The organism is Pseudorhodobacter aquimaris (genome assembly GCF_001202025.1).
Taxonomy (GTDB): Bacteria; Pseudomonadota; Alphaproteobacteria; order Rhodobacterales; family Rhodobacteraceae; genus Pseudorhodobacter; species Pseudorhodobacter aquimaris.
In genome coordinates this window covers 1-46,081 of record NZ_LGHS01000007.1, presented here as the reverse complement: position 1 = coordinate 46,081, position 46,081 = coordinate 1, and the positions used below count along the sequence as shown (strand labels likewise).

General features: G+C 56.2%; 57 protein-coding genes, 1 tRNA gene, 2 pseudogenes and 1 other annotated feature. Of the genes and pseudogenes, 47 read left to right on the top strand and 13 right to left on the bottom strand.

The annotated features are described in order from the left end of the window. The 41 genes and pseudogenes from AKU94_RS00785 to AKU94_RS00580 all read left to right on the top strand — a co-directional run. The coding region (locus AKU94_RS00785) for an EF-Tu C-terminal domain-related protein (protein WP_456300030.1) at positions 1–382 on the top strand (382 nt) is incomplete at its 5' end. A gap of 77 nt (positions 383–459) precedes the next feature. Then, positions 460–768, top strand: a complete 309-nt coding sequence (gene rpsJ / locus AKU94_RS00780) for a 30S ribosomal protein S10 (RefSeq protein ID WP_050525460.1) — start codon at positions 460–462, stop codon at positions 766–768. Between the two features lie 11 nt (positions 769–779). Beyond that, the gene (rplC, locus tag AKU94_RS00775) at positions 780–1,631 is read left to right on the top strand and encodes a 50S ribosomal protein L3 (protein ID WP_083444867.1); all 852 of its coding nucleotides are present in this window, start codon (positions 780–782) and stop codon (positions 1,629–1,631) included. After that, a complete protein-coding gene (gene rplD, locus AKU94_RS00770; protein WP_050525458.1) occupies positions 1,621–2,241 on the top strand; it encodes a 50S ribosomal protein L4 in 621 nt (206 codons plus the stop codon). The genes rplC and rplD overlap by 11 nt, the downstream gene beginning before the upstream one ends. Then, entirely contained in the window at positions 2,238–2,534 is a 297-nt protein-coding gene (locus tag AKU94_RS00765; protein ID WP_050524395.1) for a 50S ribosomal protein L23, read from the top strand. Before rplD ends, AKU94_RS00765 begins: the two co-directional genes overlap by 4 nt. 168 nt (positions 2,535–2,702) lie before the next feature. Then, the gene (gene rplB, locus AKU94_RS00760; protein WP_050525457.1) at positions 2,703–3,542 is read left to right on the top strand and encodes a 50S ribosomal protein L2; all 840 of its coding nucleotides are present in this window, start codon (positions 2,703–2,705) and stop codon (positions 3,540–3,542) included. Between the two features lie 3 nt (positions 3,543–3,545). After that, positions 3,546–3,824 (top strand): 30S ribosomal protein S19, encoded by a 279-nt coding sequence (gene rpsS / locus AKU94_RS00755; RefSeq protein ID WP_050525456.1) that lies wholly within the window; start codon positions 3,546–3,548, stop codon positions 3,822–3,824. A gap of 3 nt (positions 3,825–3,827) precedes the next feature. Beyond that, complete coding sequence (rplV, locus tag AKU94_RS00750; protein WP_050525455.1) at positions 3,828–4,208, top strand: 50S ribosomal protein L22; 381 nt, start codon at positions 3,828–3,830, stop codon at positions 4,206–4,208. Beyond that, positions 4,208–4,918: a 30S ribosomal protein S3 gene (rpsC, locus tag AKU94_RS00745; protein WP_050525454.1), complete on the top strand. Its 711-nt coding sequence runs from the start codon at positions 4,208–4,210 to the stop codon at positions 4,916–4,918. Before rplV ends, rpsC begins: the two co-directional genes overlap by 1 nt. 12 nt (positions 4,919–4,930) lie before the next feature. Beyond that, entirely contained in the window at positions 4,931–5,344 is a 414-nt protein-coding gene (gene rplP / locus AKU94_RS00740; protein WP_050525453.1) for a 50S ribosomal protein L16, read from the top strand. Between the two features lie 295 nt (positions 5,345–5,639). Then, on the top strand, positions 5,640–5,891 hold the full coding sequence (gene rpmC / locus AKU94_RS00735) for a 50S ribosomal protein L29 (protein WP_050525452.1): 252 nt from the start codon (positions 5,640–5,642) through the stop codon (positions 5,889–5,891). Between the two features lie 12 nt (positions 5,892–5,903). Beyond that, on the top strand, positions 5,904–6,137 hold the full coding sequence (rpsQ, locus tag AKU94_RS00730) for a 30S ribosomal protein S17 (RefSeq protein WP_050525451.1): 234 nt from the start codon (positions 5,904–5,906) through the stop codon (positions 6,135–6,137). Between the two features lie 69 nt (positions 6,138–6,206). After that, the gene (gene rplN / locus AKU94_RS00725) at positions 6,207–6,575 is read left to right on the top strand and encodes a 50S ribosomal protein L14 (protein WP_050525450.1); all 369 of its coding nucleotides are present in this window, start codon (positions 6,207–6,209) and stop codon (positions 6,573–6,575) included. Continuing rightward, positions 6,575–6,880 carry a 50S ribosomal protein L24 gene (gene rplX, locus AKU94_RS00720; protein WP_050525449.1) on the top strand — a complete coding sequence of 102 codons (306 nt, stop codon included), beginning with the start codon at positions 6,575–6,577 and terminating at the stop codon, positions 6,878–6,880. The genes rplN and rplX overlap by 1 nt, the downstream gene beginning before the upstream one ends. Further along, positions 6,880–7,440, top strand: coding sequence for a 50S ribosomal protein L5 (gene rplE / locus AKU94_RS00715; RefSeq protein ID WP_050525448.1), 561 nt, complete (start codon positions 6,880–6,882; stop codon positions 7,438–7,440). Before rplX ends, rplE begins: the two co-directional genes overlap by 1 nt. A 17-nt stretch (positions 7,441–7,457) precedes the next feature. Continuing rightward, entirely contained in the window at positions 7,458–7,763 is a 306-nt protein-coding gene (rpsN, locus tag AKU94_RS00710) for a 30S ribosomal protein S14 (protein ID WP_050525447.1), read from the top strand. 12 nt (positions 7,764–7,775) lie between these two features. Continuing rightward, positions 7,776–8,174, top strand: a complete 399-nt coding sequence (gene rpsH / locus AKU94_RS00705; protein ID WP_157056342.1) for a 30S ribosomal protein S8 — start codon at positions 7,776–7,778, stop codon at positions 8,172–8,174. 10 nt (positions 8,175–8,184) lie between these two features. Beyond that, positions 8,185–8,718 carry a 50S ribosomal protein L6 gene (rplF, locus tag AKU94_RS00700; protein ID WP_050525467.1) on the top strand — a complete coding sequence of 178 codons (534 nt, stop codon included), beginning with the start codon at positions 8,185–8,187 and terminating at the stop codon, positions 8,716–8,718. Positions 8,719–8,729: 11 nt separating this feature from the next. Continuing rightward, entirely contained in the window at positions 8,730–9,089 is a 360-nt protein-coding gene (rplR, locus tag AKU94_RS00695; RefSeq protein ID WP_050525446.1) for a 50S ribosomal protein L18, read from the top strand. Positions 9,090–9,100: 11 nt separating this feature from the next. Beyond that, a complete protein-coding gene (gene rpsE, locus AKU94_RS00690; RefSeq protein ID WP_050525445.1) occupies positions 9,101–9,664 on the top strand; it encodes a 30S ribosomal protein S5 in 564 nt (187 codons plus the stop codon). 2 nt (positions 9,665–9,666) lie between these two features. Next, a complete protein-coding gene (rpmD, locus tag AKU94_RS00685) occupies positions 9,667–9,873 on the top strand; it encodes a 50S ribosomal protein L30 (RefSeq protein WP_050525444.1) in 207 nt (68 codons plus the stop codon). A 254-nt stretch (positions 9,874–10,127) separates the two neighbouring features. Continuing rightward, entirely contained in the window at positions 10,128–10,607 is a 480-nt protein-coding gene (gene rplO, locus AKU94_RS00680; protein ID WP_050525443.1) for a 50S ribosomal protein L15, read from the top strand. Positions 10,608–10,719: 112 nt separating this feature from the next. Beyond that, entirely contained in the window at positions 10,720–12,075 is a 1,356-nt protein-coding gene (secY, locus tag AKU94_RS00675) for a preprotein translocase subunit SecY (protein WP_050525442.1), read from the top strand. Between the two features lie 9 nt (positions 12,076–12,084). Continuing rightward, positions 12,085–12,738, top strand: coding sequence for an adenylate kinase (locus AKU94_RS00670; RefSeq protein ID WP_050525441.1), 654 nt, complete (start codon positions 12,085–12,087; stop codon positions 12,736–12,738). Between the two features lie 178 nt (positions 12,739–12,916). Further along, positions 12,917–13,285, top strand: a complete 369-nt coding sequence (rpsM, locus tag AKU94_RS00665) for a 30S ribosomal protein S13 (protein WP_050525466.1) — start codon at positions 12,917–12,919, stop codon at positions 13,283–13,285. A 13-nt stretch (positions 13,286–13,298) separates the two neighbouring features. Continuing rightward, positions 13,299–13,688, top strand: a complete 390-nt coding sequence (gene rpsK / locus AKU94_RS00660) for a 30S ribosomal protein S11 (RefSeq protein WP_050525440.1) — start codon at positions 13,299–13,301, stop codon at positions 13,686–13,688. 119 nt (positions 13,689–13,807) lie between these two features. Beyond that, positions 13,808–14,824 (top strand): DNA-directed RNA polymerase subunit alpha, encoded by a 1,017-nt coding sequence (locus AKU94_RS00655; protein ID WP_050525465.1) that lies wholly within the window; start codon positions 13,808–13,810, stop codon positions 14,822–14,824. A 154-nt stretch (positions 14,825–14,978) separates the two neighbouring features. After that, complete coding sequence (rplQ, locus tag AKU94_RS00650; protein ID WP_050525439.1) at positions 14,979–15,398, top strand: 50S ribosomal protein L17; 420 nt, start codon at positions 14,979–14,981, stop codon at positions 15,396–15,398. Between the two features lie 629 nt (positions 15,399–16,027). Then, the gene (locus AKU94_RS20760) at positions 16,028–16,165 is read left to right on the top strand and encodes a hypothetical protein (protein WP_408633647.1); all 138 of its coding nucleotides are present in this window, start codon (positions 16,028–16,030) and stop codon (positions 16,163–16,165) included. A gap of 371 nt (positions 16,166–16,536) precedes the next feature. Further along, positions 16,537–16,822, top strand: a pseudogene (locus AKU94_RS20755) (integrase core domain-containing protein); the annotation flags it as partial. Between the two features lie 18 nt (positions 16,823–16,840). After that, positions 16,841–17,804 (top strand): annotated as a pseudogene (locus AKU94_RS18825) (IS3 family transposase). Further along, positions 17,108–17,263: a sequence feature (AL1L pseudoknot), on the top strand. Its footprint overlaps the pseudogene before it by 156 nt. A 147-nt stretch (positions 17,805–17,951) precedes the next feature. Then, positions 17,952–18,563, top strand: a complete 612-nt coding sequence (locus AKU94_RS00625; protein WP_050525436.1) for a helix-turn-helix transcriptional regulator — start codon at positions 17,952–17,954, stop codon at positions 18,561–18,563. A gap of 51 nt (positions 18,564–18,614) precedes the next feature. Further along, positions 18,615–19,202 carry an acyl-homoserine-lactone synthase gene (locus tag AKU94_RS00620; RefSeq protein WP_050525435.1) on the top strand — a complete coding sequence of 196 codons (588 nt, stop codon included), beginning with the start codon at positions 18,615–18,617 and terminating at the stop codon, positions 19,200–19,202. 79 nt (positions 19,203–19,281) lie between these two features. Further along, a complete protein-coding gene (locus tag AKU94_RS00615; RefSeq protein ID WP_050525434.1) occupies positions 19,282–20,589 on the top strand; it encodes a replication-associated recombination protein A in 1,308 nt (435 codons plus the stop codon). A gap of 52 nt (positions 20,590–20,641) precedes the next feature. Continuing rightward, on the top strand, positions 20,642–21,019 hold the full coding sequence (gene crcB, locus AKU94_RS00610; RefSeq protein WP_050525433.1) for a fluoride efflux transporter CrcB: 378 nt from the start codon (positions 20,642–20,644) through the stop codon (positions 21,017–21,019). Beyond that, complete coding sequence (locus tag AKU94_RS00605) at positions 21,016–22,062, top strand: RluA family pseudouridine synthase (protein ID WP_050525432.1); 1,047 nt, start codon at positions 21,016–21,018, stop codon at positions 22,060–22,062. Before crcB ends, AKU94_RS00605 begins: the two co-directional genes overlap by 4 nt. Continuing rightward, positions 22,059–22,766 (top strand): ATP12 family chaperone protein, encoded by a 708-nt coding sequence (locus AKU94_RS00600; protein ID WP_050525431.1) that lies wholly within the window; start codon positions 22,059–22,061, stop codon positions 22,764–22,766. Before AKU94_RS00605 ends, AKU94_RS00600 begins: the two co-directional genes overlap by 4 nt. Before the next feature lie 234 nt (positions 22,767–23,000). Further along, positions 23,001–24,023, top strand: coding sequence for an amino acid ABC transporter substrate-binding protein (locus tag AKU94_RS00595; protein ID WP_050525430.1), 1,023 nt, complete (start codon positions 23,001–23,003; stop codon positions 24,021–24,023). Positions 24,024–24,156: 133 nt separating this feature from the next. Beyond that, positions 24,157–25,410, top strand: a complete 1,254-nt coding sequence (locus tag AKU94_RS00590) for an amino acid ABC transporter permease (RefSeq protein ID WP_050525429.1) — start codon at positions 24,157–24,159, stop codon at positions 25,408–25,410. 1 nt (position 25,411) lies between these two features. After that, positions 25,412–26,701: an amino acid ABC transporter permease gene (locus tag AKU94_RS00585; RefSeq protein WP_050525428.1), complete on the top strand. Its 1,290-nt coding sequence runs from the start codon at positions 25,412–25,414 to the stop codon at positions 26,699–26,701. An 11-nt stretch (positions 26,702–26,712) separates the two neighbouring features. Further along, positions 26,713–27,504: an amino acid ABC transporter ATP-binding protein gene (locus AKU94_RS00580; RefSeq protein ID WP_050525427.1), complete on the top strand. Its 792-nt coding sequence runs from the start codon at positions 26,713–26,715 to the stop codon at positions 27,502–27,504. A gap of 41 nt (positions 27,505–27,545) precedes the next feature. Here the strand turns inward: AKU94_RS00580 and AKU94_RS00575 are convergent, their stop codons facing one another. After that, a complete protein-coding gene (locus tag AKU94_RS00575) occupies positions 27,546–28,052 on the bottom strand; it encodes a SixA phosphatase family protein (protein WP_050525426.1) in 507 nt (168 codons plus the stop codon). 80 nt (positions 28,053–28,132) lie between these two features. Next, the gene (gene argB / locus AKU94_RS00570) at positions 28,133–29,032 is read right to left on the bottom strand and encodes an acetylglutamate kinase (protein WP_050525425.1); all 900 of its coding nucleotides are present in this window, start codon (positions 29,030–29,032) and stop codon (positions 28,133–28,135) included. Between the two features lie 126 nt (positions 29,033–29,158). On the opposite strand from argB, the gene AKU94_RS00565 reads away from it, so the two are divergent. Further along, on the top strand, positions 29,159–29,890 hold the full coding sequence (locus AKU94_RS00565) for an SDR family NAD(P)-dependent oxidoreductase (RefSeq protein WP_050525424.1): 732 nt from the start codon (positions 29,159–29,161) through the stop codon (positions 29,888–29,890). Between the two features lie 3 nt (positions 29,891–29,893). Here the strand turns inward: AKU94_RS00565 and yihA are convergent, their stop codons facing one another. From yihA to rpmH, 8 genes are all read right to left on the bottom strand, one after another. Beyond that, positions 29,894–30,547: a ribosome biogenesis GTP-binding protein YihA/YsxC gene (gene yihA / locus AKU94_RS00560; protein ID WP_050525464.1), complete on the bottom strand. Its 654-nt coding sequence runs from the start codon at positions 30,545–30,547 to the stop codon at positions 29,894–29,896. Then, positions 30,544–31,284 carry an MOSC domain-containing protein gene (locus tag AKU94_RS00555; RefSeq protein ID WP_050525423.1) on the bottom strand — a complete coding sequence of 247 codons (741 nt, stop codon included), beginning with the start codon at positions 31,282–31,284 and terminating at the stop codon, positions 30,544–30,546. The genes yihA and AKU94_RS00555 overlap by 4 nt, the downstream gene beginning before the upstream one ends. Then, entirely contained in the window at positions 31,281–33,107 is a 1,827-nt protein-coding gene (gene yidC, locus AKU94_RS00550) for a membrane protein insertase YidC (RefSeq protein ID WP_050525422.1), read from the bottom strand. The genes AKU94_RS00555 and yidC overlap by 4 nt, the downstream gene beginning before the upstream one ends. Before the next feature lie 200 nt (positions 33,108–33,307). Further along, entirely contained in the window at positions 33,308–34,867 is a 1,560-nt protein-coding gene (locus tag AKU94_RS00545; protein ID WP_083444866.1) for a putative bifunctional diguanylate cyclase/phosphodiesterase, read from the bottom strand. A gap of 111 nt (positions 34,868–34,978) precedes the next feature. Further along, positions 34,979–35,818, bottom strand: coding sequence for a tRNA 2-thiocytidine(32) synthetase TtcA (ttcA, locus tag AKU94_RS00540; RefSeq protein WP_050525421.1), 840 nt, complete (start codon positions 35,816–35,818; stop codon positions 34,979–34,981). 3 nt (positions 35,819–35,821) lie between these two features. Next, on the bottom strand, positions 35,822–36,061 hold the full coding sequence (gene yidD, locus AKU94_RS00535; protein WP_050525420.1) for a membrane protein insertion efficiency factor YidD: 240 nt from the start codon (positions 36,059–36,061) through the stop codon (positions 35,822–35,824). Continuing rightward, positions 36,058–36,498, bottom strand: a complete 441-nt coding sequence (gene rnpA / locus AKU94_RS00530; RefSeq protein WP_050525419.1) for a ribonuclease P protein component — start codon at positions 36,496–36,498, stop codon at positions 36,058–36,060. The genes yidD and rnpA overlap by 4 nt, the downstream gene beginning before the upstream one ends. Positions 36,499–36,543: 45 nt before the next feature. Continuing rightward, positions 36,544–36,678: a 50S ribosomal protein L34 gene (gene rpmH, locus AKU94_RS00525; RefSeq protein WP_050525418.1), complete on the bottom strand. Its 135-nt coding sequence runs from the start codon at positions 36,676–36,678 to the stop codon at positions 36,544–36,546. A gap of 314 nt (positions 36,679–36,992) precedes the next feature. Here rpmH and AKU94_RS00520 point away from each other — a divergent pair, with 314 nt between their 5' ends. The 4 genes from AKU94_RS00520 to AKU94_RS00505 all read left to right on the top strand — a co-directional run bounded on the left by AKU94_RS00520 (position 36,993) and on the right by AKU94_RS00505 (position 40,947). Beyond that, positions 36,993–37,736, top strand: coding sequence for a TVP38/TMEM64 family protein (locus AKU94_RS00520; protein ID WP_050525462.1), 744 nt, complete (start codon positions 36,993–36,995; stop codon positions 37,734–37,736). A 3-nt stretch (positions 37,737–37,739) separates the two neighbouring features. After that, positions 37,740–39,158: a dihydrolipoyl dehydrogenase family protein gene (locus tag AKU94_RS00515; RefSeq protein ID WP_050525417.1), complete on the top strand. Its 1,419-nt coding sequence runs from the start codon at positions 37,740–37,742 to the stop codon at positions 39,156–39,158. Between the two features lie 141 nt (positions 39,159–39,299). After that, complete coding sequence (locus tag AKU94_RS00510; protein WP_083444869.1) at positions 39,300–40,667, top strand: sensor histidine kinase; 1,368 nt, start codon at positions 39,300–39,302, stop codon at positions 40,665–40,667. Positions 40,668–40,870: 203 nt separating this feature from the next. Further along, positions 40,871–40,947, top strand: a tRNA-Arg gene (locus tag AKU94_RS00505). A gap of 283 nt (positions 40,948–41,230) precedes the next feature. Here AKU94_RS00505 and AKU94_RS00500 read toward each other — a convergent pair. From AKU94_RS00500 to AKU94_RS00490, 3 genes are all read right to left on the bottom strand, one after another. After that, entirely contained in the window at positions 41,231–43,018 is a 1,788-nt protein-coding gene (locus AKU94_RS00500; protein ID WP_083444868.1) for an ATP-dependent helicase, read from the bottom strand. Then, positions 43,011–44,801, bottom strand: coding sequence for an ATP-dependent nuclease (locus AKU94_RS00495; protein ID WP_050525461.1), 1,791 nt, complete (start codon positions 44,799–44,801; stop codon positions 43,011–43,013). Before AKU94_RS00495 ends, AKU94_RS00500 begins: the two co-directional genes overlap by 8 nt. Positions 44,802–45,029: 228 nt before the next feature. Then, positions 45,030–45,542, bottom strand: a complete 513-nt coding sequence (locus AKU94_RS00490; RefSeq protein WP_050525414.1) for a helix-turn-helix domain-containing protein — start codon at positions 45,540–45,542, stop codon at positions 45,030–45,032. A gap of 122 nt (positions 45,543–45,664) precedes the next feature. Here AKU94_RS00490 and AKU94_RS00485 point away from each other — a divergent pair. Further along, positions 45,665–46,081, top strand: a 417-nt coding sequence (locus AKU94_RS00485; RefSeq protein ID WP_157056340.1) for a helix-turn-helix domain-containing protein, incomplete at its 3' end; no start/stop codon positions are given.

Below are 46,081 nucleotides of genomic sequence, written 5' to 3'. Positions count from 1 at the left end.
GGGTGAGGCCGGCGATAACGTTGGTCTTTTGCTGCGCGGTGTTGACCGTGAGGGCATCGAGCGTGGTCAGGTTCTGTGTAAGCCTGGTTCGGTCAAGCCACACACCAAGTTTGAGGCTGAGGCCTACATTCTGACGAAAGATGAAGGCGGTCGTCACACGCCGTTCTTCGCAAACTACCGTCCACAGTTTTACTTCCGCACCACGGACGTAACCGGGACAGTTGTTCTGCCGGAAGGCACTGAAATGGTTATGCCAGGCGACAACCTGAAGTTCGAAGTCGAACTGATCGCCCCAATCGCCATGGAAGAAAAACTACGCTTCGCCATCCGTGAAGGCGGTCGTACCGTCGGCGCCGGCGTCGTATCGAAAATCATCGCTTAATATTGGCAGAGGGATCGGGTCCGGTACTGCATGCAGTGCCGGGCCTGATTTCCCGCCAGGCCTAAAGGGCAATAAATATGTCAAGTCAAACGATCCGTATCAGGCTGCGTGCCTTCGATTACCGGGTGCTGGATGCGTCCACACAGGAAATCGTAAACACAGCGAAACGTACTGGCGCCACCGTGCGCGGCCCGATTCCGCTGCCCAACAAGATTGAGAAATTCACGGTTCTTCGTGGCCCGCACATCGACAAGAAGTCGCGCGACCAGTGGGAAATCCGTACGCATAAGCGTCTTCTCGATATCGTCGATCCAACACCCCAGACCGTGGACGCGCTTATGAAGCTCGACCTCGCTGCCGGTGTTGACGTCGAAATCAAAGTATAAGGGGGCATCAGATTATGCGCTCTGGCGTTATTGCAAAGAAGCTGGGCATGACCCGGCTGTTCCTCGAAGACGGCAAACAGATCCCTGTAACCGTTCTTCAACTCGACAACCTGCAGGTTGTGGCACAGCGTACCGCTGATCGCGACGGTTATACCGCCGTTCAGTTGGGTGCTGGTTTGGCCAAAGCCAAGCGGACCACTGCTGCGATGCGCGGCCATTTTGCGAAGGCGAACGTTCAGCCCAAGCGCAAGATTGCCGAATTCCGCGTCACCGCGGATTGCATGATTGATGTTGGTGAAGAGATCACTGCTGACCATTACTTTGAAGGTCAGTATGTGGATGTCGCCGGAACATCCATCGGTAAAGGCTTCCAGGGTGCGATGAAGCGTCACAACTTTGGGGGTCTGCGGGCCACTCACGGTGTGTCGATCAGCCACCGTTCACACGGCTCCACGGGCCAGTGTCAGGATCCGGGCAAGGTCTTCAAAGGTAAGAAGATGGCTGGTCATATGGGTGCTGCCCGTATCACCACGCAAAACCTGCAAGTGATGAAAACCGACAGCGAGCGCGGTTTGATCATGGTCAAAGGCGCCGTGCCAGGCTCCAAAGGCGGCTGGGTTACGGTTAAGGATGCGGTCAAGAAAGCCGTGCCTGAAAACGTGATCCTGCCAGCAGCTTTGCGTTCGGCTGGTGAAGCTGCGAAGAAAGCAGCGGAAGCCGCAGCAAATGAAGCAGCGGAAGAAGAAGCAGCCCGCGCGGCAGCTTTGGCAGCAGAAGCGGCAGCCGCCGAAGATGCAGCAGAGGCAGCAGCGGCAGCGGATGCTCCGGCTCAGACTGATGGAGGCGATAAAAATGAAGGCTGATGTCATCAAGCTGGACGGCGGCAAAGCCGGTTCCATCGACCTGAACGAAGCACTGTTTGGCCTTGAGCCACGCGCTGACATCCTGCACCGTGTGGTGCGCTGGCAGCGGGCACGCGCCCAAGCTGGCACACACTCGACGCTGGGTCGTTCGGACGTGAGCTACTCGACCAAGAAGATCTATCGCCAAAAAGGCACTGGTGGCGCACGTCACGGTGACAAAGGCGCGCCGATCTTCCGTCACGGTGGTATCTACAAGGGTCCAACCCCGCGTAGCCACGCACATGAGCTTCCAAAGAAGTTCCGTGCGCTTGGTCTGCGTCATGCGCTGTCGGCCAAGGCCAAAGCGGGTGAGCTGATCATCCTGGACGCGGCGACGATGGCCGATGCCAAGACCTCCTCCCTTGCCAAAATGGCAAAGGAACTGGGTTGGAAGCGCGTGCTGATCATCGACGGTGCCGAAGTTGACGGTAACTTTGCCCTTGCGGCCCGTAACATCGAGTCCATCGATGTGCTGCCAAGCATGGGTGCGAACGTCTATGATATCCTGAAGCGGGATCAGTTGGTGATCACCAAAGCAGGTATCGAAGCACTGGAGGCTCGTTTGAAATGAGCGTGAAACCAAACCATTACGATGTGATCCGCAAGCCGATCATCACCGAAAAGGCAACCATGGCTTCTGAAGCCAATGCTGTTGTCTTTCAGGTGGCGATGGATGCAACCAAACCAATGATCAAAGAAGCTGTTGAGGCTGTCTTTGGCGTCAAGGTGAAGGCCGTGAACACGACCATCACCAAAGGTAAGGTAAAGCGGTTCAAGGGACGCCCCGGCGTTCGTTCCGACAAGAAAAAAGCCTATGTGACCCTCGAAGAGGGAAATACTATCGACGTCTCTACCGGGCTTTGATAGAAGGCAACGAATCTCACGGCCTCGGGACTTCTCGGGGCCGTGGATTTTTTCGCGATGCAGGGTGTAGGCGACCGATGCCTGACTTGCAAAGACCCCCGGGGATCTACGGAGCCCTATAACCTTGGCCACATTTTGTGGCCCTTAAGCTGACGGAAGACAGAGAGCATGGCACTCAAGTCGTACAAACCGACGACGCCTGGCCAACGCGGGTTGGTTCTGATCGACCGTTCGGAGCTGTGGAAAGGCCGCCCGGTCAAAGCCCTAACTCAGGGTTTGACCAAGACAGGTGGCCGGAACAACACCGGACGTATTACGATGTGGCACAAGGGCGGTGGGGCAAAGCGCCTTTACCGTATCGTGGATTTCAAGCGCACCAAACACGACATGGCAGCGGTGGTTGAGCGGATCGAATATGACCCCAACCGCACGGCTTTCATCGCTTTGGTGAAGTATGAGGATGGTACGCTTAACTACATCCTCGCACCGCAGCGTCTTGCTGTTGGTGATAGCATCGTCGCTGGTGCAAAAACGGACGTGAAGCCTGGGAATGCGATGCCGTTTTCCGGCATGCCTATCGGTACGATTGTTCATAATGTCGAAATGAAGCCGGGCAAAGGCGGGCAGATTGCTCGTGCTGCTGGCACCTACGCCCAGTTTGTAGGTCGCGACGGTGGTTACGCGCAGATCCGTTTGTCCTCGGGCGAATTGCGGATGGTGCGTCAGGAATGCATGGCTACCGTTGGTGCCGTGTCTAACGCTGACCACTCGAACCAGAACTTCGGTAAAGCGGGCCGTATGCGTCACAAGGGTGTGCGCCCGACCGTTCGCGGTGTGGCAATGAACCCGATCGATCACCCTCATGGCGGCGGCGAAGGCCGTACATCTGGCGGTCGTCACCCGGTTACACCATGGGGCAAGGGCACCAAGGGCAACCGTACCCGTTCGAACCGGACCACCGACAAGTATATTGTCCGGTCGCGTCACGCCAAGAAGAAGGGCCGTTAATCCATGGCACGTTCAATCTGGAAAGGCCCTTTCGTTGATGGCTACGTCCTGAAAAAGGCCGAAAAGTCGCGCGAAGGTGGCAAAAACGAAGTGATCAAGATCTGGTCGCGTCGTTCTACCATTCTGCCGCAGTTCGTCGGTCTGACGTTTGGCGTCTATAATGGTAAAAAGCACGTTCCTGTTAACGTGAGTGAAGAAATGATCGGCCAGAAGTTTGGTGAGTATTCGCCGACACGGACCTACTACGGTCACGCCGCCGACAAAAAAGCCAAGAGGAAATAAGTCATGGGCAAGGCAAAAAATGCGCGCCGCGTGGCCGATAACGAAGCAATGGCAGTCGCCAAAATGCTTCGTACCTCGCCGCAAAAGCTTAATCTCGTCGCCGGTCTGATCCGCGGTAAGAAAGTTGACAAGGCTTTGGCCGACCTCACCTTCTCCAAAAAGCGTATCGCTCAGGACGTGAAGAAATGCTTGCAGTCGGCTATCGCCAACGCAGAAAACAACCACGGTCTTGACGTGGACGAGTTGATCGTTGCCGAAGCTTATTGCGGTAAGAACCTGACGTTGAAGCGTGGCCGTCCACGCGCACGTGGCCGTTTTGGCAAGATCATGAAGCCGTTCAGCCAGCTGACGATTTTGGTACGGCAAAAAGGGGAGTCCGCATAATGGGTCAGAAGGTCAATCCGATCGGTATGCGCCTCCAGGTTAACCGTACCTGGGACAGCCGTTGGTTCGCTGAGTCGAAAGACTATGGCGACCTACTGCTGGAAGACTTGCGTATGCGCGAATTCATCCACAAGGATTGCGCCCAGGCGGGCGTCTCCAAAGTCATCATCGAGCGTCCGCACAAGAAGTGCCGTGTGACCATTCACACTGCACGTCCGGGCGTCATCATTGGCAAAAAAGGCGCTGACATCGAGACGCTTCGCAAGAAGCTGACAGCGTTTACAGACTCCGAACTGCACCTCAACATCGTTGAGATCCGCAAGCCGGAGATGGATGCCAAGCTGGTAGCAGAATCGATCGCACAGCAGATGGAGCGTCGGGTTTCTTTCCGTCGTGCCATGAAGCGTGGCGTGCAGAACGCGATGCGCATGGGGGCCTTGGGCATCCGTGTGAACGTGGCTGGCCGCTTGGGTGGCGCTGAAATTGCGCGTACTGAATGGTACCGCGAAGGCCGCGTTCCCCTGCACACATTGCGTGCTGATATCGACTATGCCCATCATGAAGCGCTGACTGCCTATGGCATCATCGGCGTGAAAGTGTGGATCTTTAAGGGCGAAATCCTTGAGCACGATCCGCAGGCACATGATCGTCGTCACGCCGAGGCACAGGAAGGCGCTGTTCCGCGTCAACCGCGCCGCGAACGCACGTAAGGGAGCAAAAAGATGCTGCAACCTAAACGGACCAAGTTCCGCAAACAGTTCAAAGGCAAGATCAGTGGTGAAGCCAAGGGCGGCTTTTTGCTGAACTTCGGGACCTACGGCCTGAAGGCAGTACAGCCTGAGCGCGTTACCGCGCGCCAGATCGAAGCTGCACGTCGTGCCATCACTCGCCACATGAAGCGTCAAGGGCGTGTCTGGATCCGGATTTTTCCAGATGTTCCAGTTTCGTCCAAGCCGACCGAAGTGCGGATGGGTAAGGGTAAAGGCTCTGTCGACTATTGGGCAGCCAAGGTTAAACCTGGCCGCGTGATGTTTGAGATCGACGGCGTCTCCGAAGTGATCGCACGTGAGGCACTTCGCCTTGGCGCGATGAAGCTTCCAGTGCAAACGCGTGTTGTTGAACGCGAAGACTGGTAAGTCGTATCGGGGTAACATTTCCTGATCAGAAAATTGAGGAACCCCGCCGTATTTGGCGGGGTTTTTCGTTTTACTCCCAAGTGCACTGGTGTTTGGTTGGTATGAGGCGCTCATGTAGCGTGATGAAGTTTGATTGGCTGGGGGCTTAATCTTCCCTTGCCCTTATGGGGCTAGGGCCCTATACGAAGCCATCTTGCGATTCCGGGTTTCCGGATTCGGTGATTTTTTATTGTCTCCATCGGATACAGGGTGACCCTTACGGGCCCTCCGGTGATGTGAAGAAGGAAAAAGGTACATGGCCGCAAAAGCCACCGCGAAAGCCAAGAAAGGCGCTGCAAGCTCGGCAGCATCTGAATTGGTCGCAAAGACGCCTGACCAGTTGCGCGATCAGTTGGTCGCGTTGAAGAAAGAAGCGTTCAACCTGCGCTTCCAGCAGGCGACTGGCCAGCTTGAAAATACCGCTCGTATGCGCAGCGTCCGCCGTGAAGTTGCACGTGTTATGACGGTGTTGAACCAAAAGGCGGCCGAAGCCGCCATCGCGAATTAAGGAGCCTAGATTATGCCCAAACGCATCCTGCAAGGCACCGTAACTGGCGACCAGAACAACCAGACCATCACGGTATCGGTTGAACGCCGCTTCAAGCACCCACTTCTGCAAAAGACTGTTCGTAAGTCCAAGAAATACCGTGCGCATGACGAGGCGAACCAGTTCAAGATCGGTGACACTGTGCGTATTCAAGAATGCGCGCCGATGTCGAAAACGAAACGCTGGACGGTGGTTCTGGACGCGTAAGCGCCAATCCATCCATAGCTATTTTACGAAACCCTGGGGGATGGGCCCCCAAAGGTCGGGAGAAACCAAATGATCCAGATGCAGACCAACCTGGATGTTGCTGACAATAGCGGCGCTCGTCGCGTTCAGTGCATTAAGGTTCTGGGCGGTTCACACCGTCGGTATGCTTCGGTCGGCGACATTATCGTAGTGTCGGTGAAAGAAGCCATTCCGCGCGGTCGTGTTAAGAAGGGTGACGTGCGTAAAGCCGTTGTCGTTCGTACCGCCAAAGAAGTCCGTCGCGAAGACGGCACCGCAATCCGTTTTGACCGCAACGCCGCTGTTATCCTGAGCAATCAGGGTGAGCCCGTTGGTACTCGTATTTTCGGGCCAGTGGTACGTGAGCTGCGCGCAAAAAACTTCATGAAGATTATCTCGCTGGCTCCGGAGGTGCTCTGATGGCTGCGAAACTTAAAAAAGGCGACAAGGTCGTCGTGCTTACGGGCAAGGATAAGGGTAAAGAGGGCGAAATCTCCTCTGTTAACCCGACTGCCGGTAAAGCTGTTGTTGATGGCCTGAATCTTGCCATCCGCCACACCAAGCAAAGCCAGGGCAACCAGGGCGGCCGCATTTCCAAGGCAATGCCGATCGCGCTTTCCAACCTTGCGTTGGTTGATGCGAACGGTAAACCAACGCGCGTCGGATTCCGTATGGAAGACGACAAGAAAGTGCGTTTTGCCAAGACAACGGGGGACGCAATCTGATGCTGGACCAAGCAACTTATACCCCGCGCTTGAAGGGTGTTTACACGGATACAATCCGCGCGGCCCTCAAGGAAGAATTCGGCTACAAGAACGACATGATGATCCCGCGTCTGGACAAGATCGTGATCAATATGGGCGTTGGTGAAGCTGTTAAGGACACTAAAAAGGTGAAAAAGGCCGCTGAAGAGCTGAGCCTGATCGCCGGTCAAAAAGCTGTCGTCACCCATGCAAAGAAATCCATCGCTGGTTTCCGCGTGCGTGAAGAAATGCCGCTTGGCTGCAAGGTGACCCTGCGTGGCGACAAAATGTACGAATTCCTCGATCGTCTGATCACTATCGCTTTGCCGCGCGTGCGCGACTTTCGCGGTGTGAAGCCGACTTCGTTCGATGGCCGTGGCAACTATGCGATGGGCCTGAAAGAACAGCTCGTGTTCCCGGAGATTAACTTCGACACTGTCGACGAAGTTCTGGGTATGGACATCATCATCTGCACCACCGCGAATACCGACGCGGAAGCGAAGGCACTGTTGAAAAACTTCAACATGCCCTTCACGGCGTAAGCGGGAGGAAGAGAGATATGGCTAAAAAATCCATGGTAAACCGCGAAGTGAAACGCGCAAAGATGGTTGCACGTGATGCTGCCAAACGCGCTGCACTTAAAGAGGTTATCAACAATCAAGACTTGCCAATGGAAGATCGCTTCAAGGCGACTTTGAAATTGGCATCGCTTCCCCGTAACGGGTCGGCTGTGCGTCTGCACAACCGCTGCCAGTTGACGGGTCGTCCGCATGCGTATTACCGCAAGCTTAAACTTTCGCGCATCATGCTGCGTGATTTGGCCTCCTTTGGCCAGATCCCCGGCATGGTCAAATCCAGCTGGTAAGGAGGTCGCACGATGATGATGAACGATCCTCTCGGCGATATGCTGACACGTATCCGCAATGCGCAGATGCGTGGCAAATCGACCGTTAAAACGCCAGCTTCCAAGCTGCGCGCATGGGTGTTGGATGTGCTGGCCAATGAAGGCTACATCCGGGGTTATGAGAAGGCCGAGACCGCTGACGGTCAGGGCGAAATCATGATCAGCCTCAAGTATTTTGAAGGCACGCCAGTCATTCGTGAGCTTAAGCGCGTCTCTAAGCCGGGTCGCCGGGTTTATATGGGTTCGAAGGATGTTCCTTCGGTTCGTAACGGCCTTGGTGTCTCAATCGTCTCCACGTCGAAAGGCGTCATGTCCGATGCAGCTGCACGATCCGCCAATGTTGGTGGCGAAGTGCTCTGCACCGTGTTCTGAGGAGGGCAAGATGTCTCGTATTGGCAAGAAACCGCTCGAGCTGCCCAAGGGCGTTACCGCGTCCCTGTCCGGCCAGACCATCGAAGTAAAAGGGCCGAAAGGCACGCGTACTTTCGGTGCGACCGACGATGTGACGATCGCGATCGAGGACAATGTTGTGACGGTTACACCGCGCGGCATGTCCAAGCGCGCACGCTCGCAGTGGGGTATGACCCGTAAGCAAATTGAAAACCTTGTAACCGGTGTTACAACGGGTTTCAAAAAAGAGTTGGAAATTCAGGGTGTTGGTTACCGTGCCGCAATGGCTGGCAACGTTCTGAAACTGTCACTTGGCTATAGCCACGATGTGGACTTTGTTGTTCCCGCTGGCGTAACTGTGACGGCTCCGAAGCAAACTGAAATCGTTGTGGAAGGCATTGACCAACAGGTTGTTGGCCAGGTTGCTGCGAACATCCGTGAATGGCGTAAGCCCGAGCCTTATAAAGGCAAAGGTATCCGCTATAAGGGTGAATTCGTGTTCCGCAAAGAAGGCAAGAAGAAGTAAGGGGCGTAAAAATGGCGAACACAAAACGACAGCTGTTCCTCAAGCGCCGCTTGCGCGTTCGGAACAAAATCAAGGCGATGGCGAATGGACGTGCGCGTCTTTCCGTTCATCGGTCCAGCAAGAATATCAGCGTACAGTTGATCGACGACGTAAACGGCGTTACTTTGGCCGCAGCTTCGACCCTCGAAAAGGATCTGGGCTGTTTGGGCAAGAACAACGTCGAAGCGGCGACGAAAATCGGTGCGGCGATTGCCGAGCGGGCTAAGAAGGCTGGGGTCGAAGAATGCTATTTTGACCGTGGTGGTTTCCTCTTTCACGGTAAGATCAAGGCTTTGGCCGACGCTGCCCGTGAAGGCGGCCTGAAGTTCTGAGGAGTAATCAGATGGCAAGAGAAGAAAACCGTCGGGACCGTCGCGATAGCCGCGAAGAAACCCCGGAATTCGCAGATCGTCTGGTTGCGATCAATCGTGTGTCTAAAACCGTTAAAGGCGGTAAGCGCTTTGGTTTCGCAGCCCTCGTGGTTGTGGGCGATCAGCGTGGCCGCGTAGGTTTTGGCAAAGGTAAAGCCAAAGAAGTGCCGGAGGCCATTCGTAAGGCAACCGAGCAGGCCAAGCGTCAGATGATTCGTGTACCGTTGAAAGACAGCCGCACGCTTCATCACGACATGGAAGGCCGTCACGGCGCGGGTAAAGTGGTCATGCGGACCGCCGTTGCCGGTACCGGGATCATCGCTGGTGGTCCGATGCGTGCTGTTTTTGAAATGTTGGGATTGCAGGACGTGGTGGCGAAATCCACCGGTTCCCAGAACCCGTATAACATGATCCGCGCGACCATCGATGGCTTGAAGCAGGAATCCAGCCCACGTCAAGTCGCGCAGCGCCGCGGCAAGAAGGTGGCTGACATTCTCGGCAAGAACGACGCCCCTGCTGAAACTGTGGAGGCATAATCATGGCTGACAAGAAAACCGCTGGTAAGACCATCGTCGTAAAGCAGGTTCGTTCTGCAGCACGCCGTCCGGCAATCCAGACAGCAACTTTGAAGGGCCTTGGCCTGAATAAGATGAACCGCACCCGTGAACTGGAGGATACTCCTTCGGTGCGCGGCATGGTCAGCAAGATCTCGCATCTTGTTGAGATCATCGAAGAGCGCGGCTGATTGGCCTCTGTGGAATTTATCCACATGATGTGTTTTGAAGACGCCCTGCGGGAAGCCGTGGGGCGTTTTCGTTTTGGTACGGGGCAGGGGGTGTGACCCTGATTTGTATCGGGTAGACTAGATAGTTGTGCTTGAAACCCTGGCGGGCACGGCTTATACGCTTTCAGTGGTCTGTTCGGCCCGAAAGAATCAAGAAACGCCGTGTTTGGCCACTCCCGTCGCTGGGGGTCACATCCGGCAAAAGGAGAAGCGACATGAAACTGAATCAACTTTCCGACAACGCCGGTGCGGCCAAGAAGCAAAAACGCGTTGCGCGTGGCCCGGGTTCGGGCAAGGGTAAAATGGGTGGCCGCGGTATCAAAGGCCAAAAGTCACGTTCGGGCGTGGCAATCGGTGGTTACGAAGGCGGGCAAATGCCTCTTTATCGCCGCTTGCCAAAGCGTGGTTTTACCAAGCCGAATGCAAAGCACTATGCTGTGGTAAATCTGGGCCTGATCCAGAAATTTATCGACGCTGGCAAGCTGGACATCAAAGCTGACATCACCGAAGATGCGATCATTGCGGCCGGTCTGACCAAGAGCAAGCTGGATGGGATCCGTGTTTTGGCCAAGGGTGAGCTGAAAGCCAAGATCACTTTGATCGTGACGGGCGCTTCTGCTTCGGCGGTTGACCTGGTGGCAAAAGCGGGGGGCAGCCTTACTGTTACTGCACCTGCAACGGCTGCAGCAGAATAAGAGGTTGTGAGCCGGCGCAAGACGGCTTACATCTTCGGTTAAGTTTTCTCGCGCCGCCGACCGGAAAACGGTTTGGTGGCGCTTCCTTTAGTGCCTGCGGAGATAGTTAACCATGGCCTCAGCTGCGGAACAAATGGCGGCAAATCTTAGCTGGGGGGCGCTTGGAAAAGCGTCTGACCTGCGTCAACGGATATTTTTCACCATCGGTTTGCTGATCGTGTACCGTATCGGGACCTATATCCCCGTGCCGGGCATTGATGGCACGGCGTTGCGTGATTTCATGGCCGATCTGACGACCGGCATCGGTGGCATGCTCAACATGTTTACCGGCGGCGCGATTTCCCGCATGGGAATTTTTGCGCTGGGGATAATGCCCTATATCTCGGCCTCCATCATTGTGCAGCTTCTGACAGCGATGGTGCCGCGTTTGGAACAGCTGAAGAAAGAAGGCCAGCAAGGCCAGAAGAAAATCAACCAATATACGCGGTACGGCACGGTGCTCTTGGCGTCGTTTCAAGCCTATGGAATTGCGATCAGCCTGCAAAGCGGCAGCCTGGTGACATCGCCTGGTTGGTTCTTTATCGGCGCCTGTGTGATTACGCTTGTCGGCGGCACTATGTTCCTGATGTGGCTGGGCGAACAAATCACCGCGCGCGGTATCGGGAACGGCATTTCCTTGATCATCTTCGTCGGTATTGTGGCGGAAATCCCGGCAGCCTTGGCGCAATTCTTTAGCCAGGGGCGCTCTGGCGCCTTGTCGCCTGCGATCATTATCGGGGTCCTGGTGATGGTTGTTGCCGTGATCGCCTTTGTGGTGTTCATGGAGCGCGCACTGCGGAAGATCCATATCCAATATCCACGCCGCCAAGTGGGGATGAAGGTTTATGATGGTGGGTCAAGCCATCTGCCGGTCAAGGTGAATCCGGCCGGTGTTATCCCTGCGATCTTTGCCTCATCATTGCTGTTGTTGCCTGCGACGATCTCTACGTTCTCGGGCACACAAACTGGTCCGATCATGTCGACGATCCTGGCTTATTTCGGGCCGGGGCAGCCGCTTTATCTGGTGTTCTTTGTCGCGATGATCGTTTTCTTTGCCTATTTCTACACGGCCAATGTGGCCTTCAAGGTGGAAGATGTGGCTGAGAACCTCAAAAGCCAGAACGGTTTTGTGCCTGGTATTCGTCCCGGCAAACGGACCGAGGAATATCTGGAATATGTGGTCAATCGCATCCTTGTCCTTGGGTCTGGTTATCTGGCATTGGTCTGCCTATTGCCCGAGGTGCTGCGCCATCAGTTGGGCATTCCCTTTTATTTCGGCGGGACGTCGGTGTTGATTGTGGTGTCGGTGACGATGGATACGATCAATCAGGTCCAATCGCATTTGCTTGCCCATCAATATGAAGGGCTTATCGAGAAGTCCAACTTGCGCGGCAAGAAGCGTGGCAAGTCCGGTTCAGCTCGGCGCTAAGGGGAATCCATGACTAATATAATTTTGCTGGGCCCGCCGGGGGCCGGAAAAGGTACGCAGGCAAAACGTTTGGTTGAGGCGCGCAATATGGTGCAACTCTCAACCGGTGATATGCTGCGTGAAGCCAAGACGTCGGGATCCCAGATGGGGCGCAAGGTTGCCGCCATCATGGAACGCGGGGAGTTGGTCACCGATGGAGTCGTGATTGGCTTGATCCGTGAAAAACTCGCCGGGGCTGCGGGTGGTGGTTTCATCTTTGACGGCTTCCCTCGGACCTTGGCGCAGGCCGATGCCTTGGGAGAGCTGTTGGCAGAGGTCGGCCAGAACCTTGATGCGGTGATCGAGATGCAGGTCGATGATGCGGCCTTGGTTGCGCGGATCACGGGGCGCTATACCTGTGGTGCCTGTGGTTCGGTCTATCATGATCAGACCCGCCCTGCTAAAGTTGAGGGTGTCTGCGATGATTGCGGCGCTACGCAAATGGTGAGGCGCGCGGATGACAACGCTGATACGTTGCGGACACGTCTGATGGAATATTATAAGAAAACGTCGCCTTTGTTGGGTTATTACTATGCAAAAGGTGATCTGACATCGATTGACGGTTTGGCTGAAATGGATGCTGTCGCAGGGTCAATTGCCGCCGTTCTGGACGGTGTCGAATAATTGCTACGCCCGGCCTTGACGGGCCGTGCAAAACCCCATATTGCACAGCGTCCCCTAGGGGAATCGTTTTAGTCGGAATTCCGATAATTTTAAACGAAAACATCAGGGACGGACTCGCCGTTCCTGGGTTGTGAAAAAAGGTTCTGGCATGACGGAACCGCAACGAAAGGAAGCGCGCGTGGCTCGTATTGCTGGCGTAAACATTCCGACGGGGAAACGTGTCCCCATCGCATTGACTTATATCACCGGGATCGGCTCCCAGAGCGCAGAGTTGATCTGCGAGGCTGTTGGTATTGACCGCACCCGTCGCGTAAACGAGCTTTCGGATGCCGAAGTGCTTGCGATCCGCGAACATATCGATGCCAACTTCACCGTTGAAGGTGACTTGCGTCGTGAAACTTCGATGAACATCAAACGCTTGATGGACCTTGGTTGCTACCGTGGCCTGCGTCACCGTCGTAACCTGCCGGTTCGCGGTCAGCGTACACATACCAATGCTCGCACCCGCAAAGGCCCCGCAAAGGCCATTGCCGGCAAGAAGAAATAAGGGGCACTGAGATATGGCACGCGAAAAGACTCGTATGAAGCGTAAGGAGCGCAAAAACATCGCCGCTGGCGTTGCGCATGTGAATTCCTCGTTCAACAACACAAAAATCCTGATCTCTGACGTTCAGGGCAATGCAATTTCCTGGTCCTCTTCGGGCACCATGGGCTTTAAAGGGTCGCGCAAATCGACACCTTATGCCGCCCAGATGGCAGCAGAGGATGCAGCCCGCAAGGCGCAGGAACATGGCGTGAAGACGCTTGAGGTTGAAGTGCAGGGCCCTGGTTCGGGCCGCGAATCTGCACTGCGCGCTCTGGCTGCTGCTGGTCTGAACATCACATCGATTCGTGACGTGACGCCAATGGCACACAACGGCTGCCGTCCGCCAAAGCGTCGCCGCGTCTAAAAGATCTCTATTCGGCCGGGCTGGGTGCTTTTTGCGCTCTGCCCGGTTTCGGCATTTTACATCCTCGGGCGTCGACTGCTTAGGGACATGGGCAGAAGACAGGTATGGAGGCTATCCGCATGATCCACAAAAATTGGGCCGAATTGATCAAACCGACGCAACTGGTGGTAAACCCCGGTGCAGATGCGTTGCGTACCGCGACTGTTATCGCCGAACCGCTGGAGCGCGGCTTTGGCTTGACGCTGGGCAATGCTTTGCGCCGCGTGCTGATGTCATCTTTGCAGGGTGGCGCCATCACCTCTGTGCAGATCGACAATGTTTTGCATGAGTTTTCCAGCGTTGCCGGTGTGCGTGAAGATGTTACCGACATCGTTTTGAACCTGAAGGGCGTCAGCCTGCGTATGGAGGTTGAGGGCCCGAAGCGGCTTTCGATCTCGGCCAAAGGGCCGGGCGTTGTAACCGCAGGGGACATTACGGAAACCGCCGGGATTGATGTTCTGAACAAAGAGCATGTGATTTGCCACCTTGATGACGGTGCTGATCTGTTCATGGAACTGACCGTTAATACCGGCAAGGGCTATGTTTCGGCAGACAAAAACCGTCCGGAAGATGCGCCAATCGGCTTGATTCCGATCGATGCGATTTACTCGCCGGTAAAGAAAGTCAGCTATGAAGTGCAGCCGACCCGTGAAGGTCAAGTTCTGGACTATGACAAGCTGACTATGAAGATCGAGACCGACGGATCGCTGACGCCGGATGACGCTTTGGCCTATGCTGCGCGCATCTTGCAAGACCAGCTGTCGATCTTCGTGAACTTTGAAGAGCCGGAGTCGGCCACACGTTCGGATGTTGATGACGGGTTGGAATTCAATCCGCTGTTGCTGAAAAAAGTGGACGAACTGGAACTCTCGGTACGTTCGGCAAACTGCCTGAAGAACGACAATATCGTTTATATTGGCGATCTTATCCAGAAGACCGAAGCTGAAATGCTGCGCACGCCTAACTTTGGCCGCAAATCCTTGAATGAAATTAAGGAAGTGCTGTCTGGTATGGGCTTGCATCTTGGCATGGATGTTGAGGATTGGCCGCCAGAAAATATCGAAGATTTGGCCAAACGCTTCGAAGACCAGTTTTGATTTGCCGTGGTACCGGTCAGCTTGGATCGGTGCCACAGCACTCTTAAAATGCCCATATTGATGGGGAATGACCGGGTCCTATGACCCCAAGGTGAGTGGGCCCAAAAGCAGGACCCGCCGGACAAAGTAAAACGCGACTTTAGGAGATATTTAAATGCGTCACTCTCGTGGTTACCGCCGTCTAAACCGTACACATGAACACCGCAAAGCGCTGTTTGCCAACATGTGCGGCTCGCTCATTGAGCATGAGCAGATCAAGACAACCTTGCCGAAGGCAAAGGAACTGCGTCCGATCATCGAAAAACTTATCACGTTGGCAAAACGTGGTGATTTGCACGCGCGCCGTCAGGCCTCTGCTCAGTTGAAGCAAGAGCAATATGTTGCGCGCCTGTTTGAAATTCTCGGGCCACGGTACAAAGAGCGTCAGGGCGGCTATGTGCGCGTTTTGAAGGCAGGTTTCCGTTACGGTGATATGGCGCCAATGGCGATCATCGAGTTCGTTGACCGTGATCCGAATGCCAAGGGTGCTGCTGATAAGGCACGCGTCGCAGCGAATGAAGCCGACGAAGGCTAAGACGCCTCTGTTGCTGATATTGCAAGGCCCGCCATTTATGGCGGGCCTTTTTTGGTCTATATAATTTCTCCACGAAAAACGGCCTGCTGCGTCAATTAACTTTGGAAAGTTTAATTCCAGTACGATATTTTTGTGTCACGTCAGATACACTTTGCTTATGCGAGGTGGAATGCCCCCTCTGAAGTGGTCCACCCGCCGGGGTATGTTTATCCCGATTGCAGGAGGAGCAAAAAATGGCTGGAAAACGAGGCAAGCCGGAAGATACCGTGCTGCAACCGTGACAAGTTGATGTTCTGCAAGGACAAGGAAGGTCGACGGCGAAAACTGTGCGTCAGATCGGTGTGACGGTTCAGAGCTATTATAGGTGGCATAAAGAGTATGGCGGTATGAGCCACGGTCAGCTCAATCGCTCCAAATCGCTTGGGACTTGGAACACCCGGCTCATGCGGGCAGTGTCGGATTTGATATTGGGCAAGGTGGTCCTCACTGAGGCTGCGCGGGGAACCAAAGGTCCGCACAGCGACATTTCTAAGCCATTCTCGGCGCCGTCAGTGCATTTATCATGTGCAGCAGGCTCTCGGCGCATCTGAGCGCCGGGCCTGCCGGACACTTGGGCCGTATCGTTCGATGTGAGCCGCAAGCTTCCTTGTGGCTTGCGGGACGAAAAGCGGCTGACCGAGAACACCATCGCACTGACACAAGAGGTTAGACGCTATGCGCTGTACCGCAAGGCCTTGCGCAGCAAGATCCCGAGAGGGCAACGGTAGCGAATTTGGCGGCGGGAAGAGCTGAAACTCTGGCGAAAACAACCCAATAAGAATCCTCTTTGGCTGAATGACGGATCGTGCGTTCGGCTGCGGCCTGAGCATCCGAACCACGTCTTTTCTATGACTTTGTTCAGGAGCGGACCCACGAAGGACGCGGATATCGCACGCTGAATAGCATTGATGGGTTTACGAAGGAGGGCCCTCTAGGCGGTGCAAGCATCGCCTGCCTGTCGACGGGATGATCCGCGTCAATCGAAAACTCAATTCAGCATATGTGGTCGACGCACTGACTGATCTGTTCATACTGCGGGGCCCGCCGGAAGACACAAAAATCGCCATCTCGCGCTTTGCCTGCAAACCGCGAGAAGGCAGCGGAGAATGACCCGAAATTTATCGCCAATAAGGTGTGCGTTTGGATCGGCGCCCTGGTGCCAAAACAGCGTTCATCGCCCCGCGATAGCCATGGAAAATGGCTACTGCGAGAGCTTCAACTCAGGTTTTTGGGACAAACTGATCAATGGTGAGGTCTTCTACGCGCTGCGTGAGGCACATATCCTCATCGAGAGATGACGACACTACAACACGGTCAGGCCACATAGCGCTTTAGGTTACCGCCCACCGGCACCAAAGAGCATCATACCAATAGACCAAAGGTAAACCACGCAATAACACTTAATTTGTACCACTCGGTGGGCTGAATTGCCCCGGGTTTGTCAAAGACTATCACCTTTAGGCTCGTACGAAACGCAGGCGGTCGCGATCGTGGCCATTGCCCCGAAGATCGGCTGTATTTCGCACTCCTTGAGCGGATGGGTCAAACGGGCCGAGAAAGACAGCGGCCTGCGCGATGGCGTCACTACCGATGAGCGTGACCGGATCAAAGCTCTTGAAAGGGAGGCTTGAGAGCTGCCCCCAAGCGAATGAGATATTGCGCAAGGCGCCAGCTTATTTTGCACAGGTCCCTCTTGCGGTTTGAAGTCAAACCGCAAGAGGGCAGCGGGACCTCGACCGTCCACTGAAGCGATGATCGCCTTCATTGCAGATCAGCGCATTGTTTGCGGTGTCGGGTCGATCTGCAGGGTGCTGCCGATTGCGCCGTCGATTTATTACCATCGCTTGGTGTGCCAGGCCGCCCCTTTCACAGCCTCGATCCGGCATCAGCAAGATACGGAGCTGCGCCCAGAAATCAAACGGGTCTGGGATGCAAACTAACAGGTCTACGGCGTGCGCAAGGCGTGGCATCAGTTGAAGCGGGAAGGCTTTGAGGTGGCCAGATGCACGGTGGAAAGATTGAAAAAGCAGATCGGCATCCGTGGTGCGGTGCGTGGAAAGGGTGTCAAAGCAACGATCCCGGACACATCCGCGCCCCAATACAATGTCCTCGCTGAGACGATGAACGGCCTCTGCAAAACCGAGTTGGTCCATCGTCAAGGACCGTGATGCAACATGCAGGACCTGAAAATGGCGACACTCTGCCGGGTCGATTGGCTTAATCGCCGGCGCCTGCTTGGCCCCATCGGAAACATACCGCCAGCAGGCCGAACAGAACTTTTATACACAGCACAACCCGCTCGATAGTAGGCGTGAAGTGAAGCGAAAGGTGTCCGGTGAACCGGGGCGATTCAAGAGGTGGCGTTAAGTATATAGGCCCTTTTTTTACCCTCTGGCTGCCATATATTACTTGGTGCTTCTGGTTGCCCTAAACAGAAAATTAATGAAGATTGTGGTAGCCTACGCGTGATGCTTCAGTACCAGTCAAGGTACTAGAAAGGCTTTTTCGGGAACGATGTCATTGCAAACGAAACTTTCAGATTTATATGCGGAGCTTGGTGACCTTGCGCCTCAAGGTTACGCTGTTGGTTTGCATATCCGCTTTGCGTCCCCGATGATTTACCATAGTCGCTACCCTGAGGAATGGGTCGCCTATTACAATGAAAACTCCTATTACTTGCGTGACCCATTGGTGTTTTGGGGAATTGGAACGACAGGTACAGCCCGCTGGAGCGAGATCCAGCTTCCCGATCCGTTCAATGTGCTTAAAAAAGCTGCCACATATGGGCTGAAATTTGGGGCTGTGTCTTCTTATGGTCCGATCACATCGCGCTCTATGGCGGGCATTTGTAGCTCTGATCGGGAATTCTCGGATGATGATTTGGCCCGGCTGGCCGAGATCACCGCGCGCTTGCACATTGAGGCCAGACCGCCGACGAAACTGACCAAAGCACAAATAGAAGCATTGCATTGCATTGCGAATGGTGACCGCCACACTGCTGCGGCAGCAAAACTGGGGATATCGGAAAGTGCCTTCAAGGCGCGCCTTACATCGGCGCGAACGCGGCTTGAAGCGCGAACCACTTCCGAAGCGTTGCGCAAAGCGCGAGAATATCGGTTGCTTTAAGGGCGAATGGCGCCCTTTCAGTCGGTTTTCAACCCCAGAAGGAGTACTACAATGGAAGTCACTACACTCTCGTATGAGAATCTGCACAATCATGGTGAACTGTTTGCGAATATGTTTCGTGCCCGTCACCGGTCTTTTATCCTGCAAAACAAATGGGATTTGCCACAGGCCAACGGGATGGAGTTTGACCAATACGACACGCCGGCAAGCCGCTGGGTTGCCGTGCATGAAAACGGGCAGGTGCTTGCTGGAATCCGGCTGACACCGACCACACATCGCTGTGGGATCTATTCCTATATGATCCGTGATGCACAGTTGGGGCTGTTGAATTCTATTCCGGGAAATCTGCTTTATGATGAGGCCCCCGTTGCCGATCACATCTGGGAAAGCAGCCGGGTGTTTGTGTCGGATTTGGTTCCGGCCAATATGCGCCTGCGGGTACAGCTTCAGCTGCGCCATGAGATGGTCATTTCCGCACGCAGTCTGGGCGCAAGCTCGGTTCTGGGGCTTATCCCGGAAAACTCTCGCAGGCTTGGCCGCCGGGTCGGCTTGGAATGTGAGCCAGCGGGCCCGATCATGGATATTGACGGTGTGGATTGTGTTTGCGTCACCATCAATATGGCGCCAAAAATGCATTAAGGGTGATTGTTTCGGTATGGTCAGGAAGGGCGCTAAATTGCCCTTCCTAACCTGATACGGGGGGCGTAAGATCGTGGCTATGAGCGATCTTTTTGACAAAACCCCTCTGCCCACAGCAACCGGCCCGCGCCCTTTGGCGGACCGCTTGCGCCCGCGCAAGTTGTCCGAGGTGATCGGGCAGGCAAAGGTTTTGGCCGAGGATGGGCCCCTGGGATCGATGCTGATGTCAGGTTCCTTGTCGTCCTTGGTTCTCTGGGGGCCGCCGGGTGTGGGCAAGACCACGATTGCCCGGTTGCTTGCCGATGAGACAGACCTTTCCTTTGTGCAGATCTCGGCGATTTTCACTGGCGTTCCAGAGTTGCGCAAGGTTTTCGAATCGGCACGCTTGCGGAGGCAAAACGGCCAAGGCACTTTGTTGTTCGTCGATGAGATTCACCGTTTCAACAAAGCCCAGCAAGACGGATTTTTGCCCTATATGGAGGATGGCACGATCCTTTTGGTCGGTGCCACCACGGAAAACCCCAGCTTTGAGCTGAATGCAGCTTTGCTCTCACGCTCTCAGGTGATTGTACTGGAACGGTTGACACTGACAGAGCTGGAGCTGCTGGCCCAACGCGCCGAACATGAACTGGGCGCTGCCTTACCCCTCAAGGGCGATGCGCGAGAGGCGATGCTGGAGATGGCCGATGGCGATGGCCGTGCGTTGCTGAATCTGATTGAACAGATCTCGGCGTGGAAGCTGGACAGCCACCTGACCCGCGACCAGCTTGCGACGCGATTGATGCGCCGTGCGGCGAAATATGATAAATCGGGTGAGGAGCATTACAATCTGATATCGGCGCTGCATAAATCGGTGCGCGGCTCGGACCCGGATGCCGCCCTGTACTGGTTCGCGCGGATGCTTGAGGGCGGCGAGGACCCGCGTTTCCTGGCGCGCCGCATCACGCGGATGGCGGTTGAGGATATCGGTTTGGCCGATCCCCAGGCCCAAGACATCTGCCTGCAAAGCTGGCAAACCTATGAGCGGCTTGGCAGCCCCGAAGGGGAGTTGGCGCTGGCGCAGGCCTTGGTCTATCTGGCGCTCGCGCCCAAATCCAACGGGGTTTATACGGCCTATAAGGCGGCGCGCGCTGCGGCCAAGCAGACCGGATCGGAGCCGCCGCCAAAGCATATCCTGAATGCGCCGACCAAGATGATGAAGGATATCGGCTATGGCACGGGCTATGCCTATGACCATGATGCCGAGGATGGGTTCTCGGGGCAGAACTATTTCCCTGACACCATGAAGCGTCCGATCTGGTACTCCCCCCCCGAGCGCGGGTTTGAACGCGAGCTGAACAAGCGGATCGACTATTTCGCTAAGCTACGGGCCAAGCGCCAATCCTAGGGGGCGGCCTTGTGTGGTTGACAAAAGGTCCCCACAAGCACAGATAGCGGCGATGATGATAACGCTTTTTCAAGTGGCGCTTGGTGGTGCCTTGGGGGCTTCGGCCCGCTATCTGACGAATACCGCAGTCATGCGCTGGATCGGGCCGGGGTTCCCCTATGGCACGGTTCTGGTCAATATTGTCGGGTCGTTCCTGATGGGGGTGCTGGTGGTCTCATTGGCGCATAAGGGGGGCATGCGCTATGCACCCTTGTTGATGACGGGGCTTTTGGGCGGGTTTACCACCTTTTCGGCCTTTTCGTTGGATGCGTTTACCCTATGGGAACGCGGACAGGGGGCCTTGGCCGGGGCCTATGTGTTCGGCTCGGTCATCGTGTCGATCGCGGCTTTGATTGCAGGAATTTTAACAATGCGGGGGATACTGGCATGAGTGCGGTAAAACTATTGACCGTGTCGGTGGATGAGGGCGAGCAGCGCCTTGACCGCTGGTTCAAGCGGCGCTTTCCACAATTGACCCAAGGGGCGGTTGAAAAGCTGTGCCGCACGGGGCAGGTGCGGGTCGATGGCGGACGGGCCAAGGCCTCGGACCGTGTGGCGCCGGGGATGGAAATTCGTGTGCCGCCTTTGCCCAAGGCTGACGCGCCCTCGCGTCCCACCGCGGGGCGGATTACGGCTGCTGATGAAAAGATGATCCAATCTTGTGTGGTCTTTAAGGATGAGCATCTGATCATCATCAACAAGCCGCCGGGCCTGCCCAGTCAGGGCGGTTCGGGGCAGGGTGACCGCCATGTTGACGGGCTGACCGAGGCGTTGAAATTCGGCTACAAGGACCGGCCCAAGCTGGTACACCGTCTGGACAAGGACACCTCGGGGCTGTTGATGCTGGCCCGCACCGACCGCGTTGCCCGCGCCCTGTCAGAGGCTTTGCGACACCGCAATACGCGCAAGATTTACTGGGCCGCGGTCGCAGGCGTGCCGACGCCGCGCAAGGGCTCCATCAAATACGGTTTGATGAAATCGGGCGGCAGGGGCCGGGGCGGTGAGGGCGAAAAGATGATTTGCGTTCATCCTGCCAAGATGAATGACTACCCCGATGCCAAGCGCGCCCATACGGATTTCTTTGTGCTGTGGTTCCTTGGCACGCGTCTGTCGTGGATGGCGCTGGAGCCGGTGACAGGCCGCACCCACCAGTTGCGCGCCCACATGGCCGAGCTGGGTCACCCGATCCTTGGCGACGGGAAATACGGCGGCTCCGGTGCGGAAAATCAGGGCGATGGCTGGGGCGCGTCGATCGGCGGGGAGGTTAGCCGCAAATTGCATCTGCACGCACGATCTTTGACGATAGAACATCCGATCACCAAGAAGATGATGACCTTTACCGCACCTTTGCCGGACCATATGGCGCGGACGTGGAAGGCGCTTGATTGGGGCGTTAATGATGTGCCCGCCGATCCGTTTGGGGGCAATGCATGAGCAGTTGGGCGCCAAAACGGTTCTGGAAAGAGGCAGAAGCGGTTGTGGCTGAACAAGGCTATACTGTGACGCTCGACGGGCGGGTTTTAAAAACACCGGGCAAGACCGCGTTTTGGGTGCCAAGCATGGCCTTGGCGCAGGAAGTCGCGCGGGAATGGCAGGCGCAAGAGGATCTCGTGCGCCCCGAAACCATGCCCTATACTCGCACGGCTAATTCCGCGCTGGACAAGGTCGCGCCGCAATTTGCCGCTGTGGCGGATATGCTGGCGGCCTATGGCGGGTCGGATTTGCTGTGCTACCGCGCGGATGCGCCACAGGAACTGGTGGCCCGTCAGGCGCAGGCCTGGGACCCGTTGCTGGACTGGACAGCGCAAACTTTCGGGGCCAGACTGAGGGTGACGCGGGGCCTGATGCCGATAGAGCAACCCCCCGAATGTGGTGCATCCCTGACGGAGGCCGTCCATGCGCTGACACCGTTTCAGCTTGCGGCTTTTCATGATCTGGTCGCGATTTCGGGGTCATTGGTGCTGGGACTTGCCATCGCGCGGGGGCATCTGACGCCGGATGAGGGTTTTGCCTTGTCGCGCATAGATGAGGATTGGCAATCAGGCTTGTGGGGTGTCGATGATGAGGCCGCCGCATTCGAGGCACTGAAACGCGAGAGTATTTCCCATGCGGCGCGGTTTTTTGAATTGTGTGGGTAACAATCTTGCAAGAAGCCCCGCTATGACGATGACAAATTCCTAAATACGTTGAATGAACTGATAAAATCATGGTTTTTGTCGGGTTTCGTAGGGTTCCGCTTGACCTTTTAAAGAGGTTCGGGGGAAACTGCCTTAAACTGAGGCAGGGATTTTGTTATCAGTTTGTCCTCAACAGGGGCTAGGGAGCAAAAAAATACCGCCTGAAACTGGGCGGCAATCAGGAAGAGGTATTAAATGAAGAAAACCGTATTTGTTGGAGCGATGGCTGCCGCCACGACCTTGGTTGCCGGCGCCGCATCTGCGACCGTATTGGAAGAGGTCCAGGGCCGTGGTGAATTGCACTGTGGCGTGTCGACCGGTGTCAACGGTTTCTCGGCACCCGATTCGACGGGTGAATGGCAGGGCTTTGACGTTGCGATTTGTCGCGCGGTTGCCGCGGCTGTGTTGGGCGACCCGAACAAGGTGAAGTTTACCAGCACCACCGGTCAAACCCGTTTCTCCGCGCTTGCATCGGGTGAAATCGATATTTTGACGCGGAACACGACCTGGACCATGAGCCGTGACGCCGACCTGAAATTTAGTTTTGCGGGTGTCAACTATTACGATGGTCAGGGCTTTATGGTGAATAAGGCGCTTGGCGTTTCTTCGGCCAAGGAGCTTGATGGTGCGACTGTTTGTATCCAGACCGGCACCACGACCGAGCTGAACTTGGCTGACTACTTCAAAGCCAACAACATGACCTATGAGCCGGTTCCGATCGAGACCAACGCCGAGGCGCAGCAGCAATATCTGGCCGGCGCATGCGATGTATACACCACCGATGCTTCGGGCCTTGCCGCGACGCGTGCGACCTTTGCCGATCCGGAAAACCACGCCGTTCTGCCCGAGATCATCTCCAAAGAGCCCCTGGGGCCTTTGGTGGCGCATGGGGATGACCAATGGGGCGATATCGTTCGCTGGACGATGAACGCTTTGGTCGCAGCAGAAGAGCTTGGCATTACGTCCGCCAATATCGAAGAGCTGTCCAAGGGCACCGCCAACCCGGAAATCAACCGTATCCTCGGGGCCTCTGACGATGATCTGGGCGCGATGATCGGCTTGGACAAGGAATGGGCCAAGCGCGCGATTTCTGCCGGTGGCAACTATGGCGAGATTTTCGCGGCCAATATCGGCGAATCCACCCCGATCGGTCTGGCACGTGGCCTGAACGCGCTGTGGACCCAAGGTGGCCTGCAGTACTCCCCACCTTTCCGGTAAGGTACAACGATAGAAGAGGGCGCACCTTCAGGTGCGCCCTTTTTTGAAACAATCGAATGTCTGGTAATGCTGAGGGCTGGCCCACCGGCATCAGAGCGCGAAAACGCGCCGGACCGGACACAGGGAGAATATAATGGCGACATCGTCAGAAATTCCGGGTGCCTCATTCCGGCTGAGCATGCTCATCTATGATACACGCTACCGATCAATAACCATCCAGATAGTCTTTCTGTTTCTGTTCATGGCAGGCTTTGCCTGGTTGGTGGATAACACTTTGACGAACCTTGCCGAAAAGGGCAAAGACATTGATTTCAGCTTTCTTGGTATGCGTGCCGGGTATGATATCAATCAGCGGCTGGTCGATTATACCAATGACAGCAGCCATTTGCGCGCCTGGATTGTCGGACTTTTAAATACGCTGGTGCTGGCCTTTTGTGCCTGTGTCACTGCCACGGTGATCGGGGTCATCGCGGGGGTTTTGCGGCTCTCAAAAAACTGGATCGTGTCTAAACTGATGACGGTCTATGTGGAACTGTTTCGCAATGTGCCGCTTTTGCTTTGGATTATCGTCATATTCGCGGTTCTGACCGAGGTTACACCCGCGCCGAATGCCTTTCGCGGTGAAACGCCAAGCGCGTCGATGCTTTTGTTTGACAGTGTTGCGGTGACCAACCGTGGCACATATATCCCAAGCCTGCTGTTCGGGCGCAGCCTTGGCGATGTAAACTTGGGGCTGATCACCGTCAGTACCAACTACTTTATCCTTTTGCTCGTCCTTATTGGCAGCATCTGGGGATACCGCAAGTTGCAGAGCGATGCGTTGAAACAACAGGAAGCAACCGGCATCCGCCCGACGACGTGGTGGAAATCACTTTTGATTCTGACATTGCCTTTGACTATCGCCTTGATGGCGATGGGGGCCCATCTGGAATATCCGGCGCTGAAGGGGTTCAACTTTCAAGGCGGTGGTTACATCCGCAACTCCTTCATTGCGATGTGGCTGGCGCTTACGGTCTATACCGGCGCGTTTATTGCCGAGAACGTACGGTCCGGCATCCTTGCGGTGTCGCGCGGGCAATCTGAGGCGGCCTTTGCCCTTGGTTTGCGGCCGGGGCGGACAATGTCACTTGTGGTTTTGCCTCAGGCCCTGCGGGTGATTATTCCGCCGTTGATTTCGCAATATCTCAATATCACCAAGAATACCTCGCTGGCGCTTGCGGTGGGCTACATGGACCTTCGGGCCACGCTAGGCGGTATCACGCTGAACCAGACCGGACGAGAGCTGGAAAGTATGTTGTTGATGATGCTGACATATCTGGTCATCAGCCTGGTCATCTCTGGCGGGATGAATGTGTACAACAGTGCCGTGAAATTGAAGGAGCGTTGATATGAGTGATAAAATGATCTCTTTCGTCCGTACGGAAATGTTGCCGGAACAAACCCCGCCAAGCAGTCAGGTCGGGGCAATGCGTTGGGTGCGGGAAAACCTGTTCTCGGGGCCGGTCAATACGCTTCTGACGCTGTTGGGCATTGCGGTGCTTTATTTTCTGGCGGTCCATTTGGGGCCCTGGTTCAAAAACTCCATCTGGAATGCTGATTCTCTGGCCGAATGCCGCGAGATCCTTGCGGGACAAAGCGGCGCCTGTTGGGGGGTTATCAAGGACCGTTGGCACCAGCTCATTTTCGGGTTTTACCCCGCCGAGGAATACTGGCGCCCGACGATCACTTTCTTTTTGATGTTGGTGGCGATTGCGCCGGTCTTGTTTGGCGGGTTGCCACGCAAGATGATGTGGTTTTCCGCGATCTTTCCGGCGCTGGCCTTCTGGCTGCTTTGGGGCGGAAGCATCTGGTATTCGGTCTTTGCGATGCTGGGCTTTGTGGTTGCCTATGTCGCTTTCAGGGCGTTGCAGCAGGTTTCGGGTGTGGTGGCCGTGGTTGGTGCGGTTGTGGCGGCTGTTATCTGGTGGCTGTTGCTTGCGGGTCCTTTGGGGGATCTGGTTGCCTCGGTCGTACCGGTGGCGCTGCCCTATATCCGGTCGGATGATTTCGGTGGTTTCATGATCTCCATTATCATCGGGGTCACAGGTATTGCGCTGTCGCTGCCGATCGGAATTTTACTGGCACTGGGGCGTCAATCGGATATGCCGCTGGTCAGATGGATTTGCGTCGGTTTTATCGAGTTTATCCGCGGCGTGCCGCTGATCACCTTGCTGTTCACGGCCAGCTTGCTATTGAACTACTTCCTGCCACCGGGAACGAATTTCGACATCATCTTGCGGGTTATCATCATGGTAACGCTGTTTGCCGCGGCCTATATGGCCGAGGTCGTGCGCGGGGGCTTTGCCGCTCTGCCACGTGGCCAGTATGAGGCGGCGGATGCGCTTGGCCTTGATTACTGGAAGGCACAGCGGCTTATCCTGTTGCCTCAGGCGTTGAAAATTTCCATTCCGGGGATCGTGAACACCTTTATCGGGCTGTTCAAGGATACCACGCTGGTTGTGTTCATCGGCATTCTGGACCCTATCGGGCTGTCCAATGCGATCCGGGCGGATAGCAATTGGAATGGCATCATATGGGAACTCTACGCCTTTATCGCGCTTTGTTTCTTCCTCTTCTGTTTCGGCATGTCCCGGTATTCGCAATACCTCGAAGGCAAGCTGAAAACCGATCACCGCTAAAGGAGCCCGCTATGCAAGAGACCATGGCAGAACGTACAGTTGATCGCAGCCACATGCAGGTAAGCGATGAGGTGGCGATTCAGATTTCGAAAATGAACAAGTGGTACGGCACATTTCACGTGCTGCGCGATATTGATCTGACGGTAAATCAGGGAGAGCGGATCGTGATCGCCGGCCCCTCTGGCTCGGGGAAATCGACGCTTATCCGTTGTATCAACCGACTGGAGGAACACCAGACAGGTCAGATCATCGTTGACGGAACCGAGTTGACAAGTGATCTGAAAAACATCGACAAGGTGCGGTCAGAGGTGGGGATGGTGTTTCAGCACTTTAATCTGTTCCCGCATCTGACCATTCTGGAGAACCTGACCTTGGCCCCGATCTGGGTGCGCAAAACCCCCCGGAAAGAGGCCGAAGAGGTGGCGATGCATTACCTCGAAAAGGTAAAGATCCCAGAGCAGGCGCATAAATTCCCCGGTATGCTTTCGGGCGGGCAGCAGCAGCGGGTCGCCATCGCGCGCTCTCTTTGCATGAAGCCGCGGATCATGTTGTTTGATGAGCCGACATCCGCGCTGGACCCCGAGATGATCAAAGAGGTCTTGGACACGATGATCGAGCTGGCCGAGGAGGGCATGACGATGATCTGTGTAACCCATGAGATGGGCTTTGCGCAGGCTGTGGCCAACCGCGTGATATTTATGGACCAAGGCCAGATTGTGGAGCAAAACAACCCGCATGACTTCTTTAACAATCCGCAGTCGGATCGCACCAAATTGTTCCTAAGCCAGATCTTGGGTCACTAGACAGCAACAAACCCAGCCGATGGGCTGGGTTTGTTGGTAGGTCAGGCGGCTATTTCACGCGGGATTACAAAATCCAGCGTGGCCCCTGCGCCAAAAGCCACGTCCTTCCAATCGTCTTCGGTAAAATCAACAACCAGCGTGGCGCCCGTGGGATAGCGGTGAAATTCGGTATTGGCAGGTGCACGCGCCACCAACCGGGCCGCGAATTCTGCGATGCCTGGATTATGCGCGACGATCATTACGGTGTCGGCAGTGGCCTTGCGCAGCACCGCAAGCAGAACATCCGGCCCGGCATTATATAGCGCTGGCTTCAATGTCACCGCAGCAGGATCGGTTATTTCTGCGGCGATACGAGCATAGGTTTCTTGCGTGCGCAGCGCGTCAGAGCAAAGCACCTCCCCCGGAATATAGCCGCGCGAGGCAAGCCATTGGCCAAGGTCGGCTGCGGCCATATTGCCCCTGTCATTGAGCGGGCGATCATGGTCGGACATCAGCGGGTCGTCCCAGCTCGATTTGGCGTGACGGGTCAGGATCAGGCGTTTGGTCATGCTTATTGCCTCTTGTGATCAACAGTGTGTCACAATACTGTTGCACAAGCGCAGGCAAGGGGGCAAGCACGACCCGCCGCTTAACCATCGCTGGCTGTGACGCGCGCTGGCGTGTTGGGGGACCGGATCAAAGAACCCGCACCGTGATCCGTAAATAGCTCCAGCAAACACGCATTCTGGATGCGCCCGTCGAGGATGACCACGGCGCGCACCCCTTGTTCGATTGCCATCAGCGCAGTTTCCGTTTTGGGGATCATCCCGCCCGAGATCACGCCTTGGTCTGTCAGATCACGCACCTCTTGTGTGGTAAGTTGGGTGATCACGGCACCATCCGCATCCTTTACCCCGGCGACATCGGTCAACAGCAGCAAACGATCCGCCTTAAGCGCACCGGCGATGGCCCCTGCGGCAGTATCGCCGTTGACGTTAAAGGTTTCGCCATTGTCACCGGGGGCAACCGGCGCCACAACCGGGATGATCCCCGCCTTGAACAAATCGTGCAAGACCTGCACGCGCATATCACGGGGGCGCCCGACAAATCCCAGCTCCGGGTCGTCATAGTCGCAGACCATCAGATCATCATCCTTGCCGGAAATCCCGACAGCCCGCCCGCCCGCATCATTCAATGCCTGTACGATCCGCTTGTTGACCAGCCCCGAGAGGACCATTTCTACCACCTCGACCGTGGCCGCATCTGTGACACGCTTGCCGCGCAGAAATTTGGACTTGATGCCCAGCTTGGCCAACAGGCTGTTGATCATCGGCCCGCCGCCATGCACGACCACTGGGTTCAGGCCAACCTGACGCATGAAGACGATGTCTTGGGCGAATTCCTCCATCGCGTCGTCGTCGCCCATCGCATTGCCGCCGAATTTCACAACGACGGTCGCACCCGAATAACGCTGCAAATACGGAAGCGCCTCATTCAAGGTGCGGGCGGTGGCAATGGAATCTCGCATATTAAGTAACTGCTTTTTCATGGCTGGGTCCGTTCTGGGTTTACTTTTGGTAACGGTTTTACGCCGCCGTGCCAAGTGGCCAGAGGAGTGCTTGCACCTTCCGCGCATAAGCTTAATCTGTGGCCAGAACGCTAAGGGAGACACGGGATGACCGAGCAGAAAACACTGGTTTTAACGGGGGCAAGCCGCGGGATCGGCCACGCCACGGTAAAACGATTCTCTGCCGAAGGATGGCGGGTACTGACCTGTTCGCGCCAGCCGTTTGATCCTCGCTGCCCGTGGCCGGGTGGCGAAGAGAACCATATCCAGATTGATCTGGCGGATCCTAGCAAGACAATCGCTGCGATTGAGGTGATTCGGGAAAAGGTGAATGGCAGGCTTGACGCGTTGGTCAATAACGCAGGGATCTCTCCGAAAGGGGAGGGGGGCGCGCGGTTGAACACGCTTACGACAGATTTGATGACATGGGGGCAGGTCTTCCACGTTAATTTTTTTGCCTCCGTTGTTCTTGCCCGCGGGTTGCAAGCCGAGCTGGTCGCGGCAAAAGGCGCAATTGTGAATGTGACTTCCATTGCGGGCGTACGGGTGCATCCCTTTGCGGGCGCGGCCTATGCCACATCCAAGGCTGCCCTGGCCGCGCTGACCCGTGAGATGGCGCATGATTTCGGGCCGATGGGGGTGCGGGTCAATGCAATTGCCCCCGGTGAGGTGGAAACCGCCATCCTCAGCCCCGGCACGGAAAAGATTGTGGAACAACTGCCGCTGCGCCGTCTGGGCCAGCCGTCAGAGGTGGCCGATGCGATCTGGTTCCTGTGCTCGCCGCAGTCGAGCTATATCTCCGGCACGGAAATAGAGGTCAACGGCGCGCAGCACGTCTGATCGCTATTCCAGCGTGGCGATGGTGGCGCGCAAAGTTTCGATTCCGCTGCCCTTTTCCGAAGAGGTCACGATCAATTCGGGAAAGGCCGCAGGGTGTTTTGCCAATGCGGCGCGGGTTTGGTCAATGTTTTGGTTCAGCTCTGCCTTGCTGATCTTGTCGGCTTTGGTCATCACAGCCTGAAAGGTAACGGCCGATCGGTCCAGAAGGGTCATGATCTCATGGTCCACGTCCTTAACCCCGTGGCGTCCGTCGATCAGCACAAAGGCGCGGCGCAGGGTTTGGCGACCGGAAAGATAGCTTTTCAAAAGGGCCTGCCATTTGGCAACAACCGGAAGCGGGGCGGCGGCATAACCATAGCCCGGCAAATCGACCAAATAGCGCTGGGTGCCAAGGGCAAAATAGTTGATCTCTTGTGTCCGCCCAGGGGTGTTGGACGCGCGTGCAATGTTTTTGCGCCCCGTCAACGCATTGATCAGGCTTGATTTCCCAACGTTGGAGCGACCTGCAAAGCAAACCTCCACCCGGTCGGCAGGCGGCATGCCGGACATGGCAACCACACCTTTGACGAAATCGACATTGCCCGCAAAAAGCAGCCGACCCGCCTCACGCGCCTCGGCTTCGGGTTCTTCGGCAAGGGGAAAAGGAAGTTGGGTCACGACAGGCTCCACTCATCGTTTAGGGTGATTGTGCCACCCTGTTTCACCACTGCATAGACGCCAAAATCCTGATGTCCATAGCCGGTTTTCAGCGCGGTCAATGTGTCTGCATCAACCTGCCCGGTTTCGGGGTTGGTCATCGTGGCGCGGCAACGGGTGATGCGCTCTTTGATCGTCAGGACGGCGTCGCCAATCGTAATATCACGTCCGATCCAATCAAACTCGGTAAAGGGTTCAACGCCATCCAGCCAGAGGTTGCCGCGAAAACGATCAGCTGACAGGGGGGTGTTCATGCGGTCAGACAAGGCGGTCAACGCGCTGGTCGACAGGATCGAAACAGATGGAAATGCGCTATCCGTCATGCCCATCTGCGCCGAAACGATGTGTGTCGGCTGTGCGCGTTCCTTTGGTGAAATCGGTGCGATCCAAGCCAGAAAGCCGGGAAGATCAGCAGGATCATCGGGACGGAATGTCAAGTCAGGGCGCTGTGGGTGATGCAAAGTGACAGCATCGCCCCGTAGCTCTGCGGTGATGGCCATAAGCTGAGGGGCCTTGGCGCCGCGGTGAAAGTTGTTGCAAGGGTTCCATCCGGGACGCAGTTTCGCCGCCTCATGTGCGACAGCCCAGCGGCGATCCCCTGGAAGACAGGCCCCAGCCGAAAGCAGAACGGACGCGAGATCCTCGCGTCCGTGTGCCTTGATCGGGTGGCGGCAAATGCGAGCCAGCCGCCTTGTCATTTTTTACCCGGTTTCTTGGTGTCGACAGCCGCGGCCACCTTGGGTTTGCGGGTAAAGCCGGCCTTGATGTTCCCGAAAATATCGGGTGTATGACCGTGGCTTTTCATGATGATGAACTGCTGGGTGAATGTGATCACGTTGTTGGTGATCCAGTAAACAACCAAGCCGCTGGCAAAGCTACCGAGCATGAACATGAATACCCATGGCATCCAGGCAAAAATCATTGCCTGTGTCGCATCTGTCGGTGTCGGGTTCAGCTTTTGCTGCAACCACATCGAGATCCCCAACAGCAAAGGCAGCACTCCGATAAAGATCAACGCCATCATTGTTCCCGGCTCTGGTGCGGCCCAAGGCAAGACGCCGAACAGGTTGAAGATCGACGAGCTGTCGGGGGCCGAAAGGTCGTTCAACCAGCCAAAGAAGGGCGCGTGACGCAGTTCCAGCGTAACGAAGATCACCTTGTAGAGCGAGAAGAAGATCGGGATCTGGATCAGGATCGGCAGGCAGCCCGCAGCGGGGTTGACCTTCTTTTCCTTATAGAGCGTCATCATCTCTTTCTGGAGCTTCTGCTTGTCTTCGCCAGCGCGCTCTTTCAATGCCTCCATTTCCGGCTGCAATTCCTTCATCCGTGCCATCGACACGTAGGACTTATAGGCAAGCGGGAACACCAGCGCCTTGAGCAGGAAGGTCAGAGCGATAATCGCAAGCCCCATGTTGCCGATAATCGCATGCAACCAATGCAAGACAGCAAAAATCGGTTTGGTAAAGAAGAAGAACCAACCCCAGTCGATTGCATCGATGAAACCTGCGATACCACCGGTCTTTTCGTAGTTACGCAGGGTCTCCCATTCTTTGGCGCCGGCGAACAACCGCGAGTTGGTCGTTGAGGTGGCACCGGGTGCAACACTGACCAGCGGTTGGCGGGTTTCGGTTTGGAAAATATCGGCGCTTGGGACATATTTCGCGACAGCGGTGAAAGGCTTGCCCTGTTCGGGGATCAGCGCGGTCATCCAGTATTTACTAGTAAAACCGATCCAGCCGTCTGTTGTCGCCTGGTTCACTTCGGCCAATGCGGCTTCACGTTCTACCAACGGAAGCTTTGCTGCGGCCTTGTACTTTATTTCTTCCAAAGTGCCGTCGGTTCGCTGCACAATGCCTTCATGGCTCAGGTAAAACCCTTCGAGGTCATCGGGGATGCCATGCCGCGCGACGATACCGTAAGGTGCCAGACGAACCTCGGCACCTGTCTGGTTTTCGACGGTTTGTTCGACGTTGAACATATAGCGATCGTCAACCGAAAGAATACGTTTGAACACCAGCCCCTTGCCGTTGTCCCATTGCAGGGTGATCGGCGTTTCGGGGGTCAGTGTATTGGTTCCGACCTGTGACCAAAGCGTATTCGCACCAGGCACATCCTCAAAGCCGAGATTTCCGGCCGGGGTCCAGCCGTAAAGCGCATAATATGCATGTGGCTGACCAACGGGTGAGAGCAGAGTGACAATCTTGGAGGCAGGGTCAATCGTCTCTTGGTAGCTGCTCATCGCCAAATCATCGATACGCCCCCCCAACAAGGAAATCGTACCTTTGAGCCGCGGCGTGTCTATGGCAAGGCGCGGGGCTTGTGCCTTTTCCGCAGCCGCTGCCGTTTCGGATGTCGCAACCGAATCCGCAGGCGGGGTAATTGCCTCTGTCGCCGTTGTGACTGCGGCGGGCGCGTTGGGATCAACGACCGGCTCTGCGGGTGGAAAAAACACAAACCACGCCAGAATCACAAGGAAACTGAGGGCTGTTGCGAGGATGAGATTTTTGTTCTGATCGTCCATCTGGGACCCACACCGTTCCTGTTCAGGTTCAGCGGTGGTTCAACGATAGGGGGGGGCAAAGGTCAAGGGCTTTTCCCCAGATTTGACCTCTTCGCCTTCGAATCCGTCCGTAAATCAGCTATTGACGGGCCAACCGGGCCAGGCGTGGGGTCGGGCGGCCGATTGTTCCGGTCACTGACAGTACGCCGGGGAGCGCGGCCTTAACGGGTCCGTGTCCCGATTTGCGGGAGGGTCGCGCGTTGCGACTGGTGTTGGGCAATCCAGTCCTGCGTGGCCTCGAATGCCATTGGCCTGGCGATCAGAAAGCCCTGGACATGACCACAGCCAAGCTGTGCCAGCATGGCATGTTCTCCTGCGGTCTCGATGCCTTCTGCCAGTGTTTCCAATCCCATCCGTTCTGCCAGAGACAAAATGCCCGAGACCAGTTTTTGTTGATCGCGATCCTCGTCCACCTTGCGAACAAAACTGCGATCAATTTTGATCCGGCGTACTGCAAAACGTCTGATGTTGGTGATTGAGGAGTGGCCAGTCCCGAAATCATCCAGATCGATTCCACAGCCGAGCTTTGAAAGTTCCAGAATGTTACGGACAATCACGTCATTATCGGTCTCGGCGATCACGGTTTCCAGAATTTCGATGCACAGCCGCTCCGGGGTGAGATCAAAACGGTCCAGTTCCCATTTCAACTTTTCCGTCAAACGCGGATTGCGTAGCTCTTCTGCCGAAAAGTTGACGGCGACATTTGGCACATTCAATCCGGCTTTGTCCCAACTGACCAAGGCCGCCAAAGCGTTATAAAGCATGACCTCGCCAAGACGTTCACTTAGTCCGGCTTCTTCGATGGCGGGAAGGAATTCGGACGGTGGAATGATGCCGCGCTCGGCATGGTGCCAACGTGCCAACGCCTCAAACCCCGAGATTTCGCCCGTATCTGTGCAAATCTGTGGTTGGTAATGGGGGCGAATGTCGCCGTTATCCATTGCGCGTTCCAATTCATTGCGCAGGGCATCACGGTCAGAGCGTTTGCGGGCCATGCCGGGCACATAGGCGCGGATTGCATTGGGGCCGTTACGCCGCGCCTCATCAGCAGCGACCTGTGCTGCATCCAAGAGGGCCGCGCCGTTCGGCTGGGGCGATCTTGGCCCCAGGCAAAAGCCGATCGAGCAATTTACATAAAGCCGTGCTGCGTCGATGCTGATGGGAGGGGTCAACGCCTCTTGCAGACGCGCGGCGACTTGAATCATCCCTTCCAAATCCACGCGCCGCATGGGCGCAAGTGCGACCGCAAAGCCACCGCCCTCCAGACGTGCGACGGTATCACCGTCCCGTAAGGCGGCGTACAGTCGTTCGGCGCTGCGCATCAGGACCTCGGTCTGGACCGCGCGACCGTGACGGTCCAAGAGTTCGTCCACGTCGTCGAATTGAATAACAAAACAAGCGGTTGTCCGGCCTGTGATATCAGCCTCTTGCAAGGCGTGATCGAGAAACTTCGTGATCTGGGGCCGATGTGGGAGGCTGCCGGGGGGATCGATACTGGTCAGGCCAAAGCTGTCAGTGCCGCGCAGAACACCTGCAAAAAGAAAGATCAGAGGCAGCCCCAAGGCTGTCATCATCATGATAGACTCCCCACCCACCCAATAGGCAAAGAGAGAGATGGCAGGCAAAAAAACCAAAAGCTCCGGCCGACGTAGCCAAGGCTTTACGCGCGCGGTGAGGCTGGGCCTGGAAACGGCGGTCAGTTGTTGTTGCGGTCTCGGCATGCACGTGTCCCCTTGGTCATCAGCAACAGAGCTTTGGCCCCTGTAATATCTGAAGCTAAGGCGGACAGGCTAAGTGGAAGGTTAACGCTCGCCTGTAAGTTGTGAAGAATTCTACCTATCTTTTTTCGCAAGGGGCGCCAGTGACGCGAAATCAAAGAGCGTCGGGTCAAGCAAATGGGACGGGTTGGCATTTTGCAATGCGCGGAACATGATCTGGCGGCGACCGGGGCTGCGCGCCTCCCATTCATCCAGCATCGCCTTTACCTGTTGGCGCAACAGCCCGTCCTGACTGCCGCAAAGATCACAGGGAATAATCGGATATTGCATCCCTGAGGCGAATTTTTCGCAATCCGCCTCTGCGACAAGCGCGAGGGGCCGCAAAAGCAAAAGGTCGCCATCCTCATTCAACAGCTTGGGCGGCATGGTCGCCAATCGCCCCCCGTGGAACAGATTCATGAACAAAGTTTCCAACATATCGTCGCGATGATGCCCTAAAACCACCGCTGAACACCCCTCTTCGCGGGCGATTCGGTAAAGATTTCCGCGCCGTAACCGCGAACAGAGCGAACACATCGTGCCTCCCGGTGCGATCTTATCCATGACGATGGAATAGGTGTCGGCATATTCGATGCGATGTTCGACCCCCATCCGCGAGAGGAACTCCGGCAGGACCGTCGCCGGAAATCCGGGCTGCCCCTGATCGAGATTGCAGGCCAGCAGCTCAACCGGCAATAACCCGCGCCATTTCAGTTCATGCAGAATGGCCAGCAGGGTATAGCTGTCCTTGCCGCCTGACAGGCAAACCAGCCAGCGCGCGCCGGGTTGGACCATGCCGTAGACCTCAATAGCCTCGCGCATGTTTTGCACGATACGTTTGCGCAGTTTCTTGAACTCGGTGGTCTTGGGCGCGCCATGGAAAAGCGGGTGAATGTCGTCGATTTTGTCCAGCATCGCTCAGCCTCGCTTTGGGGTCTTGTCCGGCACAGGATCATAGCCATCACCGCCCCAAGGATGACAACGGCAAATGCGGTGCGCGGCCAGATAACCGCCCTTGACCCCGCCGTGCTTTTCCAGCGCTTCCATCGCATATGCCGAGCATGTTGGTTGAAACCGGCAGCCGTGGCCGACCCATGGGCTTAGCAGCAAACGGTAAGCACGAACGGGCAGGGCGAACACATGGGCAAGCGGTGTCATTTCCGCGGCTTCCGAGGGGCGTGGATCTGTGCCAAGGCGGTTTCCAGATCCTTCAAGAGATCCGCAAAGTCCCGGTCGATCGTCACCTTGGGGCGTCCGACAAGGACATAATCCCAGCCGGGCTGCCCCAGCTCGGGCAGAACGGCCCGCGCAATTTCGCGCAGCCGTCGTTTCGCACGGTTGCGCGCCACCGCATTGCCGATTTTCTTGGAGCAGGTGAAGCCAACCCGCATACCGTTGCTGTCATCCCCACGTGCGCGCGCCTGAAGCAAGAACCCTTGGGCGGCTTGGCGGCGGGCAGAGGCTGCGCGCAAGAAATCCGAACGCTGGCGCAAAGTTTCGGGCGTTTTGGTGACAGGATTTGCGCATGACAGTACCGCCGATGGCTGTGGGGTTTGGGCATCGCTGCCGTTTCCCTGTGCCTTCGGCGGTATCATGTTATCTGTCCTTCAAAAAGCGGGGCGCAAACACACCCCGGCCTATTAGGCCGAAAGCTTCTTGCGGCCTTTGGCACGGCGCTGGTTCAAGATAGAACGGCCAGCTTTGGTCGACATACGCAGGCGGAAACCGTGGCGCCGCGTGCGGACCAGGTTCGACGGTTGAAAGGTACGCTTCATCGCGGTTCTCCATCACATGTTCAACAACGGGCATTCAGGCGGGATTCGCCAAAAACCGATCCGTTGCGCTTATTCCAAGCCCGTCCTTTACGCATCCGATTGGCCCAAGTCAATTCGGCTGGGGGGCATTTTCTGCAACATTTCCGGCCAACCCTTCGTTTTTTGCCGCATTCGCGGGTGAAATGTTTCAATAGGGCGCCCCTGGATGCCGAATCTGTCAGAACCAATCAACGCCGCGTGAGAGGGGTATCGCAGGTGCAATATATTCCGCATCTTGCTTCAAAGCTAATTAGGGCAAATCGCCGGAGAAGATGATGATAAATATGCCCGAGGGCCAGATACAACCAAATACCAAAGCGGGATGGGCGCGAAAGATGCCGATTCTGATCATTCTGGCCGTTGCGGCAATGGGGGCGTTCTTTTTGGGCGATCTCATCAGCTTTGAGGCGCTTGCGGCGAACCGCGAAGCCCTGATTGCCTACCGCGATGCCCATTACTTGCTTGCAGCACTTGGCTTTGTGGCCGCCTATGCGCTTCTTGTGGCGTTCTCGTTGCCGGGGGCTTTGATTGCCACGCTGACGGGTGGATTTCTGTTCGGGACCTTTCCGGGGGTCCTGTTCAATGTGACGGGTGCGACCATCGGCGCGATTGCGATTTTTCTGGCGGCCCGCAGCGGATTTGGCGCACGCTTTTCGCAACAGGTTGAGGGCAAGGGTGGCGCGGTGGCCAAGCTTCAGGCGGGCTTGCGTGAAAATGAATGGTCGGTGCTGTTCCTGATGCGGCTGGTGCCGGTGGTGCCGTTTTTCCTTGCCAATCTGGTGCCGGCCTTTGTGGGAACCAAACTGTCACGCTTTGCGATTTCGACCTTCCTTGGCATCATGCCCGGTGGGCTGGTCTATACCTCGGTCGGGGCAGGGCTGGGCGCGGTTTTCGCGCGCGGAGAGACCCCGAACCTGTCGATTATCTTTGCCCCGCATGTGCTGGGGCCAATTCTGGGGCTGGCGGCGCTTTCTGCGCTCCCGATCCTTTTGAAAATTTACCGCAGGAAAGCAGGCTGACCCATGGAAATGATTGAAACCGATATCTGTATCCTCGGAGCAGGCTCTGGCGGGCTGTCGATTGCGGCGGGTGCTGTGCAGATGGGCGCGCGGGTCGTGCTGATTGAGGGCGGAGAGATGGGCGGGGATTGCCTCAATGCGGGCTGTGTTCCTTCCAAAGCGTTGATTGCATCGGCAAAGCATGCCCATGCAATGACCACGGGCGCCGCGTTCGGCATTGCACCCGTTACGCCAGAGGTGGATTTTGGCGCGGTCAAGGATCACGTGGCGCAGGTGATCGCCGGAATCGCCCCGCTGGACAGTCAGGAACGGTTCGAAGGGCTGGGTGTGCGGGTCATTCGGGCTTGGGCCAAATTTACCGGCCCTGATGCGGTTGAGGCCGGCGAGTACCGCATCAAGGCGCGCCGCTTTGTGGTGGCCACAGGCTCACGCCCCTTTGTGCCGCCCATTCCCGGCATTGATGGGGTGCCCTATCTGACGAATGAGACGATCTTTGCCCAACGGGAGCGGCCTGATCATCTGATCGTGATCGGCGGTGGCCCGATCGGGATGGAAATGGCACAGGCGCACCGCAGGCTTGGCTGTAAGGTGACGGTGGTCGAAGGGGCCAAGGCCTTTGGTCGTGACGACCCAGAGGCGGCGGCTGTTGTTCTGACCGCGATGCGCCGCGAGGGCGTCGAGGTGCTGGAAGACGCGCCGGTTGTAGGTGTCAGCGGGCAAGAGGGCGCGATCAAGGTGGAGATCAAGGACGGCCGTGTTGTCCATGGCTCCCATCTTTTGATGGCGGTGGGGCGGCAGGTGTCGGTTGAGGGTCTGGGGCTGGAGGCCGCGGGCGTGGAATTTACCCGCAAGGGGGTAACCGTGGGCGCGGATCTGCGGTCCAGCAACCGCAAGGTCTATGCGGTGGGCGATGCGGCGGGGGGGCTTCAGTTCACCCATGTTGCGGGCTATCACGCGGGGATTGTAATCCGTCAGATGCTCTTTGGGCTGCCATTCAAGGCCAGCACCGCGCATATCCCTTGGGCAACCTATACCGACCCCGAGCTGGCCCAGGTCGGCCCGACCGAGGCCGAGGCCCGCAAGATCCATGGCGATGCGCTGACCGTGCTGCGGTTCGAGTTTGCCGAGAACGACCGCGCCCGTGCGATGCATCAAACCGAAGGCCTGATCAAGGTGATGGTGGTCAAGGGGCGGCCCATTGGCGCCACCATTGCGGGCGCGCAGGCAGGTGAGTTGATCGGGCTTTGGGCGATGGCCATTGCGGCCAAGATAAAAATCAGCGCGATTGCAGGAACCGTCTTGCCCTATCCAACGTTGTCCGAAGTGTCCAAACGTGCGGCGGGTGCCTATTTTTCGCCTAAGCTATTTGATAATCCAATGGTAAAGCGTGTGGTGGGGCTGGTGCAGCGCTACTTGCCTTGAATTTTGTGTCTGATAGGGATTGATTACCCCCGTCGGGCTAACGGAACAAAAAAGAAAGCAGGTGCGGATTTGGCACAAAAACGGTTCGGCTTTTTGAACACGCTTTCGGGGCGTTTCTTACTGCTGACCGTGGTATTTGTAATGCTGGCCGAGGTGCTGATTTTCGTACCCTCCATTGCGCGGTTTCGTCAGGATTACCTGCAATTGCGGCTGGAAAAAGCACAGATCGCCTCTTTGGCTCTTCTGGCAACCGATGGCATGATCAGCACGGAGCTGGAGGCAGAGCTTCTGGCCAATGCTGATGTGTATAACGTGGTACTTTGGCGTGATCAGATCCGGCAGCTGATTTTGTCCTCTCCGGTCGACAGCGATGTTATCGCTACCCATGATTTGCGCGTGGCAACGCCGCTGCGCCTGATGCGAGATGCTTTGGTGGTTTTGATTGATAATCAGGACCGTACCGTTCGTGTGATTGGCCGTCCGGTACAGGATGCGGGTTTCCTGATTGAGGTCACCATGCCAACGGCCCCCTTGCGTCAGGCAATGCTCGACTACGGGTTGCGGATTTTCCTGCTGTCGGCACTGATTTCGGTGGTGACGGCTGCGCTGCTGTTCTTTGCCGTTCGTCGTTTGCTGGTTGTCCCCATTCGCCGTGTGGTACGGCACATGACGCTCTATGCTGATGCCCCCGAGGATGCCCGCCGCGTCATCGCCCCGACCTCGGGCGTGGCCGAGGTGCGTGAGGCCGAAGAGGCCTTGCAAAGCCTGCAAACGCAACTGACAGGGGCGCTGCGGCAGAAGGAGCGTTTGGCCCAGCTTGGGTCGGCTGTTGCAAAAATCAGCCATGATCTGCGTAATATCCTGACGACGGCCCAGCTATTTACGGATAGAATCGAACATAGCGTCGATCCGGTGGTTACCCGCATTGCGCCCAAGCTTGTCGGCTCAATCTCCCGCGCGGTTTCCTTGTGCGAATCTACATTGGCCTTTGGCAAGGCCGAAGAGCCCTCACCGCGGTTGTCTCGCTTTGCCTTGGCGCCCTTGGTCGAAGAGGTGATAGAGGCCGAGGCATTGGGCGAGCGGCAGGGCGTCAGCTGTTTGGTCGATATATCTGCGGGGATGAACCTGCGGGCGGATGCCGAGCAATTATACCGCGTTCTGGCCAATTTGATGCGCAACGCAATGCAGGCTTTGGAGGTGGCGGGCCAAGGCGGCATCATAGAGGTTTCGGCGGGCGAGACGGACGACGAGTGGTGGATCAAGGTCGGTGATACCGGCCCCGGTCTGCCGCCCCGTGCGCGTGAGCATCTGTTTACTGCCTTTCAGGGGGGTGCGCGCAAAGGGGGGTCCGGCTTGGGGCTTGCAATCGCCTTTGAGCTGGTGCGCGGCCACGGTGGGCGCCTGGAGTTATTGCGCAGCGACGAGGCCGGGACCGAGTTCGTGATCCATTTGCCCAAGACGGATGGTTTGGAGGATACTGCTCAACACGGCAGTTCGGGCGACTTGTAACTTGTAACGGGCCAAACGTCTCGTGTATCAGTCGCGGCCACCCCCACAGGTCTTGAGAGATCGGAAAATACACCGCTGCATATGATCGGCGGGGGGCAAAGTTATTGAATGTAACCGCTGGAGAAAAAAGATCGCAGAAATTTCGAGAGTTTTGCTTTTAACCTCTTGCGCCCAGAGCCGTGGGGCGGTACATCGCCCCCACTGCACCCGTAGCTCAGCTGGATAGAGCATCAGACTACGAATCTGAGGGTCGGGCGTTCGAATCGCTCCGGGTGCACCATTCATCTTATGTAAGACGTCAAGCGAAATTGGCTTTTGCGTCAAAAAGCGACCCAATCACCGCGAACCGGATGTTTGTGGCCAAACCGCGATTGTCCGGTTCGACTCCTCTCCACTTGATGCCTTACAAGATCTTTGGGACGACCATGCACAGAACGCGTCGCATACAATGTCGGCGCTGGTTTTGCGCGCAAACGGCCCAATCCGGCCTTGGACGATTGCTTTCGTCGCTGCAATGCGGCACGCTAATCCAGACATTCACGCATACCAATTGGGAAGCTGGGTTATTTTTCGTTCAGCCTTTTCGCTAACTCCACTGCAAAACGCGAGGCTTTATCCCTCGTGCATACAATGTGAATTTCTTCTTCGGCGCGGGTGAACCCGACATAAAACAGGCGGCGCGCTTCCATGATCTCTCGTTCACTCGGCCTTTTTCTTGGGATGCCGCCCTCATCCATTCCGAACATCACGACTACCCGAAACTCTCTGCCCTTCGAACTGTGCAGAGTTGTCAAGTTGATGCGGTTATTGCCCTCGCCATGCCCGCAAAACTGGCCGAGACTCATTCCTTCATGCGGTTCTCCAGGCGCTGTTTTTGCAATCAGATCGTCAAGCTTCTCGCTCTCATCGACGAGTGTTCGCGAACGATTAAAGACTTCGACCAGAAGCTCTTGCCGCAGCGCGCCCAGCCAGTCGTGAAGGCTAAGTGTGCTGTCGCGCCGTTCCCACAAGAGCCTTAAGAGGGTTCTCTGGAACTCCATGCGGGCTGCATCGGTCGGCAAGGCCTCGGAAAACATCCTATTGGCTTCACCCACGATCCGCGAAAAGCGCGGATTACCTGATCTCCATCCATCGCAGCACCAAGTTGCGCTCTGTTCAAGCCAGCGCATCAAGCGGCTGGAACGCGGATAAATCGCCTGGTTGTCAGCTCGAATGGTCGCGTGGCCGCGTTCGGCGGCGGCTTCGGCGAGTATGTTTCCGAGCCATGCCGCTGGGTAAAGGATCGCGACATCACCCAGCTGTAGATCGGGATGCCTCTCCAATGCTTCTGGCAGAAGTGTGTCGAAAACGTATGCGGCTTGTGCTTCGTATCTTCCTTGAAGAGGGTGAAAATAGACCGTGCCTTCGGCAGCGTCTTCGGGGGCTTCGTAACCGCGTTCTTCGCCAAGAGCGAATTGTGATGCACGTACGATCTCCGAGCCGCAGCGATAGTTCAGGCGCAGCCTGACGCTCTCGACATTATCGCGCTCCGATAGGCGTTGGAGCAGCCCGGGTGCTGCGCCCGTGAAGCCATAGATTGACTGATCGACATCGCCCACCGCGAAGAGGCGGATACCTGTAGTTAAGCACAAGCCCATGACCATATGGTGAAGAGCGCGCCCGAGGTCTTGGTATTCATCCACGATCAAGACGGGATACTTCGCCTTTATCGCCTCTCGAAGCCATTCGTGCTCTTTAAGGGCGCGCAACGATAGTAGTGTCATATCGTCGAAATCGATGAGCCCTGCCGCACGCAATTCTTCTTCGTAGGCCAGCACGAGTTCAGCCAGGACGGCATCGGTCTCCAAGAATTCGGGACTGTCGCGATCAAGGTAACGGCGGCGGTAACGGTCAAGCTGATTCCTCCAGCGCGCGTGCGGATCGTCTCCTTCCGCGATGATACGGTCGTAAGCACGTTCCAATGCACCGCGTTGCTCGCGGTTGGATGCGACTTGGAAATCGTCGGGCAGCCCCATGCCAGCAACTTTTGCATAGGGCAGAATGATCTGCGTCAGGGAGAAGGAGTGAACCGTTCCGATGAAGACCCTTTCGCCTGCCTCGATGCCAAGTGTTTGGAGGCGCTGCTCTAACTCACGTGCGCACTCGTTGTTGTAGGTGATGCAGGCCACGCCACGCGGCTCATGCACATCCTCTGAAAGAATGCGCGCAAGTTTGACGGTCAGGGTCTTCGTCTTGCCGCTCCCTGGCCCAGCAATGACAACGCAGTGTCCTTCGGATTCATACGCTGCCCACTGGCCTTCATTCGGGCGAAGCTCCTCGGCGGCTCGAAGATACAGCCCTCGACTAGACACGATCAGCAACGAACTCTATGGCGCAGCTGATGTAGCCTGGAGGGGCGATGCCATCGATATAAGAGAGCATTCGCTGCGCGAACCGGCCTTTGCCAATGGTATCGATCATTTTTAGCAGCTCTTCAGCGTCAAGCTTGGTCGGATCAGCTTCCCAGGACTCAATTTTCTCCTTCCGCGACGCACTGAACTTGTACTCGTTCATGACCGAAATAATTGCAGGGGCAAAACCATCGGAAAACAGGTCAACCTCTAGTGTCTTCTTGTTTGAAAATATCCCGTATTCTTCACAGCGCGTGGCGAATTCATCCGCATCATCGAGATCGTCTAGCTCTGCGATCAGTGCTTCAGGCTTATCCCCCGTACGCTGCGTCTCTATGTCTTCGACGAGCCGCAGGGATCGATTCCAACCAAGTGGACTCTTCTTCTCCCTTGGGTCCCAGTCGGTGATGACAGCAAACGGGATGCCGAGACCGACCAAGAGTTTAGTGTAGGGGCGGAAATTCGTACCCGCAACCGAGCAGACGGTTATGCCGAGTTCGTCGAGCGACTTGCCCAAGGCCTCTGCGAATGCAGGAATTAGAAAGCGTTCGGCATCGCCCTCTACGAGCAAAACGCCGCGCGCGAACAGGATTTCAGCGCGTGTAACGTCTAGGTATCGCTCGATATCGTCGACTTCTTTCGCCGCAAGCCTAATCGACTGCGTTGCATAGCCTTTCGTTCCATTATCCCCTTCGTCCTTGAGCAGCACGATGGATCGTAAGGGCGCAACGCTTGCGATGTGCGGCGAGTGCGTCGTCAAAATAATCGAAAGGGGCGCGCCGCCTTCCTGCGCTTCCGTGAATACGTGACGATAGACCGACCGTTGAAGATGCGGATGCAAATGGGCTTCCGGCTCTTCAATCGCTAGGAAAGTATGATCGCGGTGATTTTCCTCGATGAGTTTGCGTAGTTCGAGAAACTTCAGCGTGAGGAAAACCAGGTTAGCTGATCCGAGGCTGGCATCACTAATCCCACGTTCACCCTCGTCGATCAATAGCCGCACGGCGCGGTAGAGCCGTGCAGGGTCAGTCGGGGTAAAGCCAAGCTTTGGATGGATATCTTGCTTTTCGCCGCTCATTTCTTTGAAGAGATCAGCAATGCTTTCTTCGAGCGCCGCAACTTCATCAAACTGCGTGATCTTCGCCGTCGCTTCTTCGATGACCTCTCCGATTTCCGCAAGCTCTTCAGCGTCAACGCCCTTGAACGCCTCTTCGATGAGCGGCCTCAGCGGCGATCTCTGCCAAACGGAAAGGTCGCTCTCGGCATCCCGAAGCGCTGGCAGGACGTCCATCGTGATCCGCCGTCTGAGCTTGTGGCCGAAGGTTTTCGTCTCGCTTTCGCCGCCATAGCAAATGAACTCGAAGTCCTCGGCCGCCCCAGGCTCGCCTTCGAGATCGGCTAATGGTCTAAGCTCGTAGGTCAGACGAACGGTTTCGGGATCATCATCGAGCCGATAGTCGGTGAGCGTCGCTAGGATGTCGGGATCATTTTCAAAGTCTTTGATCTCGACGCTGACCCGTATCCTGTCCTCCTTGGTGAGCTCTTCGAGCCCATCCCAGAAGTCCGCTAGTCCAAGCTGCCGCGCGCTATCGGGAAGGGACGGATCGAAAATCAGCCGTAGTGCATGAAGTAAGTTGCTCTTTCCGACTCGGTTCTCGCCCACGACGACGAGATTGCCGCCCAACCTCACATCGAGGTCGGCGAAGTTCCGAAAATTCTCAATCTTTATACGCGATAAATGCACGCCAAACCTCAATTTAAAGTTCTTACCGATGATCTATGCCTGCAACCCTAACCGTTTATTTCGATAAAGATACACCCGCAGAGAACGTGCCAGTAGGTTCGCGAATGACAGCTTCGCGTCCAAAGTGCAGAGTATTCGCTTCCGCAGCGAATGACCGCTTCCCACCGAATCTGCTGGGCGCAGTATCCGATATCGACGGTCAGAGCGGGTCGCAGGAGCGAATCTCGGTTAAGCCTGCCTTTGCCTAGCCTCCCACCAACTTTTCTTGCATTTTTGCACCGTGTTCCAGCTGAGGTTCAAGGCTTTCGCGATCTTGTTTGTCGTCCAGCCGTCATCAAAAAGCTCATTAATCCGGGCACGATCATATTTCTCGTTCGAATTTCGCGGCTTGATTTGGCGCCCGGTAGACTTGATCCACTTGGATATCGTCTGGGGCGTCGGCCCATGCTTTTTGCTCAAGATTCTAAGTGATTTACCGTTTTCCCATTCCTTCGCAATGCTTTCCAGAACATCAAACCCAGCCGTTTTTAGAGTGTAAATGGCGTCACGTCGTGTGATCTTTAGTCTTTTTGCGAACTGATCAAGAGACTTGACCTCCTGAAACAGAGGCACCAGGCCGTCGACAGGTTCTTCGATGATGATGTCAGACTGAAAGCGGTTGAAAAACATGCGCTTTTGGGCCTGCTCTTGGAATCTACGCTGTCGCTCAGTCGCACCAAGCTCGAACCCTTCACCGCGCAAGCGTTCACCTGTTGATTGTCACTGAGAACTGACCCGGCAACAGCAGAAATTGTCATTGAGAATTGACCCATGTGCAACCTTGCCCCTGCTTGATTCAGCTGGGGGCTATTGGAGTGGTAGACATGGGATTTTTGAGGGTTATTCGGAAATGGGCGCTGCGAGACAAGATGCCCATTCGCGAGATTGCGCGGCGTACAGGCGTATCTCGCAACACGATCAAGAAGTATCTGCGGGCTGGGATTGTCGAGCCCGAGTTTCAGAGACCGGACCGGCCGAGCAAGCTGGATCCGTATGCTGAGAAGCTGACAGCCTGGTTGCTGTCTGAGCAGCGCAAATCACGCAAGGAGCGGCGGACTGCCAAGCAGATGCATGCCGATCTGGTGCAGCTTGGCTTTGATGGCTCATATGAGCGGGTTGCGGCCTTTGTGCGGGACTGGAAGGGTGAACGGCAACGCGCATATCACACGACTGACCGCGGGGTCTTCGTTCCGCTGGTGTTCCAGCCTGGCGAGGCGTTTCAATTCGATTGGAGCGAGGAC

Bases quoted from the DNA above. Each gene is read 5' to 3' on its own strand.
- rpsS (WP_050525456.1), top strand. From the start codon at position 3,546: ATGGCACGTTCAATCTGGAAAGGCCCTTTCGTTGATGGCTACGTCCTG.
- secY (WP_050525442.1), top strand. From the start codon at position 10,720: ATGGCCTCAGCTGCGGAACAAATGGCGGCAAATCTTAGCTGGGGGGCG.
- rpsQ (WP_050525451.1), top strand. From the start codon at position 5,904: ATGCCCAAACGCATCCTGCAAGGCACCGTAACTGGCGACCAGAACAAC.
- rpsK (WP_050525440.1), top strand. From the start codon at position 13,299: ATGGCACGCGAAAAGACTCGTATGAAGCGTAAGGAGCGCAAAAACATC.
- rplX (WP_050525449.1), top strand. From the start codon at position 6,575: ATGGCTGCGAAACTTAAAAAAGGCGACAAGGTCGTCGTGCTTACGGGC.
- rplB (WP_050525457.1), top strand. From the start codon at position 2,703: ATGGCACTCAAGTCGTACAAACCGACGACGCCTGGCCAACGCGGGTTG.
- rplP (WP_050525453.1), top strand. From the start codon at position 4,931: ATGCTGCAACCTAAACGGACCAAGTTCCGCAAACAGTTCAAAGGCAAG.
- rplV (WP_050525455.1), top strand. From the start codon at position 3,828: ATGGGCAAGGCAAAAAATGCGCGCCGCGTGGCCGATAACGAAGCAATG.
- rpsH (WP_157056342.1), top strand. From the start codon at position 7,776: ATGATGATGAACGATCCTCTCGGCGATATGCTGACACGTATCCGCAAT.
- AKU94_RS00605 (WP_050525432.1), top strand. From the start codon at position 21,016: ATGAGTGCGGTAAAACTATTGACCGTGTCGGTGGATGAGGGCGAGCAG.
- AKU94_RS00580 (WP_050525427.1), top strand. From the start codon at position 26,713: ATGCAAGAGACCATGGCAGAACGTACAGTTGATCGCAGCCACATGCAG.
- AKU94_RS00515 (WP_050525417.1), top strand. From the start codon at position 37,740: ATGGAAATGATTGAAACCGATATCTGTATCCTCGGAGCAGGCTCTGGC.
- AKU94_RS00620 (WP_050525435.1), top strand. From the start codon at position 18,615: ATGGAAGTCACTACACTCTCGTATGAGAATCTGCACAATCATGGTGAA.
- yidD (WP_050525420.1), bottom strand. From the start codon at position 36,061: ATGACACCGCTTGCCCATGTGTTCGCCCTGCCCGTTCGTGCTTACCGT.
- rplR (WP_050525446.1), top strand. From the start codon at position 8,730: ATGGCGAACACAAAACGACAGCTGTTCCTCAAGCGCCGCTTGCGCGTT.
- AKU94_RS00600 (WP_050525431.1), top strand. From the start codon at position 22,059: ATGAGCAGTTGGGCGCCAAAACGGTTCTGGAAAGAGGCAGAAGCGGTT.
- rplD (WP_050525458.1), top strand. From the start codon at position 1,621: ATGAAGGCTGATGTCATCAAGCTGGACGGCGGCAAAGCCGGTTCCATC.
- AKU94_RS00555 (WP_050525423.1), bottom strand. From the start codon at position 31,284: ATGACAAGGCGGCTGGCTCGCATTTGCCGCCACCCGATCAAGGCACAC.
- AKU94_RS00545 (WP_083444866.1), bottom strand. From the start codon at position 34,867: ATGCCGAGACCGCAACAACAACTGACCGCCGTTTCCAGGCCCAGCCTC.
- AKU94_RS00615 (WP_050525434.1), top strand. From the start codon at position 19,282: ATGAGCGATCTTTTTGACAAAACCCCTCTGCCCACAGCAACCGGCCCG.
- AKU94_RS00575 (WP_050525426.1), bottom strand. From the start codon at position 28,052: ATGACCAAACGCCTGATCCTGACCCGTCACGCCAAATCGAGCTGGGAC.
- rpmC (WP_050525452.1), top strand. From the start codon at position 5,640: ATGGCCGCAAAAGCCACCGCGAAAGCCAAGAAAGGCGCTGCAAGCTCG.
- AKU94_RS00510 (WP_083444869.1), top strand. From the start codon at position 39,300: ATGCTGGCCGAGGTGCTGATTTTCGTACCCTCCATTGCGCGGTTTCGT.
- AKU94_RS00670 (WP_050525441.1), top strand. From the start codon at position 12,085: ATGACTAATATAATTTTGCTGGGCCCGCCGGGGGCCGGAAAAGGTACG.
- AKU94_RS00655 (WP_050525465.1), top strand. From the start codon at position 13,808: ATGATCCACAAAAATTGGGCCGAATTGATCAAACCGACGCAACTGGTG.
- rplF (WP_050525467.1), top strand. From the start codon at position 8,185: ATGTCTCGTATTGGCAAGAAACCGCTCGAGCTGCCCAAGGGCGTTACC.
- AKU94_RS00765 (WP_050524395.1), top strand. From the start codon at position 2,238: ATGAGCGTGAAACCAAACCATTACGATGTGATCCGCAAGCCGATCATC.
- AKU94_RS00625 (WP_050525436.1), top strand. From the start codon at position 17,952: ATGTCATTGCAAACGAAACTTTCAGATTTATATGCGGAGCTTGGTGAC.
- AKU94_RS00590 (WP_050525429.1), top strand. From the start codon at position 24,157: ATGGCGACATCGTCAGAAATTCCGGGTGCCTCATTCCGGCTGAGCATG.
- rnpA (WP_050525419.1), bottom strand. From the start codon at position 36,498: ATGATACCGCCGAAGGCACAGGGAAACGGCAGCGATGCCCAAACCCCA.
- AKU94_RS00565 (WP_050525424.1), top strand. From the start codon at position 29,159: ATGACCGAGCAGAAAACACTGGTTTTAACGGGGGCAAGCCGCGGGATC.
- crcB (WP_050525433.1), top strand. From the start codon at position 20,642: ATGATGATAACGCTTTTTCAAGTGGCGCTTGGTGGTGCCTTGGGGGCT.
- AKU94_RS00520 (WP_050525462.1), top strand. From the start codon at position 36,993: ATGATAAATATGCCCGAGGGCCAGATACAACCAAATACCAAAGCGGGA.
- argB (WP_050525425.1), bottom strand. From the start codon at position 29,032: ATGAAAAAGCAGTTACTTAATATGCGAGATTCCATTGCCACCGCCCGC.
- yidC (WP_050525422.1), bottom strand. From the start codon at position 33,107: ATGGACGATCAGAACAAAAATCTCATCCTCGCAACAGCCCTCAGTTTC.
- rplQ (WP_050525439.1), top strand. From the start codon at position 14,979: ATGCGTCACTCTCGTGGTTACCGCCGTCTAAACCGTACACATGAACAC.
- AKU94_RS00595 (WP_050525430.1), top strand. From the start codon at position 23,001: ATGAAGAAAACCGTATTTGTTGGAGCGATGGCTGCCGCCACGACCTTG.
- AKU94_RS00585 (WP_050525428.1), top strand. From the start codon at position 25,412: ATGAGTGATAAAATGATCTCTTTCGTCCGTACGGAAATGTTGCCGGAA.
- rpsJ (WP_050525460.1), top strand. From the start codon at position 460: ATGTCAAGTCAAACGATCCGTATCAGGCTGCGTGCCTTCGATTACCGG.
- rpmD (WP_050525444.1), top strand. From the start codon at position 9,667: ATGGCTGACAAGAAAACCGCTGGTAAGACCATCGTCGTAAAGCAGGTT.
- rpsN (WP_050525447.1), top strand. From the start codon at position 7,458: ATGGCTAAAAAATCCATGGTAAACCGCGAAGTGAAACGCGCAAAGATG.
- rplE (WP_050525448.1), top strand. From the start codon at position 6,880: ATGCTGGACCAAGCAACTTATACCCCGCGCTTGAAGGGTGTTTACACG.
- rplO (WP_050525443.1), top strand. From the start codon at position 10,128: ATGAAACTGAATCAACTTTCCGACAACGCCGGTGCGGCCAAGAAGCAA.
- ttcA (WP_050525421.1), bottom strand. From the start codon at position 35,818: ATGCTGGACAAAATCGACGACATTCACCCGCTTTTCCATGGCGCGCCC.
- rpsC (WP_050525454.1), top strand. From the start codon at position 4,208: ATGGGTCAGAAGGTCAATCCGATCGGTATGCGCCTCCAGGTTAACCGT.
- rpmH (WP_050525418.1), bottom strand. From the start codon at position 36,678: ATGAAGCGTACCTTTCAACCGTCGAACCTGGTCCGCACGCGGCGCCAC.
- rpsE (WP_050525445.1), top strand. From the start codon at position 9,101: ATGGCAAGAGAAGAAAACCGTCGGGACCGTCGCGATAGCCGCGAAGAA.
- rplN (WP_050525450.1), top strand. From the start codon at position 6,207: ATGATCCAGATGCAGACCAACCTGGATGTTGCTGACAATAGCGGCGCT.